This window comes from Sphingomonas sp. 22176, from assembly GCF_052045505.1.
GTDB lineage: Bacteria > Pseudomonadota > Alphaproteobacteria > Sphingomonadales > Sphingomonadaceae > Sphingomonas.
Window position 1 is genome coordinate 677,053 of record NZ_JBQEPL010000002.1, and the last position, 55,303, is coordinate 732,355.

55 protein-coding genes, 1 tRNA gene and 1 pseudogene (2 of these 57 running past the window's edge) are annotated in these 55,303 nt (G+C 66.8%); 24 read left to right on the forward strand and 33 right to left on the reverse strand.

The window, feature by feature from the left end:
* Nucleotides 1-1,969: the 3' portion of a TonB-dependent receptor domain-containing protein gene (locus ACTJKY_RS10955; protein WP_440846031.1), read on the forward strand. Its footprint begins 908 nt before the window's first position; the window shows 1,969 of its 2,877 coding nt (coding positions 909-2,877); its start codon lies off the left edge, out of view; it ends in the stop codon at nt 1,967-1,969.
* Between the two features lie 77 nt (nt 1,970-2,046).
* Here ACTJKY_RS10955 and ACTJKY_RS10960 read toward each other — a convergent pair whose 3' ends face one another.
* Nucleotides 2,047-4,449 carry a TonB-dependent receptor gene (locus tag ACTJKY_RS10960; RefSeq protein ID WP_440846032.1) on the reverse strand — a complete coding sequence of 801 codons (2,403 nt, stop codon included), beginning with the start codon at nt 4,447-4,449 and terminating at the stop codon, nt 2,047-2,049.
* A 108-nt stretch (nt 4,450-4,557) separates the two neighbouring features.
* Here ACTJKY_RS10960 and ACTJKY_RS10965 point away from each other — a divergent pair, with 108 nt between their 5' ends.
* Nucleotides 4,558-4,884, forward strand: coding sequence for a hypothetical protein (locus ACTJKY_RS10965; RefSeq protein WP_440846033.1), 327 nt, complete (start codon nt 4,558-4,560; stop codon nt 4,882-4,884).
* Nucleotides 4,885-5,361: 477 nt separating this feature from the next.
* Here the strand turns inward: ACTJKY_RS10965 and ACTJKY_RS10970 are convergent, their stop codons facing one another.
* The 6 genes from ACTJKY_RS10970 to ACTJKY_RS10995 all read right to left on the reverse strand — a co-directional run bounded on the left by ACTJKY_RS10970 (nt 5,362) and on the right by ACTJKY_RS10995 (nt 10,909).
* A complete protein-coding gene (locus ACTJKY_RS10970) occupies nt 5,362-5,751 on the reverse strand; it encodes a winged helix-turn-helix domain-containing protein (RefSeq protein WP_440846034.1) in 390 nt (129 codons plus the stop codon).
* A gap of 18 nt (nt 5,752-5,769) precedes the next feature.
* Nucleotides 5,770-6,783: an anion permease gene (locus ACTJKY_RS10975; protein ID WP_440846035.1), complete on the reverse strand. Its 1,014-nt coding sequence runs from the start codon at nt 6,781-6,783 to the stop codon at nt 5,770-5,772.
* Nucleotides 6,784-6,789: 6 nt separating this feature from the next.
* The gene (locus tag ACTJKY_RS10980; protein ID WP_440846036.1) at nt 6,790-7,890 is read right to left on the reverse strand and encodes a DUF47 family protein; all 1,101 of its coding nucleotides are present in this window, start codon (nt 7,888-7,890) and stop codon (nt 6,790-6,792) included.
* Between the two features lie 124 nt (nt 7,891-8,014).
* Entirely contained in the window at nt 8,015-8,653 is a 639-nt protein-coding gene (locus tag ACTJKY_RS10985; protein WP_440846037.1) for a hypothetical protein, read from the reverse strand.
* Nucleotides 8,654-8,662: 9 nt separating this feature from the next.
* A complete protein-coding gene (locus ACTJKY_RS10990; RefSeq protein ID WP_440846038.1) occupies nt 8,663-10,438 on the reverse strand; it encodes a LysM peptidoglycan-binding domain-containing protein in 1,776 nt (591 codons plus the stop codon).
* 147 nt (nt 10,439-10,585) lie between these two features.
* Nucleotides 10,586-10,909, reverse strand: a complete 324-nt coding sequence (locus ACTJKY_RS10995; RefSeq protein ID WP_440846039.1) for a hypothetical protein — start codon at nt 10,907-10,909, stop codon at nt 10,586-10,588.
* Between the two features lie 251 nt (nt 10,910-11,160).
* Here ACTJKY_RS10995 and ACTJKY_RS11000 point away from each other — a divergent pair, with 251 nt between their 5' ends.
* Nucleotides 11,161-11,766: a PEPxxWA-CTERM sorting domain-containing protein gene (locus ACTJKY_RS11000; protein ID WP_440846040.1), complete on the forward strand. Its 606-nt coding sequence runs from the start codon at nt 11,161-11,163 to the stop codon at nt 11,764-11,766.
* A gap of 225 nt (nt 11,767-11,991) precedes the next feature.
* On the opposite strand, the gene ACTJKY_RS11005 is transcribed toward ACTJKY_RS11000, so the two are convergent.
* The 6 genes from ACTJKY_RS11005 to ACTJKY_RS11030 form a co-directional block, all read right to left on the reverse strand.
* Entirely contained in the window at nt 11,992-14,637 is a 2,646-nt protein-coding gene (locus ACTJKY_RS11005; RefSeq protein WP_440846041.1) for a TonB-dependent receptor, read from the reverse strand.
* Between the two features lie 457 nt (nt 14,638-15,094).
* Entirely contained in the window at nt 15,095-15,787 is a 693-nt protein-coding gene (gene rplA / locus ACTJKY_RS11010; RefSeq protein ID WP_440846042.1) for a 50S ribosomal protein L1, read from the reverse strand.
* Nucleotides 15,788-15,791: 4 nt separating this feature from the next.
* On the reverse strand, nt 15,792-16,223 hold the full coding sequence (rplK, locus tag ACTJKY_RS11015; protein ID WP_093297642.1) for a 50S ribosomal protein L11: 432 nt from the start codon (nt 16,221-16,223) through the stop codon (nt 15,792-15,794).
* 165 nt (nt 16,224-16,388) lie between these two features.
* Nucleotides 16,389-17,345, reverse strand: coding sequence for a YiiG family protein (locus tag ACTJKY_RS11020; RefSeq protein ID WP_440846043.1), 957 nt, complete (start codon nt 17,343-17,345; stop codon nt 16,389-16,391).
* Between the two features lie 325 nt (nt 17,346-17,670).
* Complete coding sequence (locus ACTJKY_RS11025; protein ID WP_440846044.1) at nt 17,671-18,333, reverse strand: hypothetical protein; 663 nt, start codon at nt 18,331-18,333, stop codon at nt 17,671-17,673.
* Between the two features lie 105 nt (nt 18,334-18,438).
* On the reverse strand, nt 18,439-19,521 hold the full coding sequence (locus tag ACTJKY_RS11030) for an AI-2E family transporter (RefSeq protein ID WP_440846046.1): 1,083 nt from the start codon (nt 19,519-19,521) through the stop codon (nt 18,439-18,441).
* 172 nt (nt 19,522-19,693) lie between these two features.
* Here ACTJKY_RS11030 and ACTJKY_RS11035 point away from each other — a divergent pair, with 172 nt between their 5' ends.
* The 4 genes from ACTJKY_RS11035 to ACTJKY_RS11050 all read left to right on the forward strand — a co-directional run bounded on the left by ACTJKY_RS11035 (nt 19,694) and on the right by ACTJKY_RS11050 (nt 22,633).
* Nucleotides 19,694-20,005, forward strand: a complete 312-nt coding sequence (locus ACTJKY_RS11035) for a hypothetical protein (protein WP_440846048.1) — start codon at nt 19,694-19,696, stop codon at nt 20,003-20,005.
* A 27-nt stretch (nt 20,006-20,032) separates the two neighbouring features.
* Complete coding sequence (locus ACTJKY_RS11040; protein WP_440846050.1) at nt 20,033-20,641, forward strand: general stress protein; 609 nt, start codon at nt 20,033-20,035, stop codon at nt 20,639-20,641.
* A 148-nt stretch (nt 20,642-20,789) separates the two neighbouring features.
* Complete coding sequence (locus ACTJKY_RS11045) at nt 20,790-21,941, forward strand: acyltransferase family protein (RefSeq protein WP_440846052.1); 1,152 nt, start codon at nt 20,790-20,792, stop codon at nt 21,939-21,941.
* Nucleotides 21,938-22,633: a GNAT family N-acetyltransferase gene (locus ACTJKY_RS11050; protein WP_440846054.1), complete on the forward strand. Its 696-nt coding sequence runs from the start codon at nt 21,938-21,940 to the stop codon at nt 22,631-22,633. Before ACTJKY_RS11045 ends, ACTJKY_RS11050 begins: the two co-directional genes overlap by 4 nt.
* Here ACTJKY_RS11050 and ACTJKY_RS11055 read toward each other — a convergent pair.
* From ACTJKY_RS11055 to ACTJKY_RS11070, 4 genes are all read right to left on the reverse strand, one after another.
* Nucleotides 22,630-23,046 carry a hypothetical protein gene (locus tag ACTJKY_RS11055; RefSeq protein WP_440846056.1) on the reverse strand — a complete coding sequence of 139 codons (417 nt, stop codon included), beginning with the start codon at nt 23,044-23,046 and terminating at the stop codon, nt 22,630-22,632. The genes ACTJKY_RS11050 and ACTJKY_RS11055 overlap by 4 nt on opposite strands.
* A 182-nt stretch (nt 23,047-23,228) precedes the next feature.
* On the reverse strand, nt 23,229-23,768 hold the full coding sequence (gene nusG, locus ACTJKY_RS11060) for a transcription termination/antitermination protein NusG (RefSeq protein WP_121078389.1): 540 nt from the start codon (nt 23,766-23,768) through the stop codon (nt 23,229-23,231).
* Between the two features lie 17 nt (nt 23,769-23,785).
* The gene (gene secE / locus ACTJKY_RS11065) at nt 23,786-23,983 is read right to left on the reverse strand and encodes a preprotein translocase subunit SecE (RefSeq protein ID WP_440846058.1); all 198 of its coding nucleotides are present in this window, start codon (nt 23,981-23,983) and stop codon (nt 23,786-23,788) included.
* Nucleotides 23,984-24,485: 502 nt separating this feature from the next.
* A complete protein-coding gene (locus ACTJKY_RS11070) occupies nt 24,486-25,115 on the reverse strand; it encodes a DedA family protein (protein ID WP_440846060.1) in 630 nt (209 codons plus the stop codon).
* Nucleotides 25,116-25,252: 137 nt separating this feature from the next.
* On the opposite strand from ACTJKY_RS11070, the gene ACTJKY_RS11075 reads away from it, so the two are divergent.
* Nucleotides 25,253-27,184: a beta-L-arabinofuranosidase domain-containing protein gene (locus tag ACTJKY_RS11075; protein WP_440846062.1), complete on the forward strand. Its 1,932-nt coding sequence runs from the start codon at nt 25,253-25,255 to the stop codon at nt 27,182-27,184.
* A gap of 24 nt (nt 27,185-27,208) precedes the next feature.
* On the opposite strand, the gene ACTJKY_RS11080 is transcribed toward ACTJKY_RS11075, so the two are convergent.
* Both ACTJKY_RS11080 and ACTJKY_RS11085 read right to left on the reverse strand, forming a co-directional pair.
* A complete protein-coding gene (locus ACTJKY_RS11080) occupies nt 27,209-27,835 on the reverse strand; it encodes a PEPxxWA-CTERM sorting domain-containing protein (RefSeq protein WP_440846064.1) in 627 nt (208 codons plus the stop codon).
* A gap of 327 nt (nt 27,836-28,162) precedes the next feature.
* Nucleotides 28,163-28,324 carry a hypothetical protein gene (locus ACTJKY_RS11085; RefSeq protein WP_440846066.1) on the reverse strand — a complete coding sequence of 54 codons (162 nt, stop codon included), beginning with the start codon at nt 28,322-28,324 and terminating at the stop codon, nt 28,163-28,165.
* A 246-nt stretch (nt 28,325-28,570) separates the two neighbouring features.
* Here ACTJKY_RS11085 and ACTJKY_RS11090 point away from each other — a divergent pair, with 246 nt between their 5' ends.
* Nucleotides 28,571-29,353: an IclR family transcriptional regulator gene (locus ACTJKY_RS11090; RefSeq protein WP_440846067.1), complete on the forward strand. Its 783-nt coding sequence runs from the start codon at nt 28,571-28,573 to the stop codon at nt 29,351-29,353.
* 6 nt (nt 29,354-29,359) lie between these two features.
* On the opposite strand, the gene ACTJKY_RS11095 is transcribed toward ACTJKY_RS11090, so the two are convergent.
* A complete protein-coding gene (locus ACTJKY_RS11095) occupies nt 29,360-30,925 on the reverse strand; it encodes an alpha-L-fucosidase (RefSeq protein ID WP_440846069.1) in 1,566 nt (521 codons plus the stop codon).
* A 157-nt stretch (nt 30,926-31,082) separates the two neighbouring features.
* Between ACTJKY_RS11095 and galA the strand changes: the two genes are divergently transcribed.
* Complete coding sequence (gene galA, locus ACTJKY_RS11100; RefSeq protein WP_440846071.1) at nt 31,083-33,578, forward strand: beta-galactosidase GalA; 2,496 nt, start codon at nt 31,083-31,085, stop codon at nt 33,576-33,578.
* A 116-nt stretch (nt 33,579-33,694) separates the two neighbouring features.
* Here the strand turns inward: galA and ACTJKY_RS11105 are convergent.
* The 4 genes from ACTJKY_RS11105 to ACTJKY_RS11120 all read right to left on the reverse strand — a co-directional run bounded on the left by ACTJKY_RS11105 (nt 33,695) and on the right by ACTJKY_RS11120 (nt 38,857).
* Nucleotides 33,695-33,771: transfer RNA gene (locus tag ACTJKY_RS11105), tRNA-Trp, on the reverse strand.
* A 144-nt stretch (nt 33,772-33,915) separates the two neighbouring features.
* A complete protein-coding gene (locus ACTJKY_RS11110; protein ID WP_440846073.1) occupies nt 33,916-34,464 on the reverse strand; it encodes an FxDxF family PEP-CTERM protein in 549 nt (182 codons plus the stop codon).
* Nucleotides 34,465-34,585: 121 nt separating this feature from the next.
* Nucleotides 34,586-36,904, reverse strand: coding sequence for a putative bifunctional diguanylate cyclase/phosphodiesterase (locus tag ACTJKY_RS11115; RefSeq protein WP_440846331.1), 2,319 nt, complete (start codon nt 36,902-36,904; stop codon nt 34,586-34,588).
* A 186-nt stretch (nt 36,905-37,090) separates the two neighbouring features.
* Nucleotides 37,091-38,857, reverse strand: coding sequence for a fatty acyl-AMP ligase (locus tag ACTJKY_RS11120; protein WP_440846074.1), 1,767 nt, complete (start codon nt 38,855-38,857; stop codon nt 37,091-37,093).
* Between the two features lie 121 nt (nt 38,858-38,978).
* On the opposite strand from ACTJKY_RS11120, the gene ACTJKY_RS11125 reads away from it, so the two are divergent.
* From ACTJKY_RS11125 to ACTJKY_RS11140, 4 genes and pseudogenes are all read left to right on the forward strand, one after another.
* Nucleotides 38,979-39,521 carry a regulatory protein RecX gene (locus ACTJKY_RS11125; protein WP_440846076.1) on the forward strand — a complete coding sequence of 181 codons (543 nt, stop codon included), beginning with the start codon at nt 38,979-38,981 and terminating at the stop codon, nt 39,519-39,521.
* 146 nt (nt 39,522-39,667) lie between these two features.
* A complete protein-coding gene (locus tag ACTJKY_RS11130; RefSeq protein ID WP_440846077.1) occupies nt 39,668-40,171 on the forward strand; it encodes a cold-shock protein in 504 nt (167 codons plus the stop codon).
* Between the two features lie 51 nt (nt 40,172-40,222).
* On the forward strand, nt 40,223-40,615 hold the full coding sequence (locus ACTJKY_RS11135) for an NADH:ubiquinone oxidoreductase subunit NDUFA12 (RefSeq protein WP_440846078.1): 393 nt from the start codon (nt 40,223-40,225) through the stop codon (nt 40,613-40,615).
* Between the two features lie 182 nt (nt 40,616-40,797).
* Nucleotides 40,798-41,034, forward strand: a pseudogene (locus tag ACTJKY_RS11140) (DUF2155 domain-containing protein); the annotation flags it as partial.
* 35 nt (nt 41,035-41,069) lie between these two features.
* Here ACTJKY_RS11140 and aat read toward each other — a convergent pair.
* From aat to ACTJKY_RS11155, 3 genes are all read right to left on the reverse strand, one after another.
* Complete coding sequence (gene aat, locus ACTJKY_RS11145) at nt 41,070-41,807, reverse strand: leucyl/phenylalanyl-tRNA--protein transferase (RefSeq protein WP_440846079.1); 738 nt, start codon at nt 41,805-41,807, stop codon at nt 41,070-41,072.
* Complete coding sequence (locus ACTJKY_RS11150; RefSeq protein WP_440846081.1) at nt 41,807-42,541, reverse strand: ParA family protein; 735 nt, start codon at nt 42,539-42,541, stop codon at nt 41,807-41,809. The genes aat and ACTJKY_RS11150 overlap by 1 nt, the downstream gene beginning before the upstream one ends.
* An 83-nt stretch (nt 42,542-42,624) precedes the next feature.
* The gene (locus ACTJKY_RS11155) at nt 42,625-43,014 is read right to left on the reverse strand and encodes a hypothetical protein (RefSeq protein WP_440846082.1); all 390 of its coding nucleotides are present in this window, start codon (nt 43,012-43,014) and stop codon (nt 42,625-42,627) included.
* Between the two features lie 222 nt (nt 43,015-43,236).
* On the opposite strand from ACTJKY_RS11155, the gene ACTJKY_RS11160 reads away from it, so the two are divergent.
* Together ACTJKY_RS11160 and ACTJKY_RS11165 are read left to right on the forward strand one after the other, a co-directional pair.
* The gene (locus ACTJKY_RS11160; protein ID WP_440846083.1) at nt 43,237-43,746 is read left to right on the forward strand and encodes a hypothetical protein; all 510 of its coding nucleotides are present in this window, start codon (nt 43,237-43,239) and stop codon (nt 43,744-43,746) included.
* A gap of 81 nt (nt 43,747-43,827) precedes the next feature.
* Nucleotides 43,828-44,241, forward strand: a complete 414-nt coding sequence (locus ACTJKY_RS11165; protein ID WP_440846084.1) for a hypothetical protein — start codon at nt 43,828-43,830, stop codon at nt 44,239-44,241.
* 66 nt (nt 44,242-44,307) lie between these two features.
* Here the strand turns inward: ACTJKY_RS11165 and ACTJKY_RS11170 are convergent, their stop codons facing one another.
* The 6 genes from ACTJKY_RS11170 to ACTJKY_RS11195 form a co-directional block, all read right to left on the reverse strand.
* Nucleotides 44,308-44,778 (reverse strand): hypothetical protein, encoded by a 471-nt coding sequence (locus tag ACTJKY_RS11170; protein WP_440846086.1) that lies wholly within the window; start codon nt 44,776-44,778, stop codon nt 44,308-44,310.
* Between the two features lie 93 nt (nt 44,779-44,871).
* Nucleotides 44,872-45,999, reverse strand: coding sequence for a glycoside hydrolase family 43 protein (locus ACTJKY_RS11175; protein WP_440846087.1), 1,128 nt, complete (start codon nt 45,997-45,999; stop codon nt 44,872-44,874).
* A 106-nt stretch (nt 46,000-46,105) separates the two neighbouring features.
* Nucleotides 46,106-47,443 (reverse strand): sensor histidine kinase, encoded by a 1,338-nt coding sequence (locus tag ACTJKY_RS11180; protein ID WP_440846088.1) that lies wholly within the window; start codon nt 47,441-47,443, stop codon nt 46,106-46,108.
* A gap of 100 nt (nt 47,444-47,543) precedes the next feature.
* Complete coding sequence (locus ACTJKY_RS11185) at nt 47,544-48,062, reverse strand: DNA-deoxyinosine glycosylase (protein WP_440846090.1); 519 nt, start codon at nt 48,060-48,062, stop codon at nt 47,544-47,546.
* A 4-nt stretch (nt 48,063-48,066) separates the two neighbouring features.
* Nucleotides 48,067-48,429 carry a hypothetical protein gene (locus ACTJKY_RS11190; protein WP_440846091.1) on the reverse strand — a complete coding sequence of 121 codons (363 nt, stop codon included), beginning with the start codon at nt 48,427-48,429 and terminating at the stop codon, nt 48,067-48,069.
* A gap of 22 nt (nt 48,430-48,451) precedes the next feature.
* On the reverse strand, nt 48,452-48,946 hold the full coding sequence (locus ACTJKY_RS11195; RefSeq protein ID WP_440846092.1) for a hypothetical protein: 495 nt from the start codon (nt 48,944-48,946) through the stop codon (nt 48,452-48,454).
* Nucleotides 48,947-49,163: 217 nt separating this feature from the next.
* Between ACTJKY_RS11195 and ACTJKY_RS11200 the strand changes: the two genes are divergently transcribed.
* The 8 genes from ACTJKY_RS11200 to ACTJKY_RS11235 form a co-directional block, all read left to right on the forward strand.
* Complete coding sequence (locus ACTJKY_RS11200) at nt 49,164-49,799, forward strand: PEPxxWA-CTERM sorting domain-containing protein (protein ID WP_440846093.1); 636 nt, start codon at nt 49,164-49,166, stop codon at nt 49,797-49,799.
* A 74-nt stretch (nt 49,800-49,873) separates the two neighbouring features.
* On the forward strand, nt 49,874-50,203 hold the full coding sequence (locus ACTJKY_RS11205) for an Mpo1-like protein (RefSeq protein ID WP_440846094.1): 330 nt from the start codon (nt 49,874-49,876) through the stop codon (nt 50,201-50,203).
* Nucleotides 50,204-50,249: 46 nt separating this feature from the next.
* Nucleotides 50,250-51,230, forward strand: a complete 981-nt coding sequence (locus ACTJKY_RS11210; RefSeq protein ID WP_440846096.1) for a cysteine synthase A — start codon at nt 50,250-50,252, stop codon at nt 51,228-51,230.
* 97 nt (nt 51,231-51,327) lie between these two features.
* Complete coding sequence (locus ACTJKY_RS11215) at nt 51,328-51,615, forward strand: hypothetical protein (protein WP_440846098.1); 288 nt, start codon at nt 51,328-51,330, stop codon at nt 51,613-51,615.
* 489 nt (nt 51,616-52,104) lie between these two features.
* Nucleotides 52,105-52,587, forward strand: coding sequence for a division/cell wall cluster transcriptional repressor MraZ (locus ACTJKY_RS11220; RefSeq protein WP_440846099.1), 483 nt, complete (start codon nt 52,105-52,107; stop codon nt 52,585-52,587).
* Nucleotides 52,584-53,531, forward strand: a complete 948-nt coding sequence (rsmH, locus tag ACTJKY_RS11225) for a 16S rRNA (cytosine(1402)-N(4))-methyltransferase RsmH (RefSeq protein WP_440846101.1) — start codon at nt 52,584-52,586, stop codon at nt 53,529-53,531. The genes ACTJKY_RS11220 and rsmH overlap by 4 nt, the downstream gene beginning before the upstream one ends.
* Complete coding sequence (locus tag ACTJKY_RS11230; RefSeq protein WP_440846102.1) at nt 53,531-54,187, forward strand: hypothetical protein; 657 nt, start codon at nt 53,531-53,533, stop codon at nt 54,185-54,187. The genes rsmH and ACTJKY_RS11230 overlap by 1 nt, the downstream gene beginning before the upstream one ends.
* Nucleotides 54,184-55,303, forward strand: partial view of a peptidoglycan D,D-transpeptidase FtsI family protein gene (locus ACTJKY_RS11235; RefSeq protein WP_440846104.1) — the 5' portion only. It continues 584 nt past the right edge of the window; 1,120 of the gene's 1,704 nt are visible here — the first part of the coding sequence; its start codon is at nt 54,184-54,186; the stop codon falls past the right edge of the window. Before ACTJKY_RS11230 ends, ACTJKY_RS11235 begins: the two co-directional genes overlap by 4 nt.

The window sequence follows — 55,303 nt, forward strand, 5'->3', positions numbered from 1 at the left end:
CAATCTGCGGCCCTTCACCGCGGCGGACCGGTTCAACTTCGCGCCCTACAACTATATCCTCACGCCGTCGGAGCGGTACGGCGCGTGGTTCAGCTTCAAGCAGCAGTTCAGCCCGGTGGTGAACCTGCACGTGAAGGCGGCGTACAACCGGCGCAACTCGCAGAACCAGGCGGCGTTCGAGCCGCTGTTCATCGGCCCCGATGCGGGCAACGGCGCGGGCAGCCTGTTCGACACCATGTCGGTGGATGCGACCAACCCGTATAATCCTTTCGGCGTGACGCTGCAGGGTTCGGGGCCGAACAAGAATTACAGCTTCCTCGCGCGCCGCGTGGTCGAGGCCGGGCAGCGTACCTTCGACCAGCATGTCGATACCTTCACCGGCTCGGCGACGCTCGACGGTTCGTTCCAGGTCGGTGCGCACAAATGGTATTGGGACGCGACCGCCGCGTTCGGCGTGAACGACGCGCACCAGAGCTTCACCGGCAACCTGCGCGCGGACCGGGTGGCGCGGGCGCTGGGGCCGATCGCGCAGTGCACCGGCGACTGCGTGCCGCTCAACCTGTTCGGCGGCGCGGGGACGATCACCCCGGCGATGCTCAACTATATCGGCTTCACCGAGAAGGATAAGAGCAACCAGCAGCTCTTCGACTATACCGCCAACCTCAGCGGCGATCTGGTCGACCTGCCGGCGGGGCCGATCGGCTTCGCGCTGGGCTATGAGCATCGCGTCCAGTTCGGCAGCTTCACGCCCGATCCGATCATCGCCGCGGGCCTGGGGGCGGACATTCCGTCCAAGCCGTCGGCCGGGCGCTACCATTCCAACGAGGTTTACGGCGAGCTGCGCGTGCCGCTGCTCAAGGACAAGCCCTTCTTCAACTCGCTGGAGGTGAACGGATCGGTGCGGCATGCCGACTATTCGATCAGCGGGGGGAGCACCACCTATACCGGCATCGGGCTGTGGAAGCCGGTGGCCGACCTGCTGCTGCGCGGGTCCTACGCGACCGGCTTCCGCGCGCCGAGCCTGGGCGAGCTGTTCGGCGATCGCTCGCGCTTCGACCTTCCAGCGAACGATCCCTGCACCAGCGCCGCGGGCGGCCTGTTCCAGACCAACGCGACGGTCCGCGCCAACTGCATCGCCAACGGCGTGCCGGCCAATGGCAGCTATGCCGAGGACCAGGGCGGGCAGCTGCCGGTGCTCACCCGCGGCAACCGCAACCTGAAGCCGGAAAAGTCGCGCAGCCTGTTGTTCGGCGGCGTCTATTCGCCCGCCTGGGCGCGGTCGAGCAGCTTCGCCAGCGCGCTCAGCCTGGAAGTGAACTACTACCAGATCAAGGTGACCAACGCGATCGCCGCGCTGGATGCCAATGTGAAGCTCAACAACTGCGCGCTGCTTGGCGATGCGAGCGCCTGTTCGCAGGTGATCCGGACCGGCAATGGCATCATCAACGAGATCGATGCCACGCTCGACAATCTCGACAGCATCAAGACGCGCGGGATCGACGCGACCTTCCGCTACCGTTCGCCCGAGACGGGCTTCGGTTCGTTCGGTCTCGCCGCCAACGCGACCTGGCTGCTGAAGTACACGCTGGCCGCCTCGAACGGCGCCGTGGTGATCGAGCGGGCGGGCACCGAGCGGGGCAGCCCCGACCAGGCCTTCCCCAAGTTCAAGGGCAACGGCACGATCGACTGGTCGCTGGGCGGCATCGCGGCGTCCTTCACCGGCCGCTACATCAGCGGCGTGACCGAGAATGGCGGCGCGGACCGGATGGGCAGCCGCTTCTACGGCGACGTCCAGCTCGCCTTCTCGCCGGCCTGGATGGACCACCGCACCTCGCTGACCCTCGGCGTCAACAACCTGTTCAACCAGGACCCGCCGGCGTGCAGCAGCTGCAGCCTGAACAATTTCGACCCGACCACCTACGACGTGCCCGGGCAGTTCGGCTACATCCGCCTCAGCTACAAGATGTAACACGCCGCTTCTGAGGAGGGGAGGAGGGGCCGGGCGCGATCCCGGCCCCTTTTTCCGCCACCCCGGCCCGATCCCGCTCACAGACGGAAGCGGATCGTCCCGCCGATCGTCCGCGGATCGCTGGGCGTGCCGACGATCAGCCCCGAATTGCCCGCCTGGATCGTCAGGTTCTGGATATAGTTCGCGTCGAACAGGTTGCGCGCGAAGACGATCAGCTCGATCCCGCTCGGCAGCCGATAGCCGATATTGGCGTTGGTCAGATTGTAGCCGTCGATCATCGTGTAGCGCGACAGGCCGGGATCGCCGTTATAGCTGCTGCGCGACGCGGTATCGACGTGCAGCATCACCTCGCCCGCGCCGAGCGCCCGCACATAATCGAGCCCCGCGCCGAAGGCGAAGCGCGGCAGCGATGCCAGCCGCTTGCCGGTGAGGCTGCACTGCGTGGTCGCCGCCGTCTGCACTTCCAGCGGGCACGGCCCTGCCGGATAGTCGGTATAGCGCCCGTCCGAATAGGCGAGATTGCCGCGTAGCGTGAGGCCGGGCAGCAGCAGCGCCGTCGCGTCCGCCTCGATCCCCTTCACCGTCACTTCCGGGATATTGGAGAGATAGCCGCGCAGCTGCACCGTCTGGGTCAGCGAATTCTCCACCACCGTCGCCTGGAAATCATGGACGCGGGTGTAGAAGCCGTCGACATTGACCAGCAGCCGCCGCCCGAAGAAGCTGTTCTTGAGGCCAAGCTCATAGGTTTCGTTGCGCTCGGGCTTCACCACGGCGGTGGCGAGCACCGGCTGGTTGGCGTTGTCGAGCGGCAGCCCCGACATGTTGATCCCCCCCGATTTGAAGCCGCGCGCATAGCTGGCATAGGCCATCGTCCCCGGCGTCATCTGCCAGGCGATGTTGCCACGGCCCGACAGGCTGCCGTCGTTATCGTGCGCGGTATAGTGTTGCGGGCGCAGCACGCCGAGCCGGGCGGCCAGCAGCGCCGCATTGCTGGTGGCGGGGCCGCCGAACACGAAGGTGTCGTAGCTGCCGTCCTTGTCTTCCTGGGTATAGCGCAGGCCGCCGGTCAGCGTCAGGTCGGGGACGATCCGCCAGTTCAGCTCGCCGAACGCGGCATAGCTCATCGTGTGAAAATCGGTGCGGCCGTCCTGGCCATAGCCGTCGAGCAGATTGGCCGGCACGGGCGTGGCGTTCGCCCCCGTGGTGGTGCCGATCAGATAGCCCGCCGCGGCGGGGCCGTAGATGCTGATCGGGCGGCCGGTGATCTTCTGCCCGAACAGGTACAGGCCGCCGACATAGGAGAGCGCCCGCGCGCCGTCCGAGGCGAGCCGCAGTTCCTGGCTAACCTGGTCCTGCCGCGAAGGAATGTGCTGCGACAGCTGCACCGGGATGCCGGTATAGTCGCGGTCGTTCTCCGCATCCCAGTTCCAGAAACGCCAGGCGCTGACCGAGGTGAGCGTCGCGAAGCCCAGATTCCAGTCGACGATGGCGCTGACGCCGCCTTCGTTGGTGTCGGTATTCAGCGGGCCGTCGATGTCTACCTTGCGGTCATAAGGATCGGTGCTGGGCGGGGCATAGCCGAACTGCGCGGCAAGGCCCTGGGGGCCGCCGAACTGGCGGTTGGCGGCGCGCAGGCTGGTGCCGGTGCGCAGATAGACCTGGGTGCAGCAATAGGCCTGGAAATTGGTGAAGTCGGCGATCAGCCGCACCTGCAACCCGTCGTTCGGCTTGTAGAGCAGCTGGCCGCGCACCGCCTGGGTGCCCAGCGTATTGGCGGCGACGCCGGTCCGCACATTGTCGAGCACCCCGTCGCGCCGGGTCGAAACACCCGAGATGCGATAGGCGAGCACGTCGGAGATCGGGCCCGAGGCCCAGCCCTTGGCCTGCACGAAATTATAGTCGCCATAGGAAAGCTCGACAAAGCCTTCGCGGGTGAAGCTGGGCGCGCGCGTGGTGATGTTGAGCGCGCCGGCGGTGGTGTTCTTGCCGAACAACGTGCCCTGCGGGCCGCGCAGTTCCTCCACCTGCGCGACATCGGCGAAGTCGAACGCGGCGGTGGCCGGGCGGGCGTGATACACCTGATCGACATAGAAGCCGACGCCCGGCTCCAGCCCGTCGTTCGACTGGCTGACCGCGACCACGCTCGATCCCAGGCCGCGGATGGTGAAGGCGGTGTTGCGCGGGTTGGCCGAGCTGTAGTTGAGGCTGGGGATCAGCGTGGTGAGCCCTTGCGTGTTCACCGTATAGCTCCGGTCGAGCAGGTCGCCGCCGACCACGGATATCGCGGCCGGCACCCGCTGGGCATCCTCGCTGCGGCGCCGCGCCGTCACCACCACTTCGGGCAAGGTATCGGTTGCGGCCTCCGATGCCTGGGGAGCGGCCGGCCGGTCGGCGGGCTGGGCGCTCGACTGTGCCCGCGCCGGCGCAGCGACGGCGACCAGGACGAGCACTCCCAGTGGAATGGTGTGGCGATTGGACATGAACGGATCCCCTGCGCGCGGGAGGATCCCCGGGCATTATGTTCGTCCGTATATCGAGACTGTATCCGGTGGAATATAAAACTCGGGTCTAGGCGCAGCAAATTCGGGATGGCTGAAACCGCCCAGTTGCAGACATTACCGACACCTGTCAGCCATCGCTGGATGGAGACGCAATCAGAAGTAGTGCAAACGGCGACCAATCAGCAGGGCGACAAGCCTCAAGAGGGCGACAGGCGTTGGAGCTTGATGCGACGTGCCGACGGCTTCTTCACGCATTACGAGGAGGCATATATCGACCTTTACGATCACGGTGGGGGTGTGGACGGATATTGGACGCGTTCTCACGCCTCCGGTCTCTTCGACGATGTCGAGGCGGCAATGGAAGATGCGCTTGGATCACTGACGTGGCTTGATGAACGACTGAGCGCGGGTTGAATGACCGCTCTCCTACCATTTTCCGCCATGGCGGCTCCCGCCCCACTTGCAGACATTGCCAAGGTGTCCAAACTCCGGCGATGGGCCTAATATTCGCACTGTCTCTGCTCGCGCTGCTTCCGGGCGGCTATACGGCTGCACTCTTGCAGGACCATGAAATCAGCTATGGAGCCGCAGTGACCTTCTCCGAGGGCGAATGCTGGTTCTGGACAGGGGATGCTGGTCTCACAGCGGTCGAATTCCAGAGCGACCTCGCAAGCCGATTTGATCGGCGAGGCACTATTATCATTTCCCACATCGCAAGCACTCCAACTCGATGCGTCGAGACTGCCCGTCGTTCGGCGGCTCGTGCCGGGTTCAAGCGCATAAAGACCGAGGTGCGGGTTGATGCCGGTCCAATCGGACCATCCGTGAACGGCAGCTAACCACCCATTTTCAGACATCCAGGCACGCTGTCAAAAGCGTCCATCGATGCGTTCAGGATGTAGCGTCTCCGGTGTCCGGTGCGCGGGGCGACGTCCGCAGATGCGCGCGGAGGCGGGCATAGGCGGGGCGCTCGGCGATCGCCGCTGCCTCGCGCTCCATCTCGCGATAGGCATCCAGTACCGCCAGCCCGGTCTCGGTCACGCGGGCGCCGCGCTCCAGGCCGCCGCCGCGCAGCGTCTCCACCAGCGGCGGATCGAAACAGCGGTTCATCTCGTCGACCAGCAGCCAGGCGCGGCGATAGCTCATCCCCATGCCGCGCGCGGCGGCCGAGATCGAACCCTGGGCGGCAATCGCATCGAGCAGATCGGCCTTGCCCGGGCCGAGCGCGAGCGCCTCGCCACAGGCGATCTGCAGCTTGAGCCAGAGCGGGCCGATCTTCATGCTGCTCGCCGTTCCGCCTCAGAACAGCCGGGTCAGGGCGTAGAACAGCGCGCCCACCGCCGCCGAGGCGGGGATGGTGATCACCCAGGCGACGACCACGTTGCTCGCCACGCCCCAGCGCACTGCGGACGCACGCCTGGCGGTGCCCGCGCCGATGATCGCGCCGGTGATGGTGTGGGTGGTCGATACCGGTATGCCCAGCCAGGAGGCGCCGAACAGGATGATCGATCCGCCCATCGAGGCGCTGAACCCCTGGTGCTGCGACAGCTTGGTAATCCGCGAGCCCATGGTCTCGATGATCTTCCAGCCGCCGCTCAGCGTGCCCAGCGCGATCGCAACATAGCAGCTGATCGCCACCCAGTGCGGCACCTCGAAAGCGCCGTGGAGATAGCCAGTCGAATAGAGCAGCACGGTGATGATGCCCATCGTCTTCTGCGCGTCGTTGAGGCCGTGGCTCAGCGAATAGGCGCCCGACGAGATCAGGTGCAGCACCCGGAAGCTGCGCTCCGCCCGGTTCGTCGACGCCCGGCGGAACAGCCAGCTGGTCAGCAGCATGATCGCCATCGCCAGGATCATACCCAGCGTCGGCGAGAGCACGATGGCGATCAGCGTCTTGTTGAGGCCGGTCCACTGGATGCCCTCGAACCCGGCATGCGCCACGCCCGCGCCGACCATCCCGCCGACCAGCGCGTGGCTCGACGAGGAGGGGATGCCCTTCATCCAGGTGACGACGTTCCAGAACATCGCGCCGACCAGCGCGCCGAACACCACGGCGGGCGTCACCAGATTCTGGTCGATCAGCCCCTTGCCGATCGTCTCCGCCACCTTGTGCATGCTGGGGAAGGCGATGGTGACGAAATAGGCGGCGAAGTTGAAGAAGGCCGCGAAGGCGACGGCATGGACCGGCTTGAGCAGCCGCGTGGCGACCACCGTGGCGATCGCGTTCGCCGCATCGTGCAGGCCATTGAGGAAATCGAACGCCAGCGCGACCAGGATCAACCCGATGAGCAGCGGCAGGGCAAGTTCGTGCATGATGGATCAGGCGTGATCGATGACGAGGCCGTCGATCTCGTTCGCGACATCCTCGAACGCGTCGACGATCCGCTCGAGATGCTTGTACAGCTCGCGCATCACCGCGAACTGCAGCGGATCCTGCGGGCCCAGTTCCTTGTAGGCGCGCTTGAGGCCGGCGGCGTGGATGTCGTCGGCATGGCTTTCCATGCGGACGAGGCGCTCGGTCAGCTCGTGCAGCCGGGCGCCGTTCTTGGCGACATCGCGCAGCAGCGGCATCGCCTCCACCGTGAGGCGGGCGGCATCGACGACGATGCCGGCCATGTCCTTCATCTCGGGCTCGAAATGGCGGATCTCGTAGAGGTCGATCGCGCGCACCGTCGCCTGCATCTCGTCGATCGCATCGTCCATCGATCCGATCAGCGCGGTGATCGCGCCGCGATCGAAGGGCGTGAGGAAGGTGACGCGCACCGTCTGCAGCACCTGGCGGGTAATCTCGTCGGCGTCATGCTCGCGCTCGATCACTTCGCGGATATGGTCGGGCCCGCCGTCCTGCAGCAGCCGCGCCAGCGCATCGGCGCCGGCGACGACCGTGGCGGCATGCGCCTCGAACATCTCGAAGAAATTGCCCGATTTGGGCAACAGGCGTTGGAACCACGCGAACATGCGATTGACCTTTGATGTTTGGATGACGGTGCCGAGCACCCCCATGCGCCGGGTTGCGGCGCGAAATTCCTCTGGCCCGAACGAGCGGATCAGCTCACGCAGATCGGGCTCGTCGACGGCCTCTGCCGCTTCGGCCAGCCCGAACCAGCGGCGCTGGCGCTGGCCCTGTTCCTTCCAGCTATCGAGCTCGCGGGTGACCGAGAAGGGAAAGACCTCGACATCGGCCATCACCGAGGCGCCGTTGCCGCGCGTCTTGCGATAGCGATAGGCGCCGAGCGGGGTGGGGCAGATCACGCCCTGCACGCCCGCTTCTTCCTCGGCCTCCAGCACCGCGGCGGCGTGCGCGCTGAGCCCGGCGCCGGGATTGCCCTTGGGAATCACCCAGCGCCCGGTCCCCCGCGAGGTGATCAGCAGCACCTGGGTGGACGCATCGGCGCCTGAGCCGAGGGTACGATAGGGCAAGGCGGCGATCTGGCGAATGGCGAGCGGCTCCGTGGGTAAGGACGCGCGCGGTGTTACAAGCTTGGCCGGCGATGGCAAGCGGGGAGGGGGATGTGCGCGCGCGCGCGCTGTGCCGTACCGGGTGTCAATGCACGCGTTCGGCGAGCACCATCCGCTTGTCGAACCACTGGAACGCCATCTGCCCTCCCATCGGCAGCACCAGCCCGAACCATTTCCCGCTGGGATCGCTCGCCACCGCCCAATGGCCTTCGTCGCAGCCGAGGTGCCTGGCCTTGCCGGCGTCGCCGGGGACCCCCCAGGCCTTCAGCGCCGCAGCCAGCGTGCCTCGCGCGCTGTCCGGCCGCGGCGTGGCGGCGGCGCTCAGATAGGGGCCGGTGCAGACGTCGCTATGGTCGAACTGCCCATTGTCCGGCCCGTCCCAGCGGATCGTGCCCGACGCGTCGCTGTTGCCGGTGACGGTGAAGCCGGACCCGATCATGCCCATCTCGTCCTCAAGCGGGTCCTGGTTGCCGGGATTGTACACCTTGATCACCCGCCATTTGCCGAGGATCTGGCACGGGCTCTCCGGGGCGCCAGGATCGCATTCGGCAGCGACCGCCGCTGGGGGCGTGTCCGACGGGACGGTCGCCGCCGCGGGGATGGGCGTCCCCGGCTGGCTGTCGTTGGCAGCGGCGGCGACCGAAGGCTGGCGCGCCCCGGCGCCGTCGCTGTTCGCCGCGCCGCAGGCCGCGAGCAACAGCAGGGGAGCCAAGGCGAGACGCATGCGAAGTCCTTAGTTGCCAGCGTTCACGAGCACATAGCTAAACGATGACTGGCGGCCAAGGCCGGCGAGCAGCGCGTTGAAGTCGCTCGGCCGCAGCGTCTGGCAGCCCGCCGACCCGGTCCCGTTGTTGCCGCCCTGGTGGATCAGCATCGAGCGGCCCGCGCCGCGGCGGTCGAGCGTGTCGGCGCCGGTGAAGCGGCCGTCATGGTTGCTGTCGCGCAGCGCCGTCTGGGTCTCGGTCGCGCGGAAGAAGCGGTTGCCGGCGAAGGTGCCCGCCTGCAGCTCGTAGCGATAATTGCCCTCGACCAGCCGGCCCAGTTCCTTGCGACCGTCGCCATTGACGTCGGCGCCGTAGCCGCGTGCCGCATAGACGCCCGCCGGCTCGGTATTGCCCTGGAAGACCTCCGCGCGGTAGCTGCCGTCGGCCTGGCGCGAGACCAGGGCGATCGTGTCATCATATGCGCCGCGGCCGCCGCCGGCCTGCAGCGACGAGTCATGGCGCACCGCCACCAGCACCTTGCGACCCGCCGCGAGATCGGCCTGGGCCTGCGCATCGCCCGAGCGGGCGATGATGTTGGCGAAGTCCGCGCCTGTGGCGGGCGCGCCGGCCGCCTCGCCCGCCACCCGCGTCGTGTCGCCTGCGCGGGCGGGCGCCGAACGATCGAACAGGGCGAGCGCCTCGCGCTGCTCGTTGGGATAGCGTTCCTGGGTGATCGAGCGCAGCTGGCTCGCCTCGGCGGGCGTGTAGTTCCCGCTGGCGGCGAGCCCCTGCAGATAGCTGGTGCGCTCGGCATAGATGTTGGAGACCAGCGCGCGGTCATAGCCCGGCGAGGCGCGCCCGACTTCGCGATCGGTGCGCTGGATCGCCGCCTGGAGCAGCTGCGGCGCGCGGGCGTGCTGCACCGCGCTCGACCAGGTCGCCTGCTGCACGGCGACGTGGCGCGTGCCGAGATCGAGGCCGGTCGCCGCGCGGACCTTGCTGACTGCGGGCGCATAATGGGTCCGCTCGATAAACGCGTGCTGCGCGTCGCGGAAGCCCTGCGGATCGCGCGCCGCGATCGCCCGCCACTGCTGGTTGAACGCCTTCGTGCCGATGTTCGGCCCCAGCTCCGCCGACCAGCGCGCGCCTTCATGGCGCAGGAACGCCTGGAGCGTGCCGGCCTTGGACGACAGCTGGTAGACCCCGTAGGAGACGCCACCCGGATCGCCCGCGCCGTTGGAGACGGTGCCCGGGCCGCGACCGCCGCTCTCGTAGCGTTCGGAAACGCTGCCGAGACGTACCGGTGCGCCGCTGGGGCGCGCCGCCTGGCCGGTGGTCCGAGGCTGCGCGACCGCGGCCGCCGCGCTGCCGCCGAGGCGGAGGGTCTGGCCCGGCTGAATGCGGTTGGGATTGTCGATGCCGTTGATCCGCGCCAGCGTCGCGACGTCGGTACCGGCGCGCGCGGCAATGCCCGACAGCGTCTCGCCGCGCTGCACAGTGTGCGTGGCGGCGACGGCGGCACTGCCCGGCAGGCGCAGCGTCTGGTTCGCGGCGATACGGTCCGGATTGCTGATCCCGTTGATCCGCGCGAGCGTCTGCCAGTCGGTGCCGAACGCCTCGGCAATGCTGGACAGCGTGTCGCCCTGCCGGACCGTATAGCTCGGCGGCGGCACCAACCGGTCGAGCGGGGAGCCGCCCGCCATCAGACGATCCAGGGGGTGCGTTCCCGTGTCGGTCGCGGGGAGCGGCGGCGCGCTGTGCGCTCCGTCGGTGCCGGTACGCGTGGTGGCTGTGGCTTGCAGCATGCTCGGACCTACTCTTCCAGTCTGCGGAAGCCCCCCGATACAATGCGGCGCGCGGGCGCCCCATCAACGAATCGATTAGGGCGGGGACGCGTAAACCGCTGCTGCCCGTGATGCGTCGGAATGTCCGAGATTGGTGGGAAGCTGCCGTTAGAACTGCTGGATGACAACGCCACTGGTTCGTCCGGCGCAAACGTCGTCCGCTGAATCCGAATGACCGATCAAGACCGGTTGACCCTGATGCCAGAGAACCTTGGCACCCCTTCCGTCGGCAACTGTAATCTTGGCTATCTGGGCGCCACCTTTCATGGAGACAATCCAGCTACGCGCGGGGATTGTTTCGACAATCTCGAAATCTGGCTCGTTGGTTTTGAGGACATCAAGCTTGACGGTCGAGCAGTTCCAGACTCGCTGGCTGATGCGGTCACAACCCGCAAGCGACAGCGACAAGATCAGTAGGAGCAGCACGCGCATGACCGGATCGTGCCACTGATAGCAAATGTCCGCTACTGGGCGTTAGCGGACCTTAACACGTCAAGCCGGCGTCGCTCTATCGCAGGCATTTCACCAAGCCCCACCGACCCGGCACGACCATCGCGGGTAGTTGTTCGCCGCCCCGACACGCGAGGCCCGAGCGCATGCAGCCACGGGTGACACACCTATGAAATGGTTAATGATTTCCTCGCGCATTCTAAGCGCGGCAAAGAGGTGGGATGATGAAAATAATGAAGATTTTACTTGCATGGGCCTGCACCATGCTTCTCGGCAGCCCTGCACTCGCATCGAAACATTTCGCGTCTTGCGAGGCGCCAAATCCTTGTACGGTTTATGGACGCGACACCATCGATGGGACGATTCCCGACGATGGCCGGTCGTACATTTTCCGAGCAAAAGTGACTGCGGGTGCTCCCGTCGTGATCAGCGGCCCGAACGAGGTGCAAACGTTCAATCTCTATCGAGGTGATTCGGCAGAGTGGGACGGCAATTGGAATGTACCGTACACCTATACCGGTCCGGTGCTGAATGCTTCCCTGTCGGACGCGAACTGGTCGGTCTATGACTGGTTCTTCAAGCCGGGGGTTCTCCCGTACGACAATTGCAGCCAGCCAGGTCCGATCGGTGCACTTTGCGGACGTCATACGAACTGGTTCTGGAACGCAGGGGGGATCTACTCCACGGGATCGGACGAAGAACCGTTCATGTTCTCCCTGGATCTCATCGCCGTACCGGAGCCATCCTCCTGGGCGCTTCTGATTGCTGGAGTAGCGATGGTCGGTGCCGCGGTGCGCCGCAGAAGCGGATCGACGCTAACTCTGGTGCGCGCCGGATAAGACGGTCTGCGCGATTGATCGTGGCGCCGATCTGCCGTGCCACGATCGGGGCTTGCTCGCTGGAGCGCTTGATGCGGTGGTTCGGCGGCTTCCTGATCGTCCGCATGTGGGGCGGTTTCGGCCGTCCTGACTTTATCGGTTTACGGTCTAGATTCGGAGCACCCCGACAGCAAAAAAGGGCCGGGATCGCTCCCGGCCCTTCGCTTCTCTCCGATCGCATTCCGATCAGAACTCGGCGCGCACCCCGAACAGGAAAGTGCGGCCATAGTAATTGATCTCGCCGAAGCGGTTCGACGCGTCGTTGTACGTGTAGAGCTTGGCGCCCGACAGGTTGATCGCCTCCACGCTCAGCTGCACGTTGGGCAGCAGCTTGTAGCCGATGCTGCCGTCCAGCGTGCCGAACGGCGCGGTGTAGGTCGGTGCCTGGGTGGTGCTGCCGGTGCCGGACAGATACCGGTCGCGCCACACATAGGAGAGGCGGGTGGACAGCGGGCCCTTCTCGTAGAAGCCGACCACGTTGAAGCTGTTCTTCGACAAGCCGATCAGCTGGTCGACGATCGGGCGTGCGCCGGCGGTGTAGTTCGCCTTGACCGAGGTGTGGGTATAGCTGGCCTGCATGCCCAGCCCGTCGAACGGGGCGGGCAGGAAGGTGAAGACCTGGTTGTAGCCGGCCTCGACGCCGTACACCTTGGCGTTGCCGCCGTTGACCTGGGTGGAGAGCAGCACCGTGCCGCGGCCCGGAATGTCGATATTGACGTTCTGCGCGGTGATATAGTCGTCCATCGCCTTGTAGAACACCGCGCCGGTCAGCGCGCCCTTCGGATTGAAGTACCATTCCAGCGCACCGTCGAACTGGGTGGCGAGGAACGGGACGAGCTGCGGGTTGCCGCCGCTCGCGGTGGGCGCGTCGGTGGATACGGTGATGCGCGGCGCGCTGTCCGTCACGTTCGGGCGGGTCAGCACGCGGCTGGCGGCGAAGCGGGCGACCAGCGTCTTGGTCAGCTCGGCCTTGAGGTTGAAGCTGGGCAGCCAGTCGTTGAACGTCTTGGGATAGGTGACCGGCGTCGTGTTGTTGCCGGTGCGCAGATAGCCGCTGGCATCCTGGTTGGTGTGGACATAGCGCAGGCCGATATTGCCGAGCAGCTCCACCCCGCCGAGCATCGTGCCGTAATCGAGCCGGGTATAGGCCGAGGCGGTCTTCTCGGTCGTCTTGAACGAGGCGGCAAGGTCGCCTGCGGTCAGCGGCGCGTTGGCTACGGTATCGTTGAACAGCGCGTTGTAATAGGTCGCCGTCACCGGCACCAGCCAGGTGCGCGGGCTGTTGCCGCCGACGCCCGACAGGAAATTGTCATAGGGAATCTGCTGATAGGCGTTGCTGCCCAGCGAGGTCAGCGGGGTGTTCGGCGCCGGATTGACCAGATAGTCGCGGCGCCAATAGTCGCGCTTGCGCCAGTGATATTCGCCGCCCACCGCGATCTTGCGGAAGAAGCCGCCCAGATCATAGGCGCCGTCCAGGCGGGCGAACTTGTCCCAATCCTTGCTGTTCTTCGGTGCGATGTTGAACTGGTAGAGCGAATAATTGGCGGGGTTGGTGACGTCGACCGGGGTGGTGAGCGTCGGGGTGACCTTGTAGCCGCCCGAGGCATCATAGGTGAGCGGCGCGAAGAACACCGCGCGGCTGCGCACCGTGCCCTCGGCATTGCTCGGGTGGAAGCTGTGCGCCGACGACCAGTTGAGGTTCGCGGTCACGTGGAAGCGATCATGGTTCCAGGTCTGCTTCAGGCCGATGGTCAGCAGGTCGTGCCGGTTGAGGCTGTATTCGCGGCTGGCCATGAAGCGCACGTCGTTGATCGTCGCGCCCACCACGGTGTTGCCCTGAAGCTTGACCGAGCCGGGGACGATGACGGGCGTGTGCCCGGCGACGCTGGTATCGTCCGGATAGATGTCGAGGCCGAACTCGTCATAGGCGACGTCGAGCCGGGTCGCGAGAACGTCGAGCGTAGTCTCCAGTTCGGGGGTCGGGCGCCACTGGGCGGAGACCAGGCCGGAGATGCGCTTGCGATCCTCGGTCTCGATCGTCGGGCGGGTGCGGGTGGGGGTGTAGAGGCCCGCTGCCAAGCCGCCCTGGGCGGGCTTGGTGAACTTGTCGAGGTTCCAGCCGAAGTTCATGAAGCGGTCGTTGCGGACCTCCTTGCCCCAGTACTGCGCGCCGACCAGGATGCCGAAGGTGTCGCCGAAGGTGTGGCTGCCGATCAGCGTGGCGTTGGGCTTCACCTTCTTGGTCTGCGTCGTGTAGGTGCCGCGCAGATTGGCGGTGACCTTGTTGCCGACGTCGAACGGGCGGAAGGTGCGCACGTCGATATTGCCGCCCAGCGCGCCCTCGGTCATGTCCGAGGTGGGGGTCTTCACCACGTCGATGTTCGAGACGAACTCGGCAGGCAGCATCTCGAAGCGGAACTGGCGGCCGTTCGCGCCGCCATTTTCGACCAGGTCGTTGAGCGCGATCGGGCGGCCGTTGAGCAGCGTGCTCTGGAACTGCGGGCCCAGGCCGCGCACCGAGACGTACAGACCCTCACCGCGCGGCCGGGTGATCGCCACGCCGGTGACGAGCTGGAGCGCTTCCGCGACGTTCTGGGTGGGGAACTTGCCGATATCGGTCGAGCTGATCGAATCCAGGCCATATTCGGCGCGGCGCTTCGCCTCGGTTGCGGCGGCGAGGCTGCGGGCATAGCTGCCGTTGACGACGATCTCGTCGGCGCCGGACGTGTCGTCCTGCGGCGGCGTTGTCGTCTGGGCAAAAGCCGGGGCGAGCGTCGCCAGCGTGAGGGCGAGCGCCGAGGTCGCGCGAAGCAGCGCGGAATGGGGTTGCATGAATGGAATCTCCCTGGACCCTTATTGGTCTTGTGGGAGCGGCCCTAACGGGGAGTCGAAACGGCGCCGTGTCGGTTTGATTGCAATGTGGTGAAACGGAGGTGGGGGTTTGTTACCGCGGTGTTACGGTGATGCGCTGCTTGTTATAACGTTTGCTACGGCTGTGCCAGAAGCCCTCGGCTCTCCCTCTCGCGTCATCCCGGCGAAAGCCGGGATCCATTCGCCACTCGGATTCAGCAAGAGCCTCATCGGCGACCCCAATGGATCCCGGCTTTCGCCGGGATGACGGCAAGGGGCGGGCGGGGGATGGAGGGACCGCAGGCGGCTCATCCGCTGCGCTTGCCCTCGTCACCCTCACCCAACCCTCTCCCGCAGGCGGGAGAGGGCTTTCGCGCGCGCATGCAAAAAGGGCCGGGGATCGCTCCCCGGCCCTTTCCGTTTGCTTGTCCCGAAGGGATCAGGCCGCGGCGACTTCCGCCGTGTCGACCTTCACGCCCGGGCCCATCGACGAGGACAGGGCGACCTTCTGGAGGTACTTGCCCTTGGCGCCCGCCGGCTTGGCCTTGACGACCGCGTCGACCAGGGCGTCGAAGTTGCGGCGCAGGTCTTCGTTCGAGAAGCTCACCTTGCCGATGCCCGAGTGGATGATGCCGGCCTTTTCGACGCGATATTCCACCTGACCGCCCTTGGCGGCCTTCACGGCCTCAGCGACGTTCATGGTCACGGTGCCGAGCTTCGGGTTCGGCATCAGGCCCTTCGGACCCAGCACCTTACCGAGGCGGCCGACCAGGCCCATCATGTCCGGGGTGGCGATGCAGCGATCGAAATCGATCTTGCCGCCCTGGATGGCTTCCATCAGGTCTTCCGCACCGACGACGTCTGCGCCGGCAGCCAGGGCTTCCTCAGCCTTGGCGCCGCGGGCGAACACGCCCACGCGAACGGTCTTGCCGGTGCCGGCCGGGAGCGTGACGACGCCGCGGACCATCTGGTCGGCGTGGCGCGGATCGACGCCGAGGTTCAGCGCGACTTCGATCGATTCGTCGAACTTGGCGGTCGCATACTGCTTCACCAGCGCGATCGCTTCATCGACGCCGTGCAGCTTGATGGGGTCGACGCTCCAGGTCTTCTGCTTCTTGGTCAGCTTTGCCATGGAATCAGCCCTCCACCACTTCGAGGCCCATCGCGCGGGCCGAACCTTCGATGATCTTCGTCGCGGCTTCGATGTCGTTCGCGTTCAGATCCTTCATCTTGACCTGGGCGATTTCCGACAGCTGCGAACGCTTGATCTTGCCCGCGACAGCCTTGCCCGGCTCCTTCGAGCCCGACTTCAGGTTGATCGCCTTCTTGAGCAAATAGGTCGCCGGGGGCGTCTTGGTCTCGAACGAGAAGCTACGGTCTGCATAGACGGTGATGACGGTGGGGAGCGGGGTGCCCTTTTCCACGTCGCCGGTTGCGGCGTTGAACGCCTTGCAGAATTCCATGATGTTCACGCCGCGCTGACCCAGGGCAGGGCCGATCGGCGGCGAGGGATTTGCGGCGCCGGCGGCCACCTGCAGCTTGATATAGCCGGTAATCTTCTTAGCCATGTCACTCTCTTTCAAGTCGAGCGGTACAAGCGACGACCAAAGGTCGCCTCCCGCATGGTTCCCGAGCTGTGTGCTTGGAAGCGCGCGGCCTTAGCCGAAAGCGGGGGCGGGGGCAAGGGGTGCCGGGGCGGATGCCGGCACGCCCTTGCGAGACGCTGGCCGCGATCAGCAGCGGTGGACGTTGAGGTCGTTGATGACGTTGTTATAGGCCTGCAGCAGCGTTTCGGCATCCTGCACCGCCTTGGGCTTGATCATCTGGAACGACGAACCGTTGCGATCCTTGGCATAGGTGCCGTCGTCGGTGCGCTGGATGATGTCGCGCCCTGCGGCGAGATAGCTGTTGGCATGCAGCATGAAGCTCGCGCAGGCCGTCTTGTCCTTCTCGCGGACCTTGGTGTCGAACTGCACGGCCATGGTGTTGAACTGGTCGAGCGATGCCGCGAAAGCCGCCTTCTGGTCGCCCAGCCCCTTGCCGTCGATCACGCCCCCGGCATGGTCCATGCTTTCCTTGAGATAATAGACCGAGCCCTTGCGGTAATAGTCGAGCGTGTCCTTCTTGGTCGCCTCGAACGCGGCCTTGACGCGGGCGCGGTCGGCGGCGTCGATCGCCTTGGCATAGGCAGCCTGGGCCGTGGCGACCTCGCCCAGCGCGGCGAGCAGCGCGGGCTGGACCTCGCGGCCATGGGCGCCCTTGTCGCCCACATAGCGCTTGGCATCGACATAGTTTTCCATGTCGCGATAGATCGGCGCGATCTTGGCGAGCGCCGCGCTATAGCTGCGGGCCGCCCCGTCGATCGCCGGCATGGCGGGGCTCAGCGCGAGCGCCTTGTCCAGCTGCTCCTTGATCCGGTCGATGCCGGGATCGGAGGGGAAGAAAAGGTCGTCCAGGTTCTTGCCGCTGTCGAGCTTCGGCTTGATGTCGCGCTGATAGGTCGCGCCGATCTCCGCGAAGGAGGTGTTCGCCGTGTTGGCGGCTTCGACATAGGCATTGTATTTCTGCATCTCGCTCTGGTCTGCGGCCGACGTCGGCGCGCTGGCATTGTCGCCGCCCTTGGTCCCGCACGCGGAGAGCGCGAGCAGGCAGGCCGGGAGCGCCGTGGCGCAGAGCAATTTCCTGAACACGAAATACACCTCACTCTGGTTACTGTTAGGATGGGGCTCCAAGTCCTTGGGAGAAAAGACTGATGCACCACCCGCGCGCCCTGTGCCCGGCGCGGCCGCGGCGTTCAAGGGCGGGCGGTGGTGGCTGCCCCGAGAGGAGGGGGTAGACTATCGAGGAGCGGGGGAGGTTCCGAGGCGGCCAGTAGGCACGGCTCCCGATGGTGCAGCGATGGCCGAACGCGGTGAAAAACGGGCAGGGAGCTTTCGCATAATGCTCGTCATCCGCGCCATAACAGCGCTGCCCGAAAACAGTTCGTCGTTCGGGACTATTTCCAAGGCACAAGTCCTATGAAAGAAGTTTGGCGAGCATCGTTCCAACGCCCAAGCCGCGAAGGTAGACGAACAGCGACAGGCCAATCGCAGGGATGGCTGTGCCAAGCGTCACAATCATCGCGAGATACCAGCTGCGTCGAAGCCACGGGGTTTGCTTAGTTATCACACCAAGGTCGCCCTTGAAAGTATGATGGCCTATATAGAACATATTAAATATCTCCCATATGACGAAGGCGGTCAGGCTGAAAGTCATCAATAGGGCGGATATTAGCAACTCTGTATCTTTGAATTTAGGGGAAATTGCCCCGAGCGTCGTGAAGTAGGCGGCGAAAGCGCCCGCGATAATAATCGTCACGTACTGGTGGCTTTTGTCGAAAATTTGATTAATCAACTCTTTCTGTATTGCTATGGTGCGCTCGGTTTGAATGCGCGCTTCATTCTCATCCACGACGCCCGCGACGGCATTTCCGCCCGCCGCTATACCCGCCATGCGACTTTCGATGGTCTGCAATAGGGCGGTATTCGCCTGGGTGTGCAGAAACATCTGCTCCATGGTTTGAAACATGATGATCCGAACTTCGGCATCAGTAGGCGTGCGTTCCTCGCCAGGTTTTTCCGTCACCGTAACCCCCGCGCTCCCTTCGCCGATATTGTCGTACCTGACGGCGAGCATCAATGTCCAAACGATCTTAGGTTTCGGTCCGTCAGGGAACAGTCATTCCTTGTCTATGCGGGAGCCCGATATCATCGCGTCGCGGTGATCGGCCCAAGCGCCCCGCGATCACGGCCGCAGCTCCGCCGTGTGCCCGGCCTCAGCGCCGCCGATATCGCCCTCGGCCACCCATTCGCGCCACAGCAGCACCAGCGCCGCCATTACCGCTGGGCCGACGAACAGGCCGAGCAGGCCGATCGTCTCCACGCCGCCCAGGATGCCGATCAGCACCCAGACGAAGGGCAGGCGCGTCGTGCCGCCGATCAGGCTCGGGCGCAGGAAATGGTCGATCACGAAGTTGAGCGCATAGCCGATCGCGCCGACCACGATCGCTGCCATCACCGCGCCCTTGGCGAGCAGCAGCAGCAGCGCCAGCACCAGCACCACCGCCAGCCCGAACGGGATGATCGAGGCGAAGCCCGAGAACAGCCCGAGCAGGATCGGGTGCGGCACCCCACCGATCACGAACAGGATCGACATCAGGATGCCCTGGGCGAGCCCCAGCAGCACCATGCCGTCCACCGCGCCGCGCACCGCCGCGAAGATCTGGCGGCCGAGCCGGTCGCCCGCATCGCCGAACGCGCGGGTCGCGCCGCGCTCGAGCTGGCGGACGATATTGTCGCGGTCGCGCAGCAGGAAGAACAGCACGACCAGGGTGAAGCCGAACACCACCACGCGGCGGATCAGCGTGTGGGTGAGCGCGCCCGAATGGCTGCGCCACAGCGAATGGTCGAGCTTGCCGAACTCCGCGGCGGCGGCCTCGGGGGTGGCGAGATGGAGGCTCCACCAGGCGGTGACCTGATCGCGGCCCCAGGGCAGGCGGGCCACCCAGTCGGGTAGCGGCACGCCGTGGAGGCGGGCATCGGCGATCCAGCCGGCGACCGACTGCGCCTCCACCACCGCCTGGCTGATCGCGATCGACAGCGGGATCAGCACGATCAGCAGCACGCCCAAGGTGAGCAGCGCGGCGACCAGCGTGGGGCGGGGCAGGCGGGCGATCAGCCACACGCGCAGCGGCTCGACTCCGATCGCCAGCACCCCGGCCCAGAGCACGGCGGGCACGAACGCCATGCCGATCCACAAGGCGGCGGCGGCGATGACGGCGGCGAGCACCACGCGCGCGCGGGTCTGGGCTTTGGTGGTGTGCTGCATGAAGGTCCCCTGGGTGTTCGGCGGGGACAGTGGCGAGGCGCGGCGGCGCTGGCAAGCGGCGGGCCGTGTTCGGCGCCGATGAACCAATCAAGTCCTTCAGGGGTTTAGCAAATCTCCACGCCGCCGGGAGGGATCGGTGCGCGTGGCACGTCACTATTGGAGAGGAATGGGCATGAAGCACATCATCATGGCCGTCGCGGCGCTTGGCCTCGCGACGACGGGGGCGGCTGCGCAGAGCAGCGGCCAGTCGGGCTCGCACAATCCGGTGGTGAAGGACGGCACCGCGCATCATGTCGGCACGCCGGCCAAGGGCCACAGCTCCTTCACCGAAAGCCAGGCCAAGGGCCGGCTCGCCAAGGCGGGCTATACCGACATCACGGGTCTCAAGGGCACCGAGAACGGCGCCTGGCGGGGCATGGCGATGAAGAACGGCAAGAAGGTGACCGTGACGCTCGACTACAAGGGCAACATCACCGCGCGCTAACCCCATAAGTTCTGCAGGAGAAATGCGATGAGCCGGACCATTACCCGTCTGTTCGACGATTATTCGGATGCCAAGGCCGCGGTGAACGAGCTGGAGCGGCTGGGCGTGCCGCACAGCGACCTCAGCATCGTCGCCAACAACACCCATGGCGACCATGACGTGAGCGACGTCAACGCGCATGGCGACGTGAGCCGCGGCGCCTCGACCGGCGCGGCGCTGGGCGGCGTCGGCGGTCTGCTCGCAGGCCTCGGCCTGCTCGCGATCCCGGGCCTCGGCCCGATCGTGGCGGCCGGCTGGCTTGCCTCGACCGCGGCGGGTGCGGCGATCGGCGGCGTCGGTGGTGCGGCCACGGGCAGCATCGTCGGTGCGCTCAAGAATGCCGGCGAGAGCGAAGACGATGCGAACGTCTATTCCGAAGGCGTCCGCCGCGGCGGTACGCTGGTGAGTGCGCGCGTCGAGGATTCGCTGGCGCCGGAAGCCGAGGCGGTGCTCAACCGTCGCGGTGTTACCGCAGCGACGCGCGGTGCGGCCTATCGCCAGTCGGGCTGGACGGCGTTCGACGACAAGGCGCCTGCCTATACCCGCGACGAGATCGAGCGCGAACGCAGCGCCTATCGCGAACCGACGGTACTCTGAACCGACGGCCCGGCGGCACCGCGCCGCCGGCATCGTGCAGTGGAAAGCCGGGGCCTGGTCCCCGGCTTTTTGCATTCTGCCGCAATCCTCTAGCGGTTGCCTAACCGGGCTGCCGGTGCCACGCTGGCGGCAAGGGGAGAGCAAAGACATGGATATCGCAGCATCCGCAGGGGCGGGCACGGACGTGCACGCCGACACGACCGCGACGGGCAAGCCGCATTTCGAAGTGCTCGACGGGCTGCGCGGCACGGCGGCGGTGATGGTGGTGCTGTTCCACCTGATGGGCATGCCGATCGCCTGGGCGGACAAGGGCCAGTGGCTGCACCACGCCGCGATGGCGGTGGATTTCTTCTTCGGCCTTTCGGGCTTCGTGATCGCCTATGCCTATGACGGGCGCTGGCCGGCGATGTCGGTCCTCCAGTTCGTGCGGATCCGCCTGATCCGGCTGCACCCGCTGGTGCTGCTGGGCGCAGTGCTCGGGCTGATCAGCTTCCTGGTCGATCCGTTCGCGGCCAACCAGAAGCTGGTGCCGCTTTCGGTGGTGCTCGTCGATTTCCTGCTGGCGCTGCTGCTGCTGCCGCACCCGGTGCTGCCCAACCGCTGGACCGACACCCATAGCCTGAACAGCCCGGCCTGGTCGCTGCTGCAGGAATATATCGGCAACCTCGCCTATGCGCTGGTGCTGCGGCGGCTGGGCACGCGGGCGCTGGGGGCGGTGACCGCCGCGGCGGCGCTGTGGCTGGGCTGGCTGCTGTGGCACCGCAACAGTATCGACATGGGCTCGGACTGGCTGAGCTGGTGGGGCGCGCCCGCGCGGATGGCGTTCTCCTTCACCATGGGGCTGTGGCTGTACCGCGTCCGCGAGCGGCTGCCGCAGCTGCGGCTGGGCTGGGGCGTGCTCAGCCTCGTGCTGGTGCTGGTGTTCGCCGCGCCGCTGGTGCCCAAGACGATCCCGCACGGCAACGGCCTGTTCGAAGGGGCGGTGGCGATGCTGCTCTTCCCGGCGATCCTGCTGTGCGGGGCGCATTCCGCGATCGGCGGGATCGAGCGGACGCTGTGCACGCTCGCCGGGCGGATCTCCTACCCGATCTACATCCTGCATTACCCGTTCCTGCTGGTGTACATGAACTATGCGCTGAACGCGAAGCCGTCGCCCGCGAACCTGTTGCTGGTGGGGGCAGGGGTGTTCGTGCTGGTGGTCGCCGTCAGCTGGCTGGCGCTGCGGCTGTATGACGAGCCGGTGCGGGCGCGGCTGCGGCGCTTCGCCGGGGCGCGCCCGGCGCCAGGGACGCGGCGATGACCGGCGTCGATCCGCTCGACCTGCCCGCGCGCTCGGCGCTGTACGGGCGGCATGCGGGCTTCGCCGTGGTGCAGGGAGGCGCGCGCCGTTACCATCCCGAGGTCGGGGTGTTCGCCACGATCGACTCCCATGCGCCGGAGGTGCTGGCGGACCTGGCTGCGCTCGTGGCAGCGCATGGCGACGTCGCCTTCCTCGAAGCGTCGGCCCCGCCGATCGGACCGGGGCTGCGGATCGTGTCGCAGGATCTGGGCGTGCAGATGGTCGGGACGGAGCTGCGGCCCGGAACGCTGCCGGACGTGCCGATCCGCCCCCTCGGCGACAGCGATGCCGGTGCGATGCTGGCGCTCGCCACCCTGACCGAGCCCGGGCCGTTCTTCGCGCGCACCCACCAGCTTGGCGACTTTCTGGGAATCGAACAGGACGGGCGCCTGCTCGCCATGGCGGGCGAACGGATGAAGCCGGACGGCGGTACCGAGATCAGCGGCGTGTGCACCCACCCGGAGGCGCGCGGGCGCGGCTATGCCCGCGCGCTGATTTCCGCTGTCGCTACGCGCATCCTGGCACGCGGCGAGGTGCCGTTCCTCCACGCCTATGCTGGCAACGACGGCGCGATCGCGCTCTATGGCTCGCTGGGGTTCGTGCTCCGCCGCGAGGTGCAGATGACCCGGCTGGGAGCCGACGCGCGGCTCTAGTGGGGGCGGGGCATGCGGCGCCGGAAGAGCGACGCGCCGTCGGCATCCGGGAAGAGGATGCGGTTGGGGCGCGGCAGCGTGTCCAGCCGCAGCGGGCGCGGCGGCCGGTTGCCGGCGGTCTCGATGCCGGTGTTCAAGGTGCCGATGAAGCGATCGGGCAGCAGATAGGGGCCGCGCGCGTCCCGCAGGATGACATAGCCGGCAAGCCGGGTGTCGTCGGCGTACAGGCTGCCGTCGCGCAGCGTGATCGCGCCGCAGCAGTCGCTGGCATAGTCGCCGTCCGCGGAATCATAGGGCAGCGACGGCACCCGGTGCGTCCAGAGAAATGCGGCCGCCGCGATAAGGACCAGAACGACCGCCAGCGCGATCCCGGCATAGCGCGGCCTTGGCAACTGCATCGATCCTGCGCGCATGTCGTCCACTCCTCTCCTGCTCGACTCCGCGTCGGCAAAAGCATTACGACATATGTAGACTTTATGGTCAAGCGATGCCGGGGCGGCGCGCGCGGGTGCCTGCCGCGCCAACAAAAAAGCCGGGGTCTGCGCCCCGGCTTCTTCGTGTTCGTGGTGGCAAGGGCCCGCAGCCCCCGCCCGGCTTACTTGACGCGTTCGACGTCCTCGAAACCCAGCTCCAGCGGGGTCGCGCGGCCGAAGATCGAGATCGAGACCTTCACGCGGTTCTTGTCGTAGTCGAGTTCCTCGACCACGCCCGAGAAGGTCGCGAAGTTGCCGCTGATCACCTTGACCGTGTCGCCGATGTCGAAATCGACCTTCAGCTTGGCCTTGGGCGCCGCGGTGGCCGCTTCTTCCTTGGTGTTGAGGATGCGCGCGGCTTCCGCCTCGCTGATCGGCTGGGGCTTGCCCGAGCTGCCGAGGAAACCGGTCACCTTCGGCGTGTTCTTCACCAGGTGATAGACGTCGTCGTTCATCTCGAGCTTGGCGAGGACATAGCCCGGGAAGAACTTCCGCTCGGACTGGATCTTCTTGCCGCGGCGCACTTCGGTGACCGTCTCGGTCGGCACTTCGACGGACTCGACGAGGCGATCGAGGCCCAGGCGGGTGGCGTCGGCCAGGATCTGGTCGCGAACCTTGCCCTCGAAACCGGAATAGGCGTGAATGATGTACCAGCGCGACATGGGTGTTGGTCTTTCTCTTACTGCGCGAGGCGGAGGAGGGCGTTGACGATCATGTCGAACAGCGAATCGATGCCGAGGAAGAAACTGCCGAGCAGCGTCGTCATGATCATCACCATCACGCCGGTCATGATCGTCTCGCGGCGGGTCGGCCAGGCGATCTTGCGGGTCTCGGTCTGGACCTGCTTGATGAATTCGGCGGGGCTTGTCTTCGCCACAGGGGCTATCCTCGTGTGAAAAATGGCGCTTCGGGCATGGGTCCGCTGCCCGGTCCTTTTCAGGAACCGGTGCAATCCACCCAAGCTGTCGGCTAGGGGGCTGTATCTAGAGGATCGTGTCGAGGAGCGCAAGCGGGGGTTGGGAAGGGGCGCATCCGCACGCGCGGCGTGCTGCTTTCCCCCTCCACCACGCTGCTGTTGCAGCGCGGTCTCCCTCCCTCGGCTTCGCTGGGGGAGGAGACGCTATATGGCGATGGAAGAAAGCGTTTCCTCCCTCGGCGAAGCCGGGGGAGGGGGACCATTCGCGCCAGCGAATGGTGGAGGGGGCCTTCGGCCGAGCGAGGGCGGGAAAATTCCTCCCCTGCAAGGGGAGGTGGCGCGCGCAGCGCGACGGAGGGGTGTCGACGCGGGTGTGACGGTCTGCCCAACCAGCGTCGACACCCCTCCACCACCGCCTTCGGCGGCGGTCCCCCTCCCCCTCCGGGGGAGGATCTAGGGCAGCTCAGCGCTGCTTCATCCCCCGCACGCGGTGCCAGATGTAGAACGCCACCAGCCCGACCAGCACCACGCCGATCAGCGCATCGGCGCTGTGGAAGGCAGCCTTCATCCGCGGATCGCTGTCCCACTTCTCGCCCAACGTCATGCCCACCCAGGCGAGGCCGAAGCACCAGGGCCAGCTGCCGAGGAAGGTGTAGAGGTGGAACGGCACCAGCTTCATCCGCGCGACGCCGGCCGGGAAGGCGATGAACGAGCGGATCACCGGCAGCAGCCGGCCGATCAGCACCGCGATGCCGCCATAGCGCGCGAAGAAACGGTCCGCCGCGTCGATCTCGCCCGGGCCGATCAGGACGTACTTGCCCCAGCGCAGCGCCAGCGGCCGGCCGCCGCGTTTGCCGACCTCATAGGCGACGATCGAGCCAATATTGCAGCCGATCGCGCCCGCCGTGGCGGCGAGATACAGGTCGAACCGCCCGGTCGAGACCAGATAGCCGGCGAACGGCATGATGATCTCCGACGGCAGCGGGATGCACGCGGATTCGATCGCCATCAGCACGGCGATGCCGAAATAGCCCCCGCTCGAGATGACCCAGATGGTGAAGGTGGCAAGGATGCCCAGAATCTTTTCGACCATGCGCGTGTGGTTGGGGCAGGCGGCAACATTTGGGAAGCCGCTTTTTTGCGCGGTGCAGCGAGCGCCGGTCGGGGTTGGCGGCAGGCAAGGGGTCTGATAACCCGGAGTAAATCGCGCGTACGGAGAGGATGAAGGGAATGACGATCGAAACGTCCCGGCGGGGATTTCTTGCCAGCACGGGTGGCGGCGCGGTCGCGATCGGCGGGGTCGGCGTACCGCTCCCGGCGGCGGCGGAGACTGCGCTGGCCGCACCGGCGAAGCTCCGGCCGTTCGACATGGCAGACGTGACGCTCGGCGAGGGCCCCTTCCTCCACGCCCAGCGTGCGACCGAGGCCTATCTGCTCCGGCTGGAGCCCGATCGGCTGCTCCACCAGTTCCGGGTCAATGCCGGGCTCCAGCCCAAGGCCCCGGCCTATGGCGGCTGGGAATCCGATCCCCTCTGGGCGGATATCCACTGCCAGGGACATACGCTCGGCCATTACCTCTCGGCCTGCGCGCTGGCGTTCCGCTCGACGGCCAAGCCCGACTATCGCCAGCGCATCGACTATATCGCGACCGAGCTCGGCGCGTGCCAGGATGCAGCGAAAAGCGGCCTCGTCACCGCCTTCCCGAACGGCGCGGCGGTGGTCGCGGCGCATCTGCGCGGCGAGAAGATCAGCGGCGTGCCCTGGTACACGCTGCACAAGGTGTATGCCGGCTTGCGCGACGGGGCGCTGCTCGCCGACAGTGCCCCCGCCCGCGCGACGCTGCTCCGGCTCGCCGACTGGGGCGTGGTGGCGTGCAGGCCGCTCTCCGATGCCGAGTTCGAGGCGATGCTCGAGACCGAGCATGGCGGGATGAACGAGGTCTATGCCGATCTCTACGCGATGACCGGCAAGCCCGACTATCGCACGCTCTCCGAGCGTTTCTCGCACAAGGCGCTGCTGAACCCGCTCGCCAAGGCACGCGACCATCTCGACGGGCTCCACGCCAACACCCAGGTGCCCAAGGTGGTCGGCTTCCACCGTGTCTACGAGACGACCGGGGATGCGTCGTACCGCGACGCCGCCGCCTTCTTCTGGAAGACGGTGGCGGAAACGCGCTCCTTCGCCACCGGCGGGCACGGCGACAACGAGCATTTCTTCGCGATGGCCGACTTCGAGAGCCACGTCTTCTCGGCCAAGGGATCGGAGACCTGCTGCCAGCACAACATGCTCAAGCTCACCCGCAGCCTGTTCCTCCACGAGCCCAAGCCGGAATATGCCGATTACTACGAGCGAACGCTGTTCAACGGCATCCTCGCCTCGCAGGACCCGGACAGCGGCATGGCGACCTATTTCCAGGGCGCGCGGCCGGGCTATATGAAGCTCTACCACACCCCCGAGCACAGCTTCTGGTGCTGCACCGGCACCGGCATGGAAAACCATGTGAAGTACCGGGATTCGATCTACTTCCACGACGATCATGCGCTGTTCGTGAACCTGTTCCTGCCCTCGACGGTGCGCTGGCGCGACAAGGGAGCCGAGCTGGTGCAGGAAACCCGATTCCCCGAAGAGCCGCGCACGACCCTGCGCTGGAAGCTGGCCCGGCCGACCGACCTCACGCTCAACCTGCGCCATCCCCGCTGGAGCCGCACCGCCACCGTGCGGGTGAACGGCCAGGTCGCGGCGCGATCGGTGGCGCCGGGCAGCCGGATTGAACTCGCGCGCCGCTGGCGCGACGGCGACACGGTGGAGCTGCAGCTGGTGATGGAAGCCGGGTTTGAAAGCGCCCCCGCGGCGCCGGACGTGGTCGCGTTCACCTATGGCCCGCTGGTGTTGGCGGGCGCGCTCGGTGCCCAAGGGCTGGCGCCGGGGGCGGACATCGTCGTCAGCGAGCGCGAGTACGGCCGCTACAATGATACGCCGGTGGAGGTGCCGGTGCTGGCAGGCGATCCGGCCAAGCTGGCGGCGGCGATCCGCCCGGGCCCCAGGCCGCTGGAGTTCACCCTCGCCAGAGCCGACGGCGCGCCGGTGCGGCTGATCCCCTATCACCGCATCGCGCACGAGCGCTATGCCACCTACTGGAAGCTGGCACCGGCGCGGGCGTGATGCCGGCGCCGGTGCGCTGAGCGATCAGGCGATCGCTGCCGAACCGGTGCTGGCGCGGACGCGACGCCGCAGCGCTGCGCCGGCAAGGCCGAAGCCGGTGATCAGCAGCGCCCATTGTGCAGGTTCGGGCACGGCGGTGATGTTAATCTGATAGTTGTACGGGCTCGAATCGTCCGGGTCGCCGAAGGACAAGCGGTTTCCGTCGACGCGGTAATAGCCCACTTCCAAGATGTCGCCCTGCCATCCGCTGAAGGGTCCAGAAACGGTCCACCATAGCGAATTCGACTGCACCCGGTCATCTGGCAAGTAGCTGAAAAAAGCAGGGCCGTCGTCGCTCGCGATATACTCTCCATCCCGATACCACCAAAACTCGCGGTAAATATACGCCTCAAAATACACGTAAAGCGGACGGCTGAAGGTGAAATCCAAGCGATACGTTCCCGGCGTCGAAAGGCCTGGTATGTCGATCACTGTGGCCGTCGAGGATGTGCCAACATAGGTGGTGGCGACGGCGGGTGTTGCGAGGAAGGCTAGCGCCAGCGCTGATATGCTTCTTATCATATATCCCCCAATGAAAAGCAGGTCGCTGCGGATGCTGTGCCGCTTCATATCTGCCGCACCCTGATGACGACGTTCGCGGATTGCCGCCATGTGCGGTCGACGAGCGTACGTTTACCATGAATTGCGCCCAAGCAGTAACGTTATTAACTGCTTAGACGCTGTTCCGCTGTGGAAGACACGCGCATGCGACTGCATCGCTTAGGGCGTCCGCCTAGCGCCTTCCGTGCGAATTCAAATTGTCCGGATCTGCTGAGCACGGAGAGGGGCCGCTAGTTCATCGCCCTGTCCTGCGCAACGCAGGACGCGCGGCGCACAACATGCCTGCTGCCATGGCGATTGGCCCCCTCTCATCCTGAGATCGCCCGCGGCTCGCGCAGGGCGGGTGGCTCTGGAGGAGGCTGGCGTGACAGTCCTATGTTAGGAGGTGGGCTCCCGCGGGTGCGCCTGGATCGCGGCCTCGGCCTTGTCGATCCTGCGCAGGAGGCTATCGAATTCGGAACAGTCATCGATCCGATAACAACGGCTGAGCGCGTTGCCGTAACGCTCGATGTCGCGTTCGGTGAGAAGGGCTACGGCCACCACGGGTTCCCCTTCAGGCATCTTGCGACAAATCCATTCCCCAGAACTAACCCTGATCTAACGTTCGCTTCATCGAAAGTTTCCAGCCATTTAGGCTGCTTCGTGGCGAAGCCTTGTGGATAAGGCGCGGTGCCGGACGCGAGCAACGCCGCCGCGACGAGCCCCGTGCTTTGAGGGACGAAGCGAGCCCCGTTGCGCGCGGCCCGCTTTCGGGCGAGGGATGGCGGACACGCAACAGGAGTCCCCATGGCGCGAACGGCGTCGAAAAAGACCTATTCCGCCCCCGCGATCGAGAAGGGCTTCGAGGTGATCGAGCTGCTCGCCAGCCGGCCCGAGGGCGCGCTGGTCAGCGAGATGGCCGTCGATCTCGGCCGGTCGGTGGGCGAGCTGTTCCGCATCGTGGTGGTGATGGAGCAGCTCGGCTATCTGCGCCGCTCCGAGGCGACCGATCGCTATGCGGTGGCGTACAAGCTGCTCGACGTGGCGCTGCGCGCGACGCCCTCGCAGGATCTCGTCCGCGCGGCGATGCCCGAAATGCAGATGCTGGCGCGCGACACGGTGCAGTCCTGCCATCTGGTGGTCGCCAGCCATGGCCATGGCCTGGTCGTCGCGCGCGAGGAATCACCGGCGACCCGCGGCTTTGCGCTCAAGGTGGGCGCGCATATCGATCTGCTGCGGAGCTGCTCGGGGCAGGTGCTGCTCGCCTTTTCCAACCCGGAGCTGGCCGAGCGGATGGTCGCTGCCGCCGAGGCGGAGCAGGGCGCCGCAGTGGACCGCGCCTGGCTGGCCGAGCGGCTGGCGATCGTGCAGCGCCAGGGCCATGACAGCCGCGAGAGCCCGGTGACCTTCGGCGTCACCGATATCAGCTCTCCGGTGTTCGGCTTTGATCGCCGCATCGTCGCGGCGCTGACCATCCCCTTTCTCGCGCTGATCGACGGATCGCAGGTGATGGACCGCGACGCGGCGCGCGAGAAGCTGCGCTCCGCGTGCGAGCGAATCTCCGACCGGCTGGGCTACCAACCGGCCTGAAACCCCTCAGCCGAAAGTGATGGCAAAGGCGCTGGCGTGGCGCGTCGGCAGGGTGGCCGGGGGCGTGATCACCAGTGCCTGGTCGGTCTGCTGGAAGGCGATCCTGCCGCGATGGCCGAGCAGCGTCACCGACCGCACCTTGCGCCGCTCGTGCGGGTTGCCGCGGGCGAGCGAGGTGATCGCCACCGGGCCCTTGGGCTCGCCGAGCGTGATCGCGTAGAGCGTCTCGCCCTTCGTCGTGAAGCGAATGTCCTGCGGGGTATAGGCGGCGCGTTCCTGGAAGGCGCCCTGCTTGGGCTTGGTCGGACCCTCGCCGTAAATATGCCAGGGGCGGGTGCCGTGGATCGCCGCGCCGTTCGCCGCCATCCAGGGGGCGAGCTCGGTCAGCAGTTGCTCGGATTGCGGCGGCAGGCTGCCGTCGGCGCGCAGCACCACGTTGAGCAGCATGTTGCCGTTCTTGGCTACGATGTCCGCCAACATGGTGAGCACCTCGTCGGTCGACTTGTAGCGGTCGCCCTCATTGTAGAACCAGTCGCCGTTCGAGGTGTCGGTCTGCCAGGGGAGGGGATCGATCCCGTCGAGCACGCCGCGCTCGACATCCTGCACGCCCCAGGCCTTGTTGAACTCGCCCGAGCCGAGCGCCTTGTGGTTGTACACCGCCTCCAGCTTGCCGCTGCGCGCGATGCTGCTGTTGTAGAGATGCGCGACCATCGATCGGCCGATCTCGCCGAACGGCACGCCGCCGTCGCTGTAGAGCAGGTCGGGCTGGTACTGGTCGACCAGGTCGCGGATGCGTGCGAACCAATGGCGCTGATATTCGGGGTTCTTGGTGTACCAGGTCTCGGGCCGGTTGAGGAACGGCTCGTCATGGTTGCCGTGATAGAGGTCGACGAAGCGCGGGTCGGCGCCGTCATAGGGTACGCCCATCTTCGGCCAGAACTGGTCGTAGAGCTGGTTCGGATACCACCAGTTGTAGCTGGCACCGAGATGCTCGGACACGCCGAAGCGCAGGCCGCGGCGCTTGGCGGCGGCACGCAGGCTTCCGACGATGTCGCGCTTGGGGCCCATCTGCACCGCGTTCCAGCGGTGATGGCGCGAGTTCCACAGGTCGAAATTGTCGTGGTGGACGCCCATGGATACTATATACTTTGCGCCCGCCGCTTCGTATCTCGTCACCAGCGCCTCCGGATCGAACTTGTCCGCGGTCCACAGGGGGATGATGTCTTTGTAGCCCTTTTCCGAAGGATGGCCGTAGGTTTTGAGGTGGTGTTCGTAATGGGAGTGGCCGGGCACGTACATGAAGCGCGCGTACCAATCGCCCTGGCCGGCGACCGCCTGCGGGCCCCAATGCGCCCAGATCCCGAACTTGGCGTCGCGGAACCAGTCGGGCGTCTTGTAGGTGGAGAGCGACGCGTCGGTGGGCTTGAACGGACCCGGCGCCGCGACCGGCGTGACGTCGGCGCCCGGCAGCTTCGCCGGGGCCGCCGCTTGCGCGCGAGCGGTGCCCGCCTTCATGGCCAGCGCGGTTGCGAACGATCCGGCCAGTATCTCGCGCTTGGTGAAGTTGGTCATCCGCTCCTCCTGTGGTGCCCCGGCCCGTCTCGCGCGCCGCTGTTGCTGGCATATTTGCAAGCCGATTTTCATGTGGCAAGCGTCTATTTGTCGTAGTTTTTACGCCGAAGCCGTTGTTTTGCGGCCTTGGCGGGCCGCCAATAAGGGGATCCCGACCATGACTCACCATCTGCCCGATCCTTCACGGCGCACCGTGCTGGCGCTCGCCGCCGCGGCGCCGCTGCTGCCCCAGGCGGTGCGCGCCGCGACGCCCGCCGACCCGCTGCCGTCGCGCGACGTGGGGTTGGCGCCGCGCGAGGTGCTGCCGTTCGATGACGGGTGGCGGTTCAACTTCGGCCATGGCAGCGATCCCGCCAAGGATTTCGGTTTCGGCATGGGGCAGGGCGATTTCGCCAAGACCGGCGACTTCAAGCTCGCCAAGACCGACTATGACGATGTCGATTGGCGCGCGCTCGACCTGCCGCACGACTGGGCCGTCGAGCTCCCCTTCGTCCGCGACGATCAGGGCGGCGATGCGAGCAACCGCGGCCATGGCTTCAAGCCGCTCGGCCGCCGCTATCCCGAGACCAGCATCGGCTGGTACCGCCGCCGCTTCGACGTGCCCGCCAGCGACCGCGGCCGGCGCATCTGGATCGAGTTCGACGGGGCGATGCGCGACGCCATCCTGTGGGTGAACGGGTGTTACATCGGCCGCCACAATGACGGCTACACCTCGTTCCGCTTCGACCTGACCGACTTCCTGCATTATGGCGGGGACAATGTGATCGTGGTGCGGATCGACGCCTCGCTGGGCGACGGCTGGTTCTACGAAGGGGCAGGGATCTACCGCCATGTCTGGCTGACCAAGCACGACGCGCTCCACTTCGGCAAATGGGACAGCGTGGTGCGCGCGACGTCCGAGGGGGCAGGGGCGACGCTCGACCTGGCGACGGTGATCGCCAATGACGGCGATGCCGCGCAGCAGGCGGTGGTGGAATGGACCATCGCCGATGCCGCGGGCACGGTCGTCGCCCGCGCCTCGGCCCCGGTGGTGACGGTGGCGGCGGGCGGTACCGCCGAGAGCCACGTCCGCGCGACATTGCCTCAAGCGCAGCGCTGGTCGACCGAGACGCCGATACTCTATACCGCCACCGCGCGGCTGGCGGCGGGCGGCGCGGTGCGCGATGCCGATCGCGTCACTTTCGGCGTGCGCAGCTTCCGCTTCGACGCGGATCGCGGCTTCTTCCTCAACGACAAGCCCATGAAGCTCCAGGGCACGTGCAACCACCAGGACCATGCCGGGGTCGGCGCGGCGCTGCCCGATGCGCTCCAGCGCTACCGGCTGAACATCCTGCGCGAGATGGGCTGCAACGCGGTGCGCACGACGCACAATATGCCGACGCCCGAATGGATCGCCGAGTGCGACCGCGCCGGCGTGCTGGTGATGTGCGAGACCCGCCAGATGAGCGCCAATCCGGAGGCGATGGCGCAGCTCGAGGTGATGGTGAAGCGCTTCCGCAATGCGCCGTCGGTGATCCTCTGGTCGATCGGCAACGAGGAATGGCTGCTCCAGGACAAGATGGCCGAGCAGGGCAAGCCGATCGCCGCGACGATGGTGCGGCGCTGCCACACGCTCGATCCCACAAGGCCGGTCTCCGCCGCGGTCAACGGCGACAACGAGCAGGGGGTGAGCGACCCGCTCGACATCATCGGCTTCAACTACAAGGTCCAGTATCCCGAGGGCTTCCACGCCAAGCACCCGACCCGGCCGGTCTATGGCTCGGAAACGTCGAGCGCGATCGCCACGCGCGGCGAATATGCCAGCGATCCGGCGCGCAACCTGGTCAACAGCTATGACGGCGTGGTGCCCTGGGGGCAGACGCCCGAGGCGTGGTGGAAGCTCTATGGCGGCAAGCCCTGGTCGGCGGGTGGCTTCGCCTGGACCGGCTTCGACTATCGCGGCGAGCCGACGCCCTATGGATGGCCGTCGATCAGCTCGCAGTTCGGCATCGTCGACATGTGCGGCTTCCCCAAGGACAGCTATTATTACTACCGCGCCTGGTGGCGCAGCGAGCCGTCGCTCCATGTCTTCCCGCACTGGAACTGGGAAGGCCGCGAGGGCGAGACGGTGTCGGTGTGGGTCTATTCCAACTGCGACACCGTGGAGCTGGTGGTCAACGGGCGGAGCCTGGGCAGCCAGCAGGTGCCTCCGCTCGGCCATCTCGAATGGAAGGTGCCCTATCAGCCCGGCTATATCGAAGCGCGCGGCCGCAAGGGCGGGCGGGTGCTTACCGAGCGGCGCGAGACCACCGGCCCCGGCCGCACCATCCGGCTGACCGCCGACCGGGCGACGATCGCCGGCGACGGCCGCGACGTGGCGATGCTGAAGGCGGAACTGCTCGATGCGCGCGGTCGGCCGGTGCCGACGGCGATGGACAAGCTCGCCTTCACGATTTCCGGGCCGGGGGCGATCATCGGCGTGGGCAACGGCGACCCGAACTGCCTGGAAAGCGACAAGGAACCGCGCCGCTCGCTGTTCAACGGGTTGGCGCAGGTGATCGTTCAGTCGACCGGGCGGCCGGGGACGATCACCGTCGCTGCGGTGGCGGATGGGGCGCGGGCCGAGCCGCTGCTGGGGAGCAAGCTGGTGCTGCGGGCGGTGCGCGCGGGCTGAGGGGGTGGGGGCGTGGGGTGCCCCCTCCACTACCGCCTGCGGCGGCGTGGTGGAGGGGGCATGCCCCGACCTAAAAAAAGAAAAACGCCCCGGCGACGGATCAGCAGCGGAAGCGATGGCAGGGGAGCTCGGATTCGAACCGAGGGCCTTCGGTTTTGGAGACCGACGCTCTAACCAGCTGAGCTACACCCCTGTGCGGTTCGCCCCTTTATCGGCCGATTCTGCTTCGGGCAAGAGCCAAGATGCCGGTCCGCACGAAATGCGCGGCCAAAAAAGAAGGCGTCGCCACGGGGATCGTGGCGACGCCTTCTCTGCAACGGTGAGGTTGGCTTTTGTTTTAGGCGTTCGCGTACGTGACGCGCGTGCGGCGCGTACGACGCATCGCTGCACCGGCCAGGCCGAAGCCGCCGATCATCATGCCCCAGGCTGCCGGCTCGGGCACGCCCGACGGCACGAACACGCCCTGGCCGCCGTACGAACCATTGCCGCGCGAGAAGCCGTTGATCGTGATTTCGTTCTGCACACCTGCCTTGATCGGCACGGCGTTGGCGAACACGAACTCGTTGAGGCCGCTGCCGAAGAAGCCGGTCAGCTGCACGCCGTTGAAGAACACCGACTTGAGGTCGAGGTCGTTCGAGCCGTTCAGCTTCACTGCGCTGGTGATGAGCGAGCCGCTGGCCAGGCCGTCGGTCGCCAAGGTGAACTGGTAGATGTGGGTGAAGGCGCCCGCGGTGATGCCCGACTGGCCGAAGCTGCTCGAGATCGAGCCATCGGCTGCGGTCGTGATGTTCATGTCGGCCGGACCGAAATAAGTGGCGGCCTGAGCGGGTGCGACAGCGACAAGCGCTGCGGCGGTGGCAGCCGCCACAATAAGCGTACGATACATTCGGGGTGTCTCCCTTAACGGCAAGTGAACCATTGCAGTGCAGGCGAGACCCTCGGCGGGTTCCAAAGTTCCGAATGAAAAAAAGGGGTTATGTCCCAGTTCGGGAACGGCTCAGCGCAAGTCACGCACGGATGCGGGTCGTTTCGCTGCCGTTGCGGGAAACGATCAGCCGTGCTTCCTGCACGGGGAGCGGTCGGCCGAAGTAGAAGCCCTGCGCGCGGGTGCAGCCGAGTGCCTGCACCATCTCGTGCTCCTGCTCGGTTTCCACCCCCTCGGCCGTCGTCGCCATCCCCAGGCTGTCGGCGAGCGCGACCACGGCGCGGATGATCGCGATCGCCTCGCGGGTGCCGCGCGCGGCGTTCTGGACGAAGCTGCGGTCGATCTTGATCGCGTTGAAGCGGGTATGGGCGAGGTACCCGAGCGACGAATAGCCGGTGCCGAAATCGTCGAGGCTGAGGCGCACGCCGAGATCGAGGATCTGTTCGAGCACGCTCACCGCCGCGGTGCCTTCGCGCAGGAACACGCTTTCGGTCACCTCCAGCTCGAGCCGGTCCGGGTCCAGCCCCGAGGCGGCGAGCGCCTGGGCGACGAGCGTCGCGAAGCTGGGGTTGTGGAGCTGTTCTGAGCTGACGTTGACCGCGATGCGCGCGGGATCCTCCCAGCGCGCAGCCTCGTCGCAGGCGGTGCGCAATACCCATTCACCGATCGCGCCGATCAGCCGGGCTTCCTCGGCGAGCGGGATGAACTTGGCAGGCGGGATCGCGCCGAGTTCGGGGTGAGTCCAGCGCAGCAGCGCCTCGAAGCCGAGCAGGCCGCCGCTGCGGGCATTGACCACCGGCTGATAGGCGAGCTGCATCTCGCCCTTCTCGACCGCGGCACGCAGCGCGATTTCGAGCACGCGGCGTTCCTCGGCAGCGACGTGGAGCTGCGGCTCATAGGCGTGGAACACGCCGCCGCCCTTGTCCTTGGAGCGGTAGAGCGCGAGATCGGCCGAGCGGACCAGCGTCTCTGCGGTGCGGCCGTCGCGCGGGGCGAGCGCGAGGCCCACCGAGGCCCCGATATAGAGGGTGTGCTGGTCGAGTTCATAGGGGCGCGAGACGGTGTCGATGATCGTCTGGGCCAGCGCCTCGACCCGCGCGGTATCGCGTGCGTCGCGGACGACCACGGCGAACTCGTCGCCGCCGAGCCGACCGATCATCTCGGTTTCGCTCACCAGGCTGCGCAGCCGCCGCGCGACGCGCTGCAGCAGCCGGTCGCCGACCGGGTGGCCGAGTGTGTCGTTGACCGCCTTGAAGCGATCCAGATCGATCATCATGAAGGCGCAGCGCGCCCCCCATTTGTCGGCCTCCGCCAAGGCGGTGGCCAGCGCCTCGTTGATGTGGAGGCGATTGGGCAGGCCGGTCAGCGTGTCGAACCGCGCCATGCGGTGGATCTGGTCGGTTGCGCGTCTCTGCTCGGTGACATCTGAGCTGACCCCGCGGAATCCGGAAAAGGCGCCGCGCTCGTCGAACTTGGGGCTGGCCGAAATCTGCCACCAGCGGCGATCGCCCTGCACCTCGATCGGGATCGCCAGATCGGCGAAAGGCTCGCGGCGCTTCAGCTTCTCGGCGAGCTCGTGCAGTTCCTGGGGGAAGGCGCCGGTTTCCCAGGAGGGGCCGGCCAGCAGCTGGAGGAGGGGCAGGCCGGCCAGCGTGCCCGGCTCCAGGCCCAGCGAGGCGGCCAGCCGCGGGCTGGCGCGAACGACGCGGCGCTGGCCATCGACTTCCCACAGCCAGTCGGAGGAGGCGTCCTCGAACTCGCGGAGCAGCAGGCTCACCGTCTGGTCGCGCTCGGCCAGCGCCATCTGGTTGGCACGCAGCAGCACCAGTGCGCGGCCGCGGCTATAGCTGGCGACGCAAAGCAGCATGACCAGGCAGGCGGCGGCCGCGGCAAGGAACGGCGCGCCGACCAGGAGCAGCGTGACGACGCAGGTGGTGCCCAGCAGAAGGATGAAGGACAGGCTCGCCAGCGGCAGCACGCCCATCGTCACGGCCGAGGCGATCAGCACGACGGTGGTCGCGGCCCACAGATCCAGGCTGGCGCGGGCGGTTGTTACCGCGCCGAAGGCGAGCGGCAGGATCGACCAGGCCAGCCCCATCGCAATCCCTTCGGGCGCGGTGCGGCGGACATCCTTGAGCGTGGCGGTGAGGACGCTGTCGTCGCGCCAGCCGAGCCGGCGCAGCGTGATCCAGGCGGCGGTGCCGAGCGCCAGCGTCATCCAGCAGACGAGCAGGGTATGCGGCGCGAGCGGCGCCAGCGCGAGCGCCGCCATCGCGACGGCGCCGACATTGGCGGAGAAAAACGGCAGCGCCGAACGACGCCCGGCCTGCAGCTGCGCGGCGCGCATCCGCGGCCAGTCGATCGTGTCGCTGGGGTCGCTCAGGCCCAGCAGCGCGCGCATGTCGACTCGCGGCTGAATCAACGGTGTCGTGGAGGAGCTGCTCACGCCGGTTACATAGCGGCGCCAGGTTAGCGAGAAGTTAGGGTGGCGCTGAAATGGAGGTGAATAGGTCCATTTTCGCGGCACGGCCCCGGAAGTGCGGGGTGGGGGCTGCCGGCCGGGCGCGGGGCCCGGCCGGAAAGCGTGTCAGGCGGCGACCGCGTAGGGCTTGATCTCGCCGTTCAGATAGAGGTTGCGCGCTTTGGCGCGGCTGAGCTTGCCCGAGCTGGTGCGCGGCAGCGTGCGCGGCGGGACGAGCTCGATCACGCAGTTCATGCCGGTAACGGAGCGGACGCGCTCACGAATCTCCTCGCGCAGGCGCAGGCGCTCCTGCTCGTCCGAGGTGCGGCACTGGACCAGCACCGCCGGCGTCTCTTCGCCGCCGGGCGTGGTGATCGCGAAGGCGGCGATGTCGCCCTGCTTGAAGCCGGGCAGCTGCTCCACCGCCCATTCGATGTCCTGCGGCCAGTGGTTCTTGCCGTTGACGATGATCATGTCCTTGGCGCGGCCGACGATGTAGATATAGCCGTCCGACATATAGCCCATGTCGCCGGTATCCAGCCAGCCGTCCGACATGCACGCCTCGGTCGCCGCCTCGTCGCGGAAATAGCCGACCATCACCGACGGGCCCTTGCACCAGACCTTGCCGATCGCCTTTTCGGGCAGCGGCGTGCCGTCTTCCTCGCGGACTTCGATCGCCATGTCGCGCACCGGCTTGCCGCAGTTGACCACCGCGCGGTAGCGCTGCGGGCGATCGGCGCGGGCAGTGCCGCCGGAGAGCTGGGTCTCCTCGACAAGCTCGACGACGATGCCTTCGCCCGGGGGCATGATCGAAACGGCCAGCGTCGCCTCGGCCAGGCCGTAGCTCGGCATGAAAGCGGTCGCCTGGAAGCCGGCATCGGCGAATGCGTCGACGAAGCGCTGCATCACGTCCGGACGGATCATGTCGGCGCCGTTGCCGGCGATGCGCCAGCGGGCGAGATCGAAGCGCTCGCTCGCCTTGGTCTGGCTCGACATGCGACGTGCGCAGATGTCGTAGCCGAAGGTCGGCGAGTAGGAGATGCTGCTGCCCTGGTTGCGGCTGATCAGATCCAGCCAGGCGAGCGGGCGCCGGGCGAAATCCTCGGTCTTCATATAGTCGGTCGAGACCTGGTTGGCGACCGGCGACAGGAAGCAGCCGACCAGGCCCATGTCATGGTACCAGGGCAGCCAGGAAATGCAGCGATCGGTGTCGACCACCTCCATGCCGTGGCTGTGCGCCGCCAGGTTGTTGAGCAGCGCATGGTGCGTGATCGCGACACCGTGCGGGAAGCGGGTCGAGCCGCTCGAATATTGCAGATAGGCGATGTCGTCCGGCTTGGCCTGGGGCAGCGGCGCCTCGGGGGCGGGCTTGGCCGAGAAGGCGTCCCAGTCGGTGGCGGCGACGTCGGTCAGCCGCGCGGCCTCGGCGCACATCGTGCCGATCTCAGGCGGGTAGATCAGAAGCGTGGGGTCGCAGCTTTCGAGCTGGACGCGGAGCTGGTCGATATAGGATTGCGCGCCGCCGAAGCTGGTCGGCAGCGGCAGCGGCACCGGCCAGGCGCCGGCATAGATCACGCCGAAGAACAGCGAGGCGAATTCCGGCCCGGTCTCCGCGATCAGCGCGATGCGATCCTCCGGCCGGATGCCGGCGGCGATCAGGCGGCGCGCCTGTTCCAGCGCGTCGGCACGCAGTTGGGCGAAGCGATAGGGCTGCACCAGCTTGCCCCGCGCATCGTGAAAGTTGAAGCCGCGCGTACCCTGCGCCGCGTAATCGAGCGCGGCACCCAGCGTTTCGAAGTCAGCGAAACGGCGCGGGAGCGTGTCTTCCGTGGGCGTGGGCGTAAGCGCTTCCATATCCACCGTTTCGAGCGATCCCGTTTCGTCCAATACCATTCTTTTTCTCATGCCCCTGTGAGGTAGCAGGTCGTTGTGCCCCCACAACGCAGTTTTCCGTATGCGCTCTGCTACGCAGTATCGTTCAAAATCGGTTGGCAGTGTGGCACAATCAAGGCGCATGCCCGGACCGTCCCATACCAAGCCGCCGCTCGTCGCCGCCGATCTCGATCGGCTGGCGCTGCGCTATGTCGAGCGTTTCGCCACCACGCGTACGCGCCTGGCCGCCTATCTCACCCGTAAGCTGCGCGAGCGCGGATGGGAAGGGGAGGGCCCGCCCGATCCGATGGGGGTGGCCGAACGGATGGCCGAACGCGGCTATGTCGACGATCGCAGCTTCGCCGAGGCGCGGGTGCGCTCGATGGGGCGGCGCGGGCTGGGGGTGCGCCGGGTGGAGATGGCGCTGCGCCACGACGGCATCGATGCTGAGGACAGTGCCGATCTGGCCGAGACGATCGAGGCGGATGCGTACCGCAGTGCGATCATTTTTGCTCGTCGTCGCCGATTCGGACCTTTTGCTGCTACCCCCGCAGATCGCGATCTTCGCAAAAAGCAAGTCGCCGCATTTTTACGGGCGGGCCATCCGCCTGAGATTGTGCATAGAATATTGCAGATGGCGCCAGGAGAGGAGCCGGAAGAGCCGCCCGAGGCGGGACATTCCTGATCGCACAAAGCGATTCCACTCCTCGGTAATGCTGTGTTAATGTTGCTGGCTTGGGGGAAACGATAATGCGTGCTGAGCAACAGCTAGCGTCTGAACACTATCCGGAGGCGTCGGAGGGCGAGCTTCGGTTCGGGGGGGATTCCGAGATGGACGAACGGGTCTATCGCGGAGTCATAAAATGGTTTGATGTGACGCGTGGGTTCGGTTTTCTGGTCGCGGACGATCCGAGTGTCGGCGATATTCTGATCCATTTCTCGGTCCTGCAGGATCATGGCCGGCGCAGCGTGCCGGAGGGCGCGCGGATCGAATGCGTGGCGGTGCAGCGGCAGCGGGGGCTGCAGGCGAAATCCGTCCTCTCGATCGACCTGAGCACCGCGATCGAGCCGGTCAAGCGCCCCACCGAACGGGTGGAGCGGCTCAAGCTGATCGGCGAAGCGGGGCCGTTCGAACCGGTGTCGGTCAAGTGGTTCAACCGGCTGAAGGGCTATGGCTTCCTCGTCCGCACGAGCGACACCGCTGACATCTTCGTCCATATGGAAACGCTGCGCCGCGCGGGCGTCGAGGAAGTCGAACCCGGCCAGCCGCTGCGCGCCCGCATCGTGGAGGGCGAGAAGGGCCCGCTCGCGGTCGCGGTGGAAAGACCGCTCTGATCGGCTGAGGGGAGTTGCCGAGCGTCGCGCTTGGCGGTATCGGGCAGAGCCATGGGACTTCCTTTTCCGATCTTCACCTGGTGGAACGGCGCCACGTTCGGCACTCGCATGGGACTGCGCGGCAAGAAGCGCGTCGGCGAGGATTCGCTCGGTAACCTCTATTTCGAGGGTGGGCGCGATCCCAACGGCATTCCGCGCCGCTGGGTGATCTACAAGGGATCCAACGACGCCAGCCGCATTCCGCCGGAATGGTTCAGCTGGCTGGCCCACCAGATCGACGGCACGCCCGATGAGTCGCTGCCGCCGGTTCGTGCCTGGGAAAAGCCCGCCGAGCCGAATCACACCGGCACCGAACTCGCCTATCGTCCGCCCGGCGCGCTCGAAAAGGGTGCGCACCGCGCCAAGGCCACCGGCGATTACGAGGCCTGGACCCCCGACGCATGAAGGCTGCGGCGGCGCTGCTTGCGCTTGCGCTGGCCGGCTGTTCGGGTAGCGGAAGCGGCAATGGCGCTGCCGTCGACAATGCCGGCGACGAGCTGGTGATCACCGGTGGCGGCGACGCGCAGGGCGTGGATACCGTCACGACCGGGCCGGACAATGCCGTCGTCGACGCTGCGGCGACGCCGATGCGCGACCGTGTCGCGGTGCTGGGCGTGCTCAACAAGCGCAACGGCGTCGAGCGCGAGATCACTCTCAAGCCCGGCCAGGCCGCGCGCATCGACGGGCAGGTCACCGTCCGCCTGCGCGCCTGCGAGCGCACCGCCCCCTGGGAGCAGGACCGCCTGACCGGCGCCTTCGTGCAGATGGACGTGCACCGCGAGGACCAGCGCTGGCACCGCGTCTTCTCCGGCTGGCTCTACAAGGAACAGCCGGCGCTCAACGTCGTCCAGAATGCGATCTACGATGTGTGGCCCAAGAGCTGCGCGATGACCTTCCGCGACAGCGGCCCGGATACCGTGCCCGCTTCGTCGCCCGGCGCGTCGAGCGCGAAGAGGTCGCCCGAGGCCGAGGGCGACAACGACACCGCGCCGGCCGAATCGCCGAGCGCGGCCCCCAGCAACGCCACATAATCGTCCCGCGGGATCTCGATCGCGCCGAGCGAGGCGAGGTGATCGGTGATGAACTGGCAATCGAGCAGGCGGAATCCGCCGGCCTGAAGCCGCGCGACGAGATGGGTCAGCGCCACCTTCGAGGCGTCGCGCACCCGGGTGACCATCGATTCCCCGAAAAAGGCGCGGCCCAGCGCCAGGCCGTAGAGCCCGCCCGCGAGCCGATCGCCCTCCCAGCACTCGATCGAATGGGCATAGCCGAGGCGGTGCAGCTCGATAAAGGCGCGCTCGATCGCGCCGTTGATCCAGGTTTCGGGCCGGTCCTGGGCGCTTTCGGCGCAGAGACGGATCATGCCGGCGAAATCGCGGTCGACGGTGACGGTGAAGCGATCCGACAGCACCACCTTGCGCAGCGAGCGCGAGAGATGGAAGCCGTCCAGCGGCAGCACCCCGCGCAGCTTGGGCTCCACCCAATAGACCGAGCCCGCATCGCGGGCATCGGCCATCGGGAACACGCCCATTGCATAGGCGCGCAGCACCAGCGTGGGATCGAGCTCCTTGGGCGGCGAGCGGCGGTGCGACACCATCAGCGAGCGCGCTCCGCCAGGGTTCGTTCGATTGCCTGCCAGACCTCGGTGAACGCCTTGGTGGCAGCGCTGCGCGGGGCGAAGGCGCCGACGGGCGCGCGCTGTACTGCCACGGACTCGATCACGCTCGCCATCGGGATCACCGGCCAGTCGGGCTGACGCGCCAGCGCCTCGGCGTGGAGCTTGCGGCGGCGGTCGACCATCGCGTGCACCGGCATCAGCGGCACCCTGGCGCCGCGCTGGGCGAGGTGCGCGGCGACCTCCTGAAAGGCGCGCTGCGAGAGCGGGGAGGGCACCACCGGCACCACGATCAGATCGGCGGCGCGCATCACCTGCTCGCTCGTCTCGGTGAGGCCGGGCGGGCAATCGAGCAGGATTCGGTCGAAATCCTCGGTCAGGTCGTCGAGTAGCTTGCGCAGCCGCTTCTTCTTGTCGATCGTATGGAACAGATGGTCGAGCTGCCGCAGCGACGTGTCGGCGGGCAGCAACGCCAGCCGGTCGATCGCGGTCGCGCGGAGCAGCTTGGCGGCGGCGACGTCCTTGGAGAAGATCGCCTGTGCCTGGTGGCGGCCGGCATCGTCTCCACCGAGCAGGAAGGTGGCGGCAGCCTGCGGATCGAGGTCCCACAGCAAGGTGCGGCGGGCCGAGCGGATGGCGGACGCCCAGGCCAGGTTCACCGTCAGCGTCGTCTTTCCCACGCCGCCCTTCAGGCTGTACACTGCGATCGTCGCCACGCCTTACCTCCGCCTTCTAGCTGGCATGAAAAAAGCCCGGCGGAAATAGCCGCCGGGCTTTGTTTTCGGGGAGGTTTGCAGGCTCAGGCCTTGCAGCTGTGGGTCGAACCGTCGGCGAGGGTGATCTTGGCCGCCTTGGCGTTGCCGTCGATCACGTAGCCGCCTTCCGCGGTGAAGGGCTTGCCGGCTTCGGGCGCGCGCAGCAGGACCGACTTCATCGAATCCTTCTTCTCGCGCAGCGAGGCCATCTTGCCTTCCTTAAAGAAGTCCACGAACAGCAGGGTGTTGCCCGGCTGGCAGCGGAAGCTCACCGAGCTTTCGATCGTCGGCGGCGTTTCCACCGGCGCGGCGTTCGCAAGCTGCGAAGCCATCGGGTCCGGCGCGCGGCTGTCGACCACTTCGGGCTTGTTGTTGCAAGCGGCGAGCGAAAGCAGCGCCGCGGCGGAGAGTGCGATCGGGGAGGGGTTTTTCATAGCGTACGGTGCTTTTCCTTAGGTGGTAATCATCGTCAAGCGAAAAGGGGGTATAGAGTCACACGAAATGGTGCGCCGCAATGAAACAGACGCAATACTGCGCGTGATCGGACATCGTTGACAGTCGTGGAGGTTGCAGAGGGCATCGGAAAGGGGACGTTTACCCTGCTTGACCCGCCGCGCTCGACTGCGCAGGGAGAAGGGCCGAGGGAGACGATGCACATGAAGCCGAGGATCTGCTGGACGCGGGGCTGGACCCTGATGCCGCTGGCGCTGCTCGCGGCCTGTGGCGGTACGCCGACCGAGAACGCCGCCGAGGATCCCGCCAACGCCGCGGTGCAGCCCGGGCCGATGCTGGGCGGCGTGGATCTGTCGACCCCCTTGCAGATCCGCCCGCTGGAGGGCCGCGACTGGGCGCTGGACCTCGCCCCCGGCCGCATCCAGTTCCAGCAAGAGGGTGCCAAGGAGATGCCCTTCTACCCGGTCTCGCCGCGGCTGGCGCAGGGGGTGGCGACCTATCCGACCCAGACCCCCGACGGCGCGCCGGTGACGATCACCCTCCGCCCCGCCGCCTGCGCCGAGGGCGCCGCGCTGGCGGCGGAGGTGCGGATCGGGGGGCAGGTGCTGAAGGGCTGCGCGCACAAGATGCACATCGATGACGTCCGCCGCGAGATGTACAACGAAGCGTTGGCGGTGCCGTATGACGCGGGGAACAACAGCAGCGCGGAGTAGGGCAGAGGACTAAATGGAAGCCCAAAGTTAGACCGCTATCGCCCAATAGCGGGCGCGGCAGAGGTGATGTAGGTACTGCCGATGGCTGAAGTTTCTCCAAGCTTTCACGACGGCTACATGACTGGCATTGCCGTCGGGGAGGGCACTGCGACTCTCTCACTCAAGCGTGCGAACGGCGAAGCGTGGCAGCTTCGTCTTACGGCAGTTCAAGCGTTGAAGATGGACGACTTTAGCCAGGGGAACATCATTCTGAGCTTGGAGACATTCTCCAGCACCCCTTTGGACGGAGCCCTGATCGAGCGGCTGTACGAAGCGCCGCACCCCTCTGTTGCTGCAAAATATCGCGATGCGCACCTCCAACTCATTTCCCGCAAGATGGCGATGATCGAAGGCGGGGAAGCAACGCTGTTGGTACTAACGCCTTCGTACGGTGCCGACTTAGTGGCTCTGTGTGGGGCGGTGACGTGTGAACTGATGCCCACTGACGTCAGCTAGCCACCCATTTTCGACCGCTCGGCGCTGCATCCGTGTGCTTGGCCGAGCTTAGGTGGTTCTTCTTCGTCAGTTGGTTGGCGGCGGGCTGGAGATGCCACCTGCCGATGAACCGCCTCGGTCGAGCTGGTTGAGCAGGATCCGGTAGAGCGCCGCCACCCCCGCGCCGATCAGCGTGAACGCCGCGAGTTGAAGCGGGGTGGCGCCGTGCAGCTTCGGGCTCGCCAAGGGGGCGAGCAGGATGCCCGTGGCCGCCCCCGCGATCAGGCAGATCCAGCCGGCCGCAGCGGTCCGCCGACGGGTTGCCGGCCATAGCAGCGAAAAGACGATGGCCGCGCTCGGCAGCGTGATCGCGAAGGTGCTGAGCCAGCACAGCACCGCCAGCATGGCCAGCCAGGTCGGTCCCGGCGACCGAGCGCCAGCGTGGATGCCCAGCATCGTCGTCCACAGCACCGCGAACAGCGTGGCGCCGAGCATCGCGGCGGCGAGCACGGCAAGCGCGTGATGGGTGAAGCGGTACGGTGGTGCATTCCCGATCATGCCGTTTTGCTAAACATCACGGCTTAACAGGGCGTTGTTCTAAACGGTGGCCGCCGCTGCCGATCCCCGAAAGGACCGGCAGTGCGCCTTGCCTCAATCCTTGAACGGCTTCAGCGTCACGATCGTCCCGTCCGGGCGGAAGGTCAGTTCGGTGATCTTGGCCGAGCGGAGGTGGTTCTTATTGGTCAGCTGGGTGTCGTGGTACGCCAGATACCATTTACCCTGGAATTCGAACACCGAGCCATGGCTGGTCCAGCCCTGCACCGGCTCGAGGATGCGGCCGGTGTACTTGAACGGACCATAGGGGCTCTTGCCGATCGCATAGGCGAGGAAGTGCGTGTCCCCGGTCGAGTACATATAGTAATATTTGCCGTCGCGCTTGAACATCCACGCCGCCTCGAAGAAGCGGCGGTCATGGTCGCCGCCGAGGACCGGCTTGCCCTTCTCGTCGAGGATCACCGCGTCGCGCAGCGGCTCGGCCAGGCTCTTCATGTCGGGCGCCAGACGCGCGACCTTGCCGGACAAAGCGGGCTGGTCGTCCTTCTTCAGATCGGTGTCGCCGGCATTGGGATCGTACTTGCCCGTCGCCCAGCGCTGGAGCTGGCCGCCCCAGATGCCGCCGAGATAGAGATAGCTCTGTCCGTCGTCGTCGGTGAACACCGCCGGGTCCATCGAATAGCTGCCCTGGATCGGCTGCGGCTCGGCCTTGAACGGGCCGACCGGCGACTTGGACGTGGCAACGCCGATGCGGAACACGCCCTGCTTATCCTTGGCCGGGAAATAGAGATAATAGGTGCCGTTCTTGAACGCCGCGTCGGGCGCCCAGGCCTTTTCGGAGGCCCAGGGCACCTGCTTCAGGTCGAGCGCGACCGGATTCACCGTCACCGGGCCGCCCGGGCGGTCCATGCTCAGCACCTGATAGTCGTGCATCGCGTACTGGCTGCCGAGATCGTCGTCGGGGATGCCCATGTCGACGTCATGGCTGGGATAGACGTAGATCTTGCCGTTGAAGACGTGCGCCGAAGGATCGGCGAAATAGAGGTCCTGGACCAGCGGCTGGGCGAGATAGTGCTTGCCATCGGGGCTGCGCGCCTCGTCCGATCCATTGGCGGGGGCGGCGGTGTTCGCCGCGGCCTCGTTCTGTGCAGATTTGCCACCCGAGCAGCCGGCAAGAAGCGCAATGGCGGCCGCAGCCGTCGAAAGTTTCAGCGAAAGACGCAACAGCCTATCCTCTCGTCATGGTGCAGCTCGTGCTGCTATCACGATAGCGCTACCATTCGGGCGCGGCTTGCAGCAAGAGGTTTGGCGCGGCGGTCGTGCTTGCCGGTCAGGCGGGAGGCGCGGCTTCGGTTTGGCGCGCGGCCGGGATGGTGAAGGCGAAGGTTGCGCCGCCGCCGGGGGTCTGCTCCGCCCAGATCCGGCCGCCATGGCCTTCGATGAGGTGGTGCGAGATGGCGAGGCCCAGGCCCAGCCCGCCGCCGGTGTCGCTGCCGCCCTTGCCCAGCCCGGGCTGGAAAAGCAGGTGGCGTTGCTCCGCCGGGACGCCGGGGCCATTGTCAATTACCCGAATGGTGACTTCTTCAGGATCCTGTCGCTCGGCGGTGACGCGGACGACGGCGTCTTCATAGCGCTGGCAGGCCTCGCCGGCGTTGCGCAGCAGATTGGCGAGCACCTGGACGATCTGGACATTGTCGAACCGGGCGAGATTTGCCTCGGGCGCGACCTCGATCGTCACCGGCGGCAGCAACCGCGGGGCGGCGGCCTGGACGAGGTTGAGCGCCTCTTCGATGCTGGTCGCAACCGAACGGTTTTCCAGCACCAGATCGTTCTGGCGCACCATCCGGCGGATGCGGCGGATGATCTCGCCGGCGCGCTGGAGCTGCTGCTCGGCGGCGGCGGTGAGATCGCACAGCCGTGCGTCACTGCCCGGAGACAGGCGAATGGCGGCCATGTAGTTGGCGGCGGCGGAAAGCGGCTGGTTGAGTTCGTGCGCAACCGTCGCCGCGATCGAGCCGAGCGCGCTGGCGCGGGTGAGCTCGAGCATCTGGCGCTCGATCGTCACCCGCTCGGCGAGCATCCGGTCGCGCTCCTGCAGCCGCGCGCGCAGTTCCTGGTCGACGCCGATGCGGTGCTTGGCGAGCGTGACATAGCTCGCCAGCGTCTGGAGGAACTGGATTTCGGCATCGGTGAAGCTGGCCCGTGCCCGCCGCCCGAAGGCCAGCGTGCCGAGCAGCACATTGTTGTGGAGCAGCGGGGTGCAGAAACAGGCGTCGAGCCCCATGCCCTTTGCGTAGGCGAGGCGGGGATCGTCCGATTGCTGGATGTCGCGGGCGATCATCGGCGTCAGGCTTTCCGCCACCCCGCCGCAGATCGCGATGCCGATCGGCACATGGCTCCAGTCGGCCACCTGTTCGGGGGTGATGCCGGCCCAGGCGTCGAGGTCCAAGCCGTTGCCATCAAAGGCATAGTGGAAGAAGACGTCGAGTTCGACCTCGCTGCGGATCAGCCCGAAGATGCGATCCAGCGCAGGCGCGAGATCGTCGGCCTGGAGCAGATCGCGCGCGCTGACCGCGAGCAGTTCGAGGAAGCGATAGGATGGCGCCTCCTCCGCGCCGCCGGGGGCCTGGTCGCTGGGGCGAAAAAGGGCGCTGCGGCGGTTCAGCATGGTGTACGACAGGGCTATGCCTCACCCCTTGGGGCTGCCATTCCGTATTGCTACTGACTCTCAGTCTATTGCGAAACACTCGCGACCGGCGCTGCTATTGCTAAGCGTTCGCATCGCTAACCGGCTGGGAATAGGCCGAAAGTGCGGCCCAGGCCGGTGCCTTGGCTGCCAGGCCGACGGTATGCAGCGGGCTCGACGAAGGCAAGCCCAGGATCGCGTACGGCGCGGCCGCTGTCCCAAGTTGGCGCAGGCCGTGGCGCTGGGCGGTGCCGCCGTTGAAGGCGATCGCGCGCAGATCGGGCAGGGTGGCGGCAAGGGCGGCGATGTCGTGCGCCTCGATGTCGCGCATCGCGGCATCGGTGCTGCCGGGACGGGTCGCGCTGGCGACGACGTCCCACAGCCCGATCCGCGCGGCGCGCAACGCGTCGAGCCGATCGGCATAGGCGAGCGGCACCAGGTTGCGACCCGCGGCGGGGGAGATCAACTGCCAGAACTGGTTCTGCGGATGCGCATAATAGCGCGCCGCCGCCAGCGAACGCTCGCCGGGCAGCGAGCCGAGGACGAGCAGCCGCGTGTCGGGCGCGACGACGGGCGGAAAGCTGTGCTTGCGTGGGTGCATCTGGTCAGCGCTCCTTCCGCCAGACAGCGAAGGTGGCGTTATCGGTCGATCCTGCTGCCAGTGCCATCTGCGCAACATCGAAACCCGGCAGTGCCGTCAGATAGTCCAGCGCGGCGCTCTCGCCTGTGGCACCTTGAGGAAAGACGCAGGCCACATGGTCTTTCGAACCGTACAGCAGCCACCAGAAGTCCGTGCCCCAGGGCCCTGAGTCATTGGTCTCGATGACGACGGCGGTCAGCGCATCCTTGGCAACGCTGCGTGCCGCCCCCCGGTCATCGACGACATGGATGGCCGCGCCAGCGCATTCTACGGTCCACCGGGCCTCGGGCTGCGGGCGTTCCCGGCACTTCCTGAGCCAACCAAACATCCTTGTCTCCGAGATCCTTACTTCAGCCGGGGTCGCCATCTGGCCCGCCGTCGAGATCACCGACGCATTGCAGCTCCGGCTCGGTCTTGGCCTGACGGGCCAGGTCCCGCGCCAGGGCGGTGATGCCGGGGATCAGCGTGTCGGGTGCCAGGCCATAGCCCTGGATCAGGCGGACCGCCCAGGCATAATGGCGCGCGCCGGCCTCGCAGCTGTCGCTGCCGCCATCGCTTACGCCCCAGACCTTGCGCCAGGGACCCGCGCCGCGCTGTTCGAGCAGCGCCTCGAAGTCGCCGACCTCGCCGCTGCCTTGCACATAGGCGAGCGCGCGCGGGCCCTGGTGGAGCACCTTGAAGGTGCGGAAGGTGAAGCGCGCCGCCGGGCGGTCGTCGCCATGGTGCAGCACCTTGAGGATGGCGCTGCGCTCGGCGCTGCCCGGCGGCGGCGTGTAGAGGCCTGGCGCGGCGGCGGTCAGCAACAGGGCGAGGGCGGGCAGTGCAAGAGTGCGCAGGCGAATCATGGGTGGCTCTCTAGCAGGATTTCGGGCGCGTGCTCGGACGCAAGATGGCAGCGGGAATGTGCAAACGATGCGCTTCCTGCTTCACCGCATTTTGCGCACCGCATGGCGTTGCTGCCAAGAAAAAGCTTCTTTATTTCCGAGTCTTGCCCGCACTTGGCGCGCCAGGCAACAGCATTTCTCCGCAATGGAGGGGCGGCCTTAGGATGAGGGGAAATACATGCGCACGGCATTCATGGTGGCGGCACTCGGCCTGTTGGCGGTCGGCAGCGGCGCGCAGGCGGCGCCGATCGTCTACAGCTTCTCCGGTCAGATCAGCGGCGCGCTGAACGGCCAGGCCTTCAGCCTGAGCGACTATACGCTGTCGCTCGCGACGGACACGGACACCGTGTTCCAGCCGCGGCCCGATTTCCGGCCCAGCCTGTACAATTCGGGCCTGGCCACGCTGTCCTTCACCATCAACGGCGTTTCCGGCACCTTCGCCACCCAGTTCAACGCGTTCAGCGTGACGCTGGGGAGTGGCAGCGGCCAGCGCGCGCTGGTCGGCTTCACCGAGGCCGAGCCGTTCGGCAACGACCTGATCGACGTGCGCGATCCCGGCCTGCTGGGCTATGACCTCAAGACGGGCATCGTCTCGGCCTCCAATTCGCCGATCAATTTCCTCAACTTCGGCACGACCTTCCAGACCAGCGCGGGCGAATTGATCTTCCTCGACGACTACGACGCCTCGGCGACATTCCGCGCCTCGCTCTCGGCCGTGCCGGAGCCGGCGAGCTGGGCGATGCTGCTGGTCGGCTTCGGCCTGATGGGCGCGGCGATCCGCCGGCGTGCCAAGGTTACTGTGCGTTACGCCTGAGAGGGCGCCGGCCGGGGCTGCTTCGGCACTCCCGGCCGCTTCCCGGCCGTTGCAAAAGGGTCTATGCTCGCGCCATGGCCCGTACGATCACCCGCTACCGGGACTTCTGGCCCCATTACTTGCGCGAGCACGCCAAGCCCGCGACGCGCAGACTGCATTATATCGGCACCGCGCTGACCTTCGCCGCGCTTGCCGCGGGAGTGCTGCTCGATAGCTGGTGGCTGATCGCCATCCCGCTCGCCGGCTACGGCTTTGCCTGGGGCGCGCATTTCGGTGTCGAGCGCAATCGGCCGGCGACGTTCACCTATCCGCTCTGGTCGCTCCTCTCCGATTACCGGATGTTCTTCCTGTGGATCGGCGGACGGCTGGGGCCGCATCTGAAGCAGGCCGGCGTCGGCCAATAGATTGCGTTGCTTGCGTGGGCCGGGGGCGCCCCCCTATCTAGCGGCCATGCACGTTTCCCAGAACACGCTCGCGCTGATCGGCAACACCCCGCTCGTCCGCCTGAAGGGGCCCAGCGACGAAACCGGCTGCGACATCTTCGCCAAGTGCGAATTCGCCAATCCCGGCGCCTCGGTGAAGGATCGCGCAGCGCTCTACATCGTCAACGATGCCGAGGAGCGCGGCCTACTCGCGCCCGGCGGCACGATCGTCGAGGGCACCGCGGGCAATACTGGCATCGGGCTGGCGCTGGTCGCCAATGCCAAGGGCTATCGCACGATCATCGTGATGCCCGAGACCCAGTCGCGCGAGAAGATGGACACGCTGCGCGCACTCGGCGCCGAGCTGGTGCTGGTGCCGGCGGCGCCCTATGCGAACCCCGGCCATTTCGTCCACACCAGCCGCCGCATCGCTGAGGAGACGTCCAACGCGATCTGGGCGAACCAGTTCGACAATACGGCGAACCGCAAGGCGCACATCTACGGCACGGCGGAAGAAATCTGGACGCAGATGGACGGCCGGATCGACGGCTTCACCTGCGCCGCCGGCACCGGCGGCACGCTGGCGGGCGTCGGCATGGGGCTGAAGGCGAAGGACGAGACGGTCACCATTGCGCTCAGCGACCCGCACGGCGCCGCGCTCTACGAATATTATGCCTGTGGCGAGCTGCGCAGCGAGGGCTCGTCGGTCGCGGAAGGGATCGGCCAGGGGCGGATCACGGGCAATCTCGAAGGCGCGCCGATCGACACCCAGTTCCGCATCTCCGACGAGGAAGGCATGGTTTGGGTGCGGCGGCTGCTGAAGGAGGAGGGGCTTTGCCTCGGCCTGTCCTCGGGCATCAACGTCGCCGGCGCGGTGCGGCTGGCGAGGGCGCTGGGGCCGGGCAAGCGCGTCGCCACGATCCTGTGCGACACCGGCTTCCGCTACCTTTCGACGCTGTACAACGACGAATGGCTGGCGGCGAAGGGGCTCTCGGCACCGGCCGCATGAGCCCCGCGCGGCGGCACCGCTCGACAAGCGCCTCCGCGCGCGTTACATTTATGCCACAGTCATGAAATTAGGCCCGCCCCAGGATCACGCCCAGGCCATGCAGCGCATCCGCGTTGGCATGACCGGACTCGCGGCCGTGATCCTGCTGATGGTAGTCGCCTTCGCCGTCTTCTCGCAGGCCAATCGCGATGCGCCGGTCAGCGCGGCGGGGGCGTCGAACGCCTCGGTCGTCGCCAACCTGACCGGGGTGGACAATGCGGCGGCCGATCGCAGCCGCGACGAGCCGCTGGCCGAACTCGGTGTCGCGCCGAGCACCGACGATCCCGCCGCCGTCGCCCAGGCGCGCGAAGAAGCCCACCGCCAGGACGCCGCCGCCGGCAAGTAACCGCCGGGACTCGGGCGCCTCCGGGGATTTGCCCCCACCGGAGTCGCCCGTCGGGGATCGCCGGGGAAATGGCCCCGCTTTTCAGGGACGGTCTCGGACGCGCGATCGTGCAGCCCAAGCGGTGGTGATAAAAATGCCGCAGTTTCCGTTGCTTGCGGGAAGTGTGTAGCAGTTTCGGCTTCCGCCGATTTGGTTCCCGGCCTGCGACGTTATCCCTTCACGGTAAGGATTTTTTCGGAGCGACTGCCGCGTGAGCAGGGGAGGAGCATGAACAAAACGGGACATTTTCGCGAAAAGCGCTCAACGGTGGCGCTCAGTGGCTGAAATTCCCGTGCTGTCCCCATCTGTCCCGTTGTCTCCCGTCCTATAATGTGATTAAAAGGGCACACTAAAGGGGGGCACGAACCCTTTTTCCCGAACATCACCAGCCGGCGCACGATTTCGCGTGATTCCGGCGGCGGGGGAGTCGTGCCTGGCTTGGGGTTTGGCGTGGCGGACAGGGAGCTCTTCGAGGGATTTGCGCTCCAGGCGGTCGACCAAAAAGGTCGCGTCGCCATACCCGCAGACCTGCGCGCTGCCGCCGAGCGCAATTCGGACGTCCGCCAAATCGTCGTCGGCGTGCATGCGGAGGATCCGTGCCTCTCCGCGCACGATACCGGCTGGTCGCAGAAAAAGTATGATCGCATCGACAAGCTCGACCAGCAGGCCCTCGACCGGGGCGAACAGCCCAGCGCCGCGCCCAAGCGCCGCGCCTTCGGCCTCGTCGAAAAGGCGCCCTATGACGATAGCGGGCGGTTCGTGCTGCCGCCCTTCTTCCGCGCCAAGGCCAAGATCCAGAAATGGGCGTTCTTCGTCGGCAGCGGCGACACGTTCGACATCTGGGCGCCCGACGTGCTGCTCGCCGACGACAAGGCCGATCCCGAACTCAAGGAAATCTGCGCGTTCCTGATGCAGCAGAAGGGGGCGATGTGACCGACGCCTGCCACATCCCCGTGCTGCTCGACGAAGTGCTCGACGCGCTCGCCATTGTGCCCGGCGAGCGCCATGTCGACGGCACCTTCGGCGCCGGCGGCTATACGCGCGCCATGCTGGGTGCGGGCGCGGGTGTCGCGGCGTTCGACCGCGACCCGACTGCGATCGCGAACGGCGCGCGGCTGGTCGCGGAGAGCGACGGCAAGCTCGAACTGATCCATGCGCCGTTCAGCCGCCTGGCCGAAGAGCTGGATGCACGCGGCCTGGCGCCGGTGGACGGCGTCGTGCTCGATATCGGCGTCTCCTCGATGCAGCTCGACCAGGCCGAGCGCGGCTTCTCGTTCCAGCAGGACGGGCCGCTCGACATGCGCATGGCGGGGGAAGGGATGAGCGCGGCCGACTGGCTCAACAGCGCCGACGAAGGCGAGATTGCCGATGTGCTGTTCCACCTCGGCGAAGAGCCGCGCGCGCGTCGCGTGGCCAAGTTCATCGTGGAAGCCCGGCCGCTGACCCGTACGTCGGAGCTGGCGGCGGTGGTGCGCCGCGCGCTCGGCCATCGCCTGCACGACAAGAAGGACCCCGCCACGCGGACCTTCCAGGCGGTGCGCATCCACATCAACCGCGAGCTGGACGAGCTGACCGACGTGTTGGCCGCGGCCGAGCGCGTGCTGAAGCCCGGCGGGCGGCTGGTGGTGGTGACCTTCCACAGCCTGGAGGACCGGCTGGTCAAGCGCTTCTTCCGCGAGCGCAGCGGCAGCACGCCGGCGGGTTCGCGGCATCGCCCGGCGGTGGGTCCGCGGGCGGAACCTAGTTTTGAAACGCCCGCCAAGGCCGTGCGCCCTGGCGAGGCGGAGTTGGTGCGTAACCCACGCGCCCGATCGGCAACGCTGCGCGCCGCGCGGCGGACCGAAGCGGCGCCGTGGTCCGGTGAGGATAAGGTGTGATGGCAGTGTATGGCTTCAGGGGGGTCGGCTGGTTCCTGTGCGGCGTCATCGTTGCACCGACCTGCTATATGGTGACGTCGCACGGCGCGGCGGAACGGGCGAAGTTGCGCGCGATGGACTCCGCCATCGTCCAGGCGCACAAGGACATTCGTGGCCTGGAAACCGAGTTCGACACCCGCGCCAACATGGCCCAGATCGAGCGCTGGAACGGCGACGTGCTGGCGATGAATGCCCCGCAGCCGCAGCAATATCTCGCCAGCGCCAGCGGCCTGGCGGCGCTCGACCAGCAGCCGGCTGCCGCCGCGCCGGGTAGCGCCAAGGTGGAAACCGCCGCACTCGTGATTCCGACCGGCCAGCGTCCGGTAGAGACCGCGCCGACCGCCCCGCCGGTGGCAACCGCTGCGGCTGTGCCGGTCAAGACCGTGGCAGCCAAGCCGGTGGCGATGGCTTCGGCGGCGCCGGTCAAGGCTGCACCCGTCAAATCCACCGTGGTGCGCGTGGCGCAGGCGGATACCAAGCCCGCGCAGGATCTCGATCGGCTGATCCGGAAGATCGACAAGGCCCGGCTGGCCCAGCCCGATCGGCCGCTGCTCAGCGCCGCGACGATCAGCGATCTGCGCCGGGTGGCCAAGCGCGAGCAAACGGCGCAGCGATGATCGTCGTCGTCGCCCCTCCCGCGCGCTCGCGGGGTTCGGGCGGGGGGCGCGAGGCGCTCGTCGCGGTGGCGCAGTTGCGCCTGATGATCCTTTCGATCCTGTTCGGCGCGGGCGTGCTGGCGATCCTGGTCAAGCTCGCCTTTTTGGCATTGTCGGCAGGCCCCGCCAGCCCGCGCGACCTCTCCAACGCGCTGGTGCCGGCACGCGGCGACATCGTCGATCGCAACGGCACCCCGCTGGCGCGCAGCATCGACGCCTGGACGATTGCGATCCATCCCAACCAGGTGATCGGCGACAAGGCAGCACTGGCGCAGAAGCTCGCCGCGCTGATGCCCGAGCGCAGCGAGCAGCAATATTATGCGCTGCTCAAGGCCGGCGGCGGCTTCGCCTTCCTCAAGCGCCGCGCGCTGCCGGAGCTGGTCAACCAGTTGAACGCGCTGGGCGAGCCGGCGATCGAGTTCCAGCGCGAGACCGACCGGCTCTACCCGCAGTCGGACATGGCCGCGCATGTGCTCGGTTATCTCGACGACAAGGGCCATGGCGTGACCGGCATGGAAAAGGTGCTGGAGGCGCGGCTGACCGATCCGGCGCAGCGCGGCAAGCCGGTGACGCTCTCGCTCGACGCCCGTGTGCAGGCGGCGCTGGAGAGCGAACTGGGGCGCGCGATGGTGGACCTGCAGGCGCGCGGGGCCGCGGCGGTGGTGCTCGACGTGCATACCGGTGAAGTCGTCGCCATGGCCTCCCTGCCGAGCTTCAATCCGAACCAGCTGAACGGCCCGCCGCCGCGCAACAACGTGACGCAGAGCGTCTACGAGCTCGGTTCCACCTTCAAGCCGATCGCGGTCGCGGCTGCGATCGATTCCGGCACGATCACTTCGATGTCGCGCCGCTTCGATGCGACCGCACCGATGAAGGTCGGCCGCTTCACCATCCATGACGATCGCGGTGACGAGCAGTTCCGCTGGCTCAACATCCCGGAAACGCTGATCTATTCGTCCAACATTGCCACCGCGCGGATCGCCGACGAGCTGGGCGCCGAGAAGATGCAGGACATGTTCCGCCGCTTGGGCTTCGCCCAGCGGCCGAGCATCGAGATCGGCGCGGTGCGCCCGCTCT

Bases quoted from the DNA above. Each gene is read 5' to 3' on its own strand.
- ACTJKY_RS11180 (WP_440846088.1), bottom strand. From the start codon at position 47,443: ATGCTGAACCGCCGCAGCGCCCTTTTTCGCCCCAGCGACCAGGCCCCC.
- ACTJKY_RS11040 (WP_440846050.1), top strand. From the start codon at position 20,033: ATGAGCCGGACCATTACCCGTCTGTTCGACGATTATTCGGATGCCAAG.
- ACTJKY_RS11155 (WP_440846082.1), bottom strand. From the start codon at position 43,014: ATGAAAAACCCCTCCCCGATCGCACTCTCCGCCGCGGCGCTGCTTTCG.
- ACTJKY_RS11130 (WP_440846077.1), top strand. From the start codon at position 39,668: ATGGACGAACGGGTCTATCGCGGAGTCATAAAATGGTTTGATGTGACG.
- ACTJKY_RS11005 (WP_440846041.1), bottom strand. From the start codon at position 14,637: ATGCAACCCCATTCCGCGCTGCTTCGCGCGACCTCGGCGCTCGCCCTC.
- ACTJKY_RS10985 (WP_440846037.1), bottom strand. From the start codon at position 8,653: ATGCGTCTCGCCTTGGCTCCCCTGCTGTTGCTCGCGGCCTGCGGCGCG.
- ACTJKY_RS11205 (WP_440846094.1), top strand. From the start codon at position 49,874: ATGGCCCGTACGATCACCCGCTACCGGGACTTCTGGCCCCATTACTTG.
- ACTJKY_RS11135 (WP_440846078.1), top strand. From the start codon at position 40,223: ATGGGACTTCCTTTTCCGATCTTCACCTGGTGGAACGGCGCCACGTTC.
- ACTJKY_RS11055 (WP_440846056.1), bottom strand. From the start codon at position 23,046: ATGCGCGCAGGATCGATGCAGTTGCCAAGGCCGCGCTATGCCGGGATC.
- ACTJKY_RS11230 (WP_440846102.1), top strand. From the start codon at position 53,531: ATGGCAGTGTATGGCTTCAGGGGGGTCGGCTGGTTCCTGTGCGGCGTC.
- ACTJKY_RS11195 (WP_440846092.1), bottom strand. From the start codon at position 48,946: ATGATTCGCCTGCGCACTCTTGCACTGCCCGCCCTCGCCCTGTTGCTG.
- ACTJKY_RS11210 (WP_440846096.1), top strand. From the start codon at position 50,250: ATGCACGTTTCCCAGAACACGCTCGCGCTGATCGGCAACACCCCGCTC.
- ACTJKY_RS10970 (WP_440846034.1), bottom strand. From the start codon at position 5,751: ATGAAGATCGGCCCGCTCTGGCTCAAGCTGCAGATCGCCTGTGGCGAG.
- ACTJKY_RS10975 (WP_440846035.1), bottom strand. From the start codon at position 6,783: ATGCACGAACTTGCCCTGCCGCTGCTCATCGGGTTGATCCTGGTCGCG.
- ACTJKY_RS11200 (WP_440846093.1), top strand. From the start codon at position 49,164: ATGCGCACGGCATTCATGGTGGCGGCACTCGGCCTGTTGGCGGTCGGC.
- aat (WP_440846079.1), bottom strand. From the start codon at position 41,807: ATGGTGTCGCACCGCCGCTCGCCGCCCAAGGAGCTCGATCCCACGCTG.
- ACTJKY_RS11160 (WP_440846083.1), top strand. From the start codon at position 43,237: ATGAAGCCGAGGATCTGCTGGACGCGGGGCTGGACCCTGATGCCGCTG.
- ACTJKY_RS11190 (WP_440846091.1), bottom strand. From the start codon at position 48,429: ATGTTTGGTTGGCTCAGGAAGTGCCGGGAACGCCCGCAGCCCGAGGCC.
- ACTJKY_RS11050 (WP_440846054.1), top strand. From the start codon at position 21,938: ATGACCGGCGTCGATCCGCTCGACCTGCCCGCGCGCTCGGCGCTGTAC.
- ACTJKY_RS11170 (WP_440846086.1), bottom strand. From the start codon at position 44,778: ATGATCGGGAATGCACCACCGTACCGCTTCACCCATCACGCGCTTGCC.
- ACTJKY_RS11165 (WP_440846084.1), top strand. From the start codon at position 43,828: ATGGCTGAAGTTTCTCCAAGCTTTCACGACGGCTACATGACTGGCATT.
- ACTJKY_RS10960 (WP_440846032.1), bottom strand. From the start codon at position 4,449: ATGTCCAATCGCCACACCATTCCACTGGGAGTGCTCGTCCTGGTCGCC.
- ACTJKY_RS11125 (WP_440846076.1), top strand. From the start codon at position 38,979: ATGCCCGGACCGTCCCATACCAAGCCGCCGCTCGTCGCCGCCGATCTC.
- ACTJKY_RS11075 (WP_440846062.1), top strand. From the start codon at position 25,253: ATGACGATCGAAACGTCCCGGCGGGGATTTCTTGCCAGCACGGGTGGC.
- ACTJKY_RS11185 (WP_440846090.1), bottom strand. From the start codon at position 48,062: ATGCACCCACGCAAGCACAGCTTTCCGCCCGTCGTCGCGCCCGACACG.
- ACTJKY_RS11110 (WP_440846073.1), bottom strand. From the start codon at position 34,464: ATGTATCGTACGCTTATTGTGGCGGCTGCCACCGCCGCAGCGCTTGTC.
- ACTJKY_RS11095 (WP_440846069.1), bottom strand. From the start codon at position 30,925: ATGACCAACTTCACCAAGCGCGAGATACTGGCCGGATCGTTCGCAACC.
- ACTJKY_RS11035 (WP_440846048.1), top strand. From the start codon at position 19,694: ATGAAGCACATCATCATGGCCGTCGCGGCGCTTGGCCTCGCGACGACG.
- ACTJKY_RS11215 (WP_440846098.1), top strand. From the start codon at position 51,328: ATGCAGCGCATCCGCGTTGGCATGACCGGACTCGCGGCCGTGATCCTG.
- nusG (WP_121078389.1), bottom strand. From the start codon at position 23,768: ATGTCGCGCTGGTACATCATTCACGCCTATTCCGGTTTCGAGGGCAAG.
- ACTJKY_RS10965 (WP_440846033.1), top strand. From the start codon at position 4,558: ATGGCTGAAACCGCCCAGTTGCAGACATTACCGACACCTGTCAGCCAT.
- galA (WP_440846071.1), top strand. From the start codon at position 31,083: ATGACTCACCATCTGCCCGATCCTTCACGGCGCACCGTGCTGGCGCTC.
- ACTJKY_RS11070 (WP_440846060.1), bottom strand. From the start codon at position 25,115: ATGGTCGAAAAGATTCTGGGCATCCTTGCCACCTTCACCATCTGGGTC.
- ACTJKY_RS11030 (WP_440846046.1), bottom strand. From the start codon at position 19,521: ATGCAGCACACCACCAAAGCCCAGACCCGCGCGCGCGTGGTGCTCGCC.
- ACTJKY_RS11080 (WP_440846064.1), bottom strand. From the start codon at position 27,835: ATGGCGGCAATCCGCGAACGTCGTCATCAGGGTGCGGCAGATATGAAG.
- ACTJKY_RS11115 (WP_440846331.1), bottom strand. From the start codon at position 36,904: ATGCGCGCGCTGCTGGGCCTGAGCGACCCCAGCGACACGATCGACTGG.
- rplK (WP_093297642.1), bottom strand. From the start codon at position 16,223: ATGGCTAAGAAGATTACCGGCTATATCAAGCTGCAGGTGGCCGCCGGC.
- rplA (WP_440846042.1), bottom strand. From the start codon at position 15,787: ATGGCAAAGCTGACCAAGAAGCAGAAGACCTGGAGCGTCGACCCCATC.
- ACTJKY_RS10995 (WP_440846039.1), bottom strand. From the start codon at position 10,909: ATGCGCGTGCTGCTCCTACTGATCTTGTCGCTGTCGCTTGCGGGTTGT.
- ACTJKY_RS11045 (WP_440846052.1), top strand. From the start codon at position 20,790: ATGGATATCGCAGCATCCGCAGGGGCGGGCACGGACGTGCACGCCGAC.
- ACTJKY_RS10990 (WP_440846038.1), bottom strand. From the start codon at position 10,438: ATGCTGCAAGCCACAGCCACCACGCGTACCGGCACCGACGGAGCGCAC.
- ACTJKY_RS11120 (WP_440846074.1), bottom strand. From the start codon at position 38,857: ATGGTATTGGACGAAACGGGATCGCTCGAAACGGTGGATATGGAAGCG.
- ACTJKY_RS11000 (WP_440846040.1), top strand. From the start codon at position 11,161: ATGAAGATTTTACTTGCATGGGCCTGCACCATGCTTCTCGGCAGCCCT.
- ACTJKY_RS11090 (WP_440846067.1), top strand. From the start codon at position 28,571: ATGGCGCGAACGGCGTCGAAAAAGACCTATTCCGCCCCCGCGATCGAG.